The sequence below is a fragment of the Weissella confusa genome (assembly GCA_041871065.1).
Classification (GTDB): Bacteria; Bacillota; Bacilli; order Lactobacillales; family Lactobacillaceae; genus Weissella; species Weissella confusa_A.
Genome location: CP168942.1, coordinates 323,186 through 380,856, shown reverse-complemented (window position 1 = coordinate 380,856; position 57,671 = coordinate 323,186). Strand labels below are relative to the sequence as shown.

Here is a 57,671-nt window from a genome sequence, read left to right as displayed (position 1 = left end):
GTCAATCAAAATATGGTAAGGGAAAATAACGTGCGCACGATCTGAGATACGCAAATTGTCAGTCGTTACACCCTTTTCTTGAATACCGTGCAACTCTTCCAACAATGCCTTCGGGTTAACCACTGACCCATTACCAATCACTGCCAAACGGTTAGGGTTGAAAATCCCTGAAGGAATAGCTGACAACTCAAACTTCTGTCCGTCAACATAAATCGTGTGGCCGGCATTGTTACCACCTTGGTAACGCACTACCATATCCGAGTTCTGTGCGATGAAGTTTGTAATCTTCCCCTTTCCTTCATCTCCCCATTGACTACCAACAACTACGATTCCTGCCATGATGGCCCCCTTAATTTACTGGAACATCCGCAAAACACGAACATTTCAAAACGTTTTATCACAAAATCTATTTTATCAACAAACATTTGAAGTTTCAATACTCATACGTGTTAAAGTTCGATTTTTGACGACTACTTTTAATTCACACTGTTAATTATTCGTGTTTTCATAACGTTCATTACATTTTGTGCATAAAAAAAAGCGATACACCGAAGTATATCGCTTTTACATTAGTGATTATTACGGTTGACGATCTTAATGATTTCCCATGCAATATTCGGAATCACTGACAAGATTGCGGTGATAATCCATTGTCCAGTCGTCAAGGCGTGGAAGTGGAAAATCTCTTGCGTCACTGGTACTGTCACAACCAACAAACTCAAGACCGCAGCCAAGATGGCCATCATCACCAAACTACGATTTGCTGAAAACTTGATGCGGAACATCGACTTTTCACTACGGATGTTAAAGACGTGCAAGATTGACGTCATCGACAATACAACGAATGCCATTGTGTGTCCGGCTTCAACATCGCCCGTCCAAACACCGTAACCTTGGGCCAACAGCGTAATCACAGCGAACAAGATGGCATTAAACGCAATGCGAATACCCAATCCGTGCGCAAATACGCTGGCCTTCGGGTTAATTGGCTTCTCAGTCATCACATCACCGTGTGCTGGCTCCTTAGCCAAAGCGAATCCTGGCAAACCATCAGATACCAAGTTAATGAACAACAACTGGGCAGCCATAAACGGACTACCCCAGCCGAAGATCATCGCCATGACAATCACGATAATTTCTGACATGTTGGCACTCATCAGGAAGTTAATCGTCTTTCGGATGTTGCCGTAAATGCCACGGCCTTCCTCGACCGCATGCACGATTGTTGCGAAGTTATCGTCAGTCAAAACAATATCAGCCGCCTCACGGGCAACATCAGTTCCGGTTTGTCCCATGGCAATCCCGGCATTAGCAGCGTTCAAGGCTGGCGCATCGTTCACACCATCACCAGTCATCGCCACCACATCACCGCGCTTCTGCCAGGCCTTAACAATTCGAATCTTGTCTTCAGGCGTAACACGGGCATAGACGGCATAGTCTTGAACAGTTGCATCCAACTGCTCATCTGACATAGCGTGCAATTCAGCACCCGTCAACGCCTTATCCGTCGGCAACAAAATACCAATTTCACGGGCAATTGCACTTGCTGTCGCCACGTGGTCACCAGTAATCATTACCGTCTTAATACCAGCCGCACGGGCTTCCGCAACGGCTTGTGCTGACTCTGGACGTGGCGGATCAATAATACCAACCAGTCCGAGCAACTGTAGGTTTTGCTCCAATTCTTCGGCCGTTGGTTCTGCCGAAATCGTTGCCAACTTAGTCATCGCAACCGTAATCACACGCAATGCTTGATCGCCAAATTGTTGGTTAATTTCCGTTGCACGACTTTGAACATCCGCTGGTAACTTTGGCAGTAAGACATCGAAAGCACCCTTGGTAATCGCCAAGTAACCCTCCGCTACCTTGTGCACCGTGGTCATGCGCTTACGAGTTGAGTTGAATGGAATTTCATAAACCTTCGGATACTCAGCTTGCAAAGCACGATAATCATCCACACCACCAATACCCGCTACCAGTGCAATTTCTGTTGGCAAACCACTTAGTTGACCATCTTGCACCGTCACATTAGTTGATAATGCACCAAAGCGAAGCGCATCCGGCACGGTATCAACTTGGTCAACTGGCACAACCTCATCTTTGGTCGCATCCCAAACTTGACGCGCCGTCATCTTGTTTTGCGTCAATGTTCCTGTCTTATCTGATGCAATCACACTCGCTGATCCCAACGTTTCAACCGCTGGCAAACGACGCACAATCGCATGGCGGGCAGCCATTCGTTGCACACCCAGCGCCAACGTAATCGTAACGATAACCATCAGTGTCTCAGGAACCACAGCAACGGCCAATGACACGGCTGTCATGAACAACTCCATGATTGGGTCACCTTGCATGATACCCAACACCAAGACAATCAATGCTGCGACAATGGCTACAACCGTCAATTGACGACCCAATTGGGCCAAACGCTTTTGCATTGGTGTCATTTCACGCTCTTCAGCGCCAAGCAAACCGGCAATCTTACCCATTTCGGTTTCCATACCCGTTGCCACAACAACCGCTTCGGCTCGCCCATTAACAATGGTTGTCCCACGGTAAACCATGTTTAAGCGATCACCCAATGGCACGCTCTCACCGGTAATAAAATCTTCGTCCTTTTCAATTGGTTGGCTTTCACCAGTCAACGCAGATTCTTCGACACGTAAATCAGATGTCTTAAGCAAACGCGCATCGGCTGGAATCTTCACCCCATTTTCAAGGACCAAAACATCCCCAACAACAACATCCGTCATTGGTACAAATAACGTTTCGCCATTACGACGAACCTTGGCTTCTTCGCGCTCTAAGCCCTTCAATGAATCCAAAGCCTTTTCAGCACGTCCCTCTTGTACAATCGACAAGACAGAATTAATGACAACAATAGCAATAATCAAGAAACTCTCAAAGTAATCGCCGTGCCCTTGAATAACAGTTGTCACCAATGAAATGACCGCTGCAATAATCAAAATGATTGTTGTAATATCACTCAAACTCCGAATAACCTTCTTGAATAGCCCCTCCTTTGGCGGCTCTACAAACCGGTTATCCCCATATTTTTGACGCGCCTCTTGAACTTGAGCGTCGGTTAACCCCGCATCGGGTTGAACACGCATCTTTTCAATGACTTGCGTTAACATCTCCTGGTATATCATATGTCGGTCCTCCTCTTCGTCGGCATATCTCTTCTCAGTTACATTTTAACAATTTCCGTTACCTAGGCCTAATAATGTGCTCAAATTTTGAAAACGTTCGTATTTTACGCAAGTTTTAACTTACCTTTAGTCATTCGTTCGTGATTTTCGTTGACAACGAACGTTTCATCGCCTAAACTATGAAATTGTTACGAAAGAACTTATTTTATTCTATCTATTTGAGGAGATACAGATGAACTCTGTTGCAAAATATTTCCGTTTTGGCGAACTCGGAACGAACTTCCGTACTGAGCTAATTGCCGGATTGACGACTTTTGTCTCAATGGCCTACATTTTGTTCGTTAACCCAACGGTTTTGGGAGCCGCTGGGATGGACAAGGGCGCTGTCTTCACTGCTACTGGTGTTGCCGCTGCTATCGCAACAATCTTCATGGGATTAGTTGCCCGTTACCCAATCGCTATCGCACCTGGGCTTGGTGTAAACGCCTTCTTCGCTTACTCTGTTGTAATCGGTATGAAGGTGCCTTGGCAAACTGCGATGGCTGGTGTTTTGATTGCTGCCATCATCTTCTTGTTGCTAACATTCTTCAAGATTCGTGAAACCATCATCAACATGATTCCACAAGACTTGAAGGTTGCCATTGCAGCTGGTATTGGTTTGTTCATTGCTTTCATCGGATTGGCTAACGCTGGTTTGATCGTTGCCAACGAATCAACAATGGTCTCACTTGGTCACTTGACGTCAGGTACATCATTGCTTGCAATCTTCGGAATTATTGTGACGTTCATCTTGATTGCCACACGCGTCCCAGCCGCTATCTTTATTGGTATGGTGCTAACGGCAATCGTGGGAATCATCTCAGGTTTGATTGACTTGCCAACGCACATTGTTTCAGCTGCACCTTCATTGGCGCCAACGTTCGGTGAATCAATCTCACACATCACGGACATCAACACATTCCAATTGTGGACGGTTGTTTTGACGTTCTTGATTGTGACATTCTTTGACACTGCTGGTACGATGATCGGTTTGGCAACCCAAGCTGGTTTCATGAAGGACGGCAAGATGCCACGCGCTGGTCGTGCTTTGATGGCCGATGCCGTTGGTATGACGGCAGGTGCCATTCTTGGAACTTCACCTACTTCAGCCTACGTTGAGTCTTCATCAGGTATGGCCGTTGGTGGTCGTTCAGGTTTGACATCAATCACAACAGGTATCTTGTTCATCTTCGCTTTGATGTTCTCACCACTTTTGACGGTGGTAACCTCACAAGTAACAGCCCCAGCTTTGGTTGTTGTTGGTGTGTTGATGGCCGAAAACTTGCGTAACATCGATTGGGATGATTTCGCAATCGCAGCCCCTTCATTCTTGATTGTCATTGGTATGCCATTGACGTACTCAATTTCTGACGGTATTGCATTGGGATTCATCTTGTACCCAATCATGATGATCGCAACAAAGCGCGCTGGTAAGGTTCACCCATTGATGTATGCCCTAGCATTCATCTTCATGTTGTTCCTATTCATCGTCGCTCACTAAATTTTATAAAAATAACGCCCCCAGATGAGTTCAGTTCTCATCTGGGGGCGTTTTAGTATATCAGTTATTAGTGTAGTTCACCTTGAACGGCGTTGGTGTGCTTGCCTGGGATGGCCAAACCATAGCGTGTGTTACCCAACGCTTGGTCCACCGTCATCCCCGCAAACGTATCGTTAAATGCGGCAACCGCTGCGACCAAATCATCTGCGTCAACGAATGCGTCGATAGCCGCAGCACCGTAAACACCCATGCGGACAATGTCCTTCAAGCGAGCAACTGTGATACCACCCATTGCAACAACTGGCAAATCACTGTTTTGAACAACCGTTGTCAAACCAGCCAAGTGCTCAATTGGTGCTTCTTCCGTCACGTGACGGCTTGGGTAAACTGGGCTAACGCTATAGAAGGCCAATCCAGCTGGCTCTTCTTCCAACAACTCAGTACGGTTGTTAATTGAAACACCCGTGTACAAACCAGCCGCTTGCGCTTGAGCCGTCAAGTCATTTACTTGGTGACGGTCACTTACGTAAACACCATCAGCCTCAACTGCAGCTGCAAGAGCAACGTCGTCAGCGATCATGAAGGCAACATCTGCAGCACGCGTTACATCACGAATGTACTCAGCCAAATTTTGCTTTTCCACCCCAGTCAATTGCGCTTCGTCCAAAATTACCATTGAAACGCCAGCCTTAACTGCTTGTGCAACGAAGCCAGCAACATCGTCCACATATTGTGATCCAATCACCAATGTACTTGCTAATTGTTCTGCCTTAAATGTCATGATACACCTCCGAAAATCCGTTATTCTTTACTTTTGTAAGTATAAAGTTTTTGCAGAAACGCGACAAAGAAAAAGGACCGTTTTGCAACGATCCGTTCCTAATCACTTCACTTGTTTAGTCCTTGCGCGCCACTCGGTTAACTTCGTTTGTAGAATTGCTGCCAGAGCGAGGTACAACACAGAAAACGCACCGCTGTGAGTAACTAGCTGATCACTCTCGACGTTTAACAAGATTGACGCTATCCAAAACACCACTGTACCAACCGTTGCATGGTGTGCGACCTCACCCTCTTCGGTCACCCACATTTCTTCAGACAGCGTTCGCGCAATCGACAGCACGCCAATCGATACCACTGCTATCAAACCCACAATTAACCAGCCGGCAGCATTCGTATTCACCCAGTCGGTTTGGATAGCCGTCCCGGCAATTATTAAGCCAATCGCTAAAACCAATCCATCTAACTTATAGGTTGTTTCCATTAGACGCGGTTGCCATTGGCGCCAAACTGTATACCCCACATACACAATCGGCAACACCCAATTCAAAATCATTATCATCTCACACCTCTTTTTTCAAAAAACGGCCATCCGATAACACATCAGATGACCGTTTAGATTGGACTATTGTTGTTCTGCAAATTCCGCTTGCAAAGTTGCTTGCTCTTGGCGGTATGCATTAACAAGGCGAGCCGTCGCACCTTGTTCTTGTTGATCAATGACCGCGCCCAACGTGTTCATCGCACGCGTGTAGTCAAAGTCAGTTTCATAGTAGTAACGAGCTTGTTGCGTGGCTTGAACCACATCTGCGTTATCGCGATATGACAACGCCTTACGCACCAAACGCTCCGTTACCGACGCAGCCTCAATCAGCGCATCCGTGTTTTCTTGCAACGTATCCAAGTCAGCCGTCACGATACTTAGTTGACGCAAAACATCATCAACATTAATACGTGACAAGCCAAGTTGTTGCTTCAAACGCCCCAATTCATCATTCACAGCGTAGAAGAAGCTCATGTACGTGTCTGGCAAGCCAGGCAAACCTTGACGCTCAACAGCGCGTTGAATTTGACGCAACTTGTCGGACAACAACGTCACGCGGTTACGTGATTGTTGCACCAATTGTGGTAGCTCCTTCAAGCCTTCCCACATTGAAACTTGTTCCTTTTCGATACGCTCAAGCTCTTCGCGCAAACCATGTTGCGTTTCAAGCAAGTTTGAGAAGACAACTTCGTGTTGTGAAATCGATGCCTTCAAATCTTCCAAACTAACTGAAACATTCGATAGCTGGATTTCCCAACTACGTACTTGACCAACTTCATCCTTTGTAAAGACGAAATCTTGATTCAAGCGATCCAACTCAATGTACAACTCGTGGTTTTGACGCTTGTTGTGAACAACGTAAGCCGTCAATTGCTCATTGTTCTCCCAAACTTCTTGGGCTGAACTGGCTTCCTTTTCAAACGTTTCGTACAACACTTCTGTACGGGCTTCCATTTGCGCAATCGTCTCAGCAACTTGCTTCAACGTTAAGTCAGCCAACAAGTCCAATGCGTTTGTGCGTTGCGTTTCAAGTTCTTCAAGCTCTTCTGGAATATCCGTTTCGAACTTGAATCCTTCAGCAGCCATCTTGTCATACGCTTCATGCAATTCTGCTAATTGTCCTGGCAATGTATCATCCAAAGACTTAAATAGACCTGGAATTTGTTCAATGCGTTGTTCAAGTTGGTTCGTTTCCATCCCCAACGTCTCGTAAATACCAGCGGCCGTTGCATGGTCCCCGGCTTCCGTCAAACGGGCAAACTCAGCGAAATCATCTTCCAATGATCCCAAAATTTCTTCCAACTTATCAATCGCTGGACCGAAGCTGAAGTTTTGTGACAGCAACGTCTTACGTAGGTCTTGATACTTAACTTCAAGTTCCTTAACAGCTGCCTTGTGTGCTTCGTCCAACTTTTCCAAATCAGACAAACCTTGATTAACAACATCAATCGTCATTTCAGCATCACGAATTAATTGTTGCAATTGCTTCAATTCTTGTGCCGTCTTCACGAAGTTCAAACCTTGTGATTCGAATAGAACACTGTTGGCTTGGTTTTCAATTTCATTAAAGCCTTGCGTTTCAAGTGTGCCGTACTTGTTCTCTAACAATTGGAATTGCTTGAGTGATTGACCTGTCAAACTCAATTGACGTCCTTTCACTAAGCGATCACGCATTGGAATTTCAGCTAACTGTTCCTTCTTCTGAAGCAACTTAGCTACCTTGCGTGCAGTCAATCGTTGAGAGACAAAGATAATCAAGTAAATGGCCGCTACGACAACTATCAAGCCAATTACGATATGTCCAATCTGTGTCATACTCTACCTACCTTTGGCGACGCCTAATCGTCACCAAGCTCCTTACTATTCGGGAATTATCTACATATTAGAGTATCACGCCAGCGGTTTTACAACCGCTTTTTTTGCCCTGACTTAGGTTTTACTTGGCGTTCTTTAACCTTTTTTAAACGCGTTTACAGATTATTTGCGGGCAATTATATATCTCATGACATTTTCCACAAAAAAGACATCATTAACCACTGAAAGTTTTCCACATTATCCACAGGATAAAAATGAAGATGTCGTTTGCTTGTGGATAACCTGTGGATAGTTTTGTTGGAAAATGAGAATTCAATGAAAACGATTAGGATAGTTTTCCACAGAGTTTCCACAGTACGTCCACAAACTTATCAACAAGTTATCCACAGATGTTGATTTCAGTGGGGAACAAAAGGTCAGTATTCTTTAAAAGAGTTGATAAAAAATAAAGCACTGACAATCGTCAGTGCTTTGATTTAACGTCTAAAACAGCGCCCCATCTGCGATTTCGCCCAGTGTATCACGCGATGGAATGAAGAATAATTGACCTGATTGGATGGTTGAGAACGTCAACAAGAAGTCTGACATATCTACCATTTGTTGCAACATCGCCTTTGTAACTGACCAATAACGTGAATAACCAATAAAGTACGTCCCCGTTTTGCCAGTTGCTGGATCAGAAAACGGCACGTTCATCCGGACAATTTTCTGTTCTTCGCCATCAACTTCGATTTTCGCGGCAACGTTGTGCGCATTGTGGAACTTTTCCCCGTCATCTAATTCCAAGTCATCAAATTTATGACGACCAACCGCTTTTTCTTGTTCTTCTGTTTTCATCTTGCCCCAGAAGTCCATGTCATGGAGCCACTTTTGAGCAAAGGCGTATGACCCATTAATATACTCTGGGTCCTCCTCCCCTACCAGCGCATAGTCGGCGGCGTCAAATTCAGCCGGCGCTTCAGTGCCATCAATAAAGCCGATGATGGCGCGTCCTTCAAAATAACGGAAGCCCTTCGTCTCATCAAACACCGTGGCAATCGGCTCAAGGAAGACCATGAACTGACGGACAACTTCGTACACAACCGCTTCATCACCTGCGCGGACGTGCAAGAAAATGTCACCCTCTGATGCTGGCATACTATATTCTGGTCCCGTCAATGTTGTGTAGGTTTCTAATTGCTTTGGCACCGCGGCATTTGGAAACAAATAATCCCATGCCGTTCGACTAAAACCAATCGATACCTTCAAATTTGCATCAGCGGCGCGAATCATCATTGAGCGTTCAATCGCTTGTGATCGATCAGCAAACTCAGCAATCGCTTCTTGGTCTGCTGCCAAATTCTCGCGCTTTAATTTCAATACGACGAAAGAAACATTCTTTCCTACGTCTTTCCATACATCTTGTGCCTTAGTTGGTGTTACTGGCATGATACTACCCCCCGAAATCATATCGTTTTGAATTCATTATAGTCCGGTCGCGTGTTGATTACTGTTTCTAACACTTCTATACAAAAAAACACCGCAAAATTGCGGTGTCCGGTTATGTATCCGGGGGATAACCCGGTTTTCCGTGAATAGCTGTTTTCACGGACGGAAAGTTAAGGGGGCACCATGACGCGGTGGGAAACAGGTTAGGCTTGTTAGCGCCATAGTGCCAGCCGCGACTCATGTTCACAGCTTAGAGTTGAATGGGGTTTCAACTCTACTCTCAATCATACAAATTTATTACCCAGCTAAATAAAACTTCCCGATACTTGCACCATCAGATATTCGTCATCATAAAGATGCCCATTTTTCGGACGTCACTTTTCCCAGTAAGGACGTAAGATTTTTTGATAGGCATCCGTAAATTTACTATCTCCGGATAGGATGACAAAATCTGACAAGTGTTCTTGTAATTGACGGCGTGCTGTCGGCACTTCATCAATCAGTTCTTCATACAGTTCGAACAACCGACGCTGACCTCGACCAAACAATGGCACATCCGCCGGATTATTATTGATGACGCGTGATGCCTTAAGCAACGACTTCGCCAGTTCTTTATTGCGCAACAGCATCGCCCGTAAAATCGCCCACTCATAGATATCCAAGACCGCATTGTGTTGAATGTATTGTTGATCCATCTCATTTAAGGCTTTGCGAATCGAACGCGACCACATTTCAACACCTGCTTCAGTATCGACATGAAGCAAGGCATAGCGCATTACTCTGAACTCAGCAACATGCCAACTTTCCATGCTCATTAATTCGTTACCGATTTCTTTGCTCAACTCATTGGCATCATTACTCTGCAACCAATTGTGACGAACGAACAATCCATCCAACGATTTGAATTCAAAGTAAGCCTCTAAATCTTTACGGAGATGAGTTTCTTCGTACAAATTTGCCATCGAGCGTGCCATAGCATCATAGCCCAGCGGATTAACATGTTGCCAATTATATTGATGCCAGGTTGAGTTCGTCACATTAATCACACGGCGACGCATCACGGCATCGATGTCACTCGGCATCAAGTCGACCAGGCGCATCAACGTAATTAGCTCTTCCAACTCCAGATAATGCGTTTCATTATAGGTGCGATACAACTTATACGTTGAGATACCAGCATCGACCGCCATCCCCGGCGTGATATGCTTTTGCTTCATAATGCGACGTAAAACATCACCGAAGTGTTCGAACATTTCTTCTGGTGGCAAGGTTGAAAAACGCGGAAACGGATCGTGCTCATGACGCTTTGTCCAAAAACTAGCGGTCGATACTTGAAATTCATTCCACAACGCCAGTAAGTCAACTGATATCAAACGCGTTTTGACGATCTCGACATGTTGATTCTTCACGGCTAGCAATAAAATTGTCATGCGACTCGTCGTTGTGTATAACAACCCCTCAACCGTTGTTTTGAACAACTGCATCATTTGTTGTAAAATTCGCAGTTCCATGAATTGTGGTTCTGCGTATTGATTCAAGATTGTTTCAATCACAAACATCGAATTGTTATAACTACGGTTTTCCGGTTGCACCAGCAACTTATCGACAGCTGCTAAATGAATCGTCAGCACCGCATCATACATGTCATTCGTTAAATAGTTTTGAAAATTCGACATGCTTCGCGCATAGCACAAATACAATCGTTTAAACTGTCCCGCCGTTAATTCCGGTGCAATAACTGCAAATGCAACAATATCAATCAAGGTAAAGATATCAATCGTTGCCAAACGCTCATAAATTTGTGTGGACGCTTCCTGCATTGATTCACCCTTACGCAACGCAACAACCGCTTGAAACAACATTTTACGGAAGTCCGTATCTTGGTCATCAATGCCTTGTGCTCGTTGGATTAGTTCGTTAATGTCTGCGTTCATTAACCAACGAATCGAAATATCTTGAAAGCGCGACTTGCCTGTTAACATCCCTAGTTCACTGAATGAAATCGTTAACGCGTCCATGATTGACATCATATCAATCATGCTCATATCAATTTCACCTTCTATGAAGGGATAATAACGCGACTTACTGATGCCCAATGCCACAATTTCTGCCAAAGAGACTCGTTTTTCCCGTCTAACTTCATTAATCACCTGACCAATTGTCCTTAACATTGTTAGCCTTACTCCTCTAAAATACTACTCTCTAAAACCTAAAAAAACGGTTTAAAACGCATTCGTTTTAAACCGGCCCACAGGAAGTTGTTAACCCAATATTAGTAATAAAGATTGAGGTTAATGGGCTAACAACCCCACTAATTATAACGACTAAACGTCTTTATAAATGGTTATTCCCGTTAATTAATATAGTCCACTTACTATTTAACCAAACATTGCTAGTCAGTACCATTAAAACGAACTACGCCATCAAAAAAATGGACCCGGTATAAATTACCAAGTCCATTTTAAGTAAGTTATTATTCAGCAGAGAAACGACGCTTAATCATTGCCAATACGTTTAATCCCATTCCCGTTGGCAGGAACCGTGTTGGATAAAAGATAAACGCCACTAGCTTCAACTTCTTTGAGAGCCACTCACCAAACAAGCTTACTGCCATCGCAACCACAAAGACAAGTACTAAGTCGATCAACAAATTGTTGCCTAGCACCTTCATCACAACAATACGGGCAATTGATACAACCGGTGGGTGAATCAAATAAATGATAAGCGAAATCTTACCAAAGTAACGCACCACATTTGAAACTTTATCCGTCATTTCACCAAGCCACATAAAAATCGCGAAGAAGACCGGAATCGTCAAAAGCTTCATCGCAAAGTTAGCCGGTGTAATGAAGTTCGTGTCGTAAAACCAAGTTGACGCCCCTTGCAAAATCCACAAAGCGACAATCAGTCCCAATGACACACTACCCAACACAGCCATCTGGCCACGCTGCAACTTTGAACGTAGTAAGTAACCAACTAAGAACGTTGCGCCCCAAAGTACCGTTTGGTTAATCGCATATAACGTTGGCAAGTATCCCAAAATTGCCAATGCAAACAGGACCGCATAGACGGCGACCAGCACGCCTTTACGCTTAATGACCAAAGTCAACGCACCGAAGAGCACCAAGATAAAGAAGTAGACGTACAAGTACCATAAATACCCTACTGGATTGATGCCGATGTACAACAAATCACTAATTGCGTATCGATCATGCACTGTAGATGATGATAGATTTTGCAGGATGACATAGACAACCGAAAAGACAACATACGGTACGCCCAGCATCACCAACTTCTTTCCCAACCCCGTTATGTATTGACGCCAGTCAGTCGAAGGTTTGAACAAGTACCCCGAAATGGCAAAAAACACCGGCATAACAAACATAAACAGGACACGTTGCGACATCTCCAGCCCCATAGCAGCTGCTGGAAATTGCCCTGTTTTATAGAGCGAACCAATCGTGTGAACGAGGACAACGCTTAAAATTAGGATTCCCTTTCCGTAATCAAGCCAGCCAACACGCTTCTTTTTCGCGACAGATTTTTCCATATTTTTTTAACTCCCAAGTTTTGGATAAAATTAATTGTACCATCTGGCGCAATTCAAATTGTTTCCTTTTTTTGAACCTTGAGAATTCCACAAAAAAAGCACGAAACATAGGCGTTTCGTGCTTCTTTGTTGTACAACAAGTACGAATAATAAAATTATCCCAACTTGTTGTAGTATTCAACGATAAGGTTTTCGTTGTAATCGTGGTCCAATTCTGAACGCTCTGGCAAGCGAACCAATGAACCCTTCATCTCGTCCTTGTTGAACTCAACGAATGGCAACGTTCCAGCCGTAGCTTCCAATGAAGCTTGGATGTAAACGTTCTTTTGTGACTTCTCACGAACTGAGATCTCTTGACCTACAGTAACTTCGTATGAAGGAATGTCAACACGCTTACCATCAACCAAGATGTGGCCGTGGTTAACCAATTGACGTGCTTGTTGACGCGTTGAAGCCAAGCCCAAACGGTAAACAATGTTGTCCAAACGACGCTCCAACAATACGATGAAGTTTTCACCGTGCGTACCCTTACGGATCTTACCAGCCTTGTTAAACAAGTTGTGGAATTGGCGCTCAGTCAAACCGTACGTGAAACGTACCTTTTGCTTTTCAGCCAATTGCATACCGTAATCAGAAATCTTTGCGCGGCGGCCGGCACCGTGATCTCCAGGGGCGTAGTTACGACGAGCAATTTCCTTACCAGTACCTGACAAAGAAACACCCAAACGACGTGAAACACGGAACTTAGGTCCAGTATAACGTGACATATTAAATGTCCTCCAGAATTTATTTTTGTTGAATTCTAGAGAATTGCCTCACATTCGTGCAATTCACCCAAACTTTCACCGCTGCAGCGCGGGTACTAGTGTGTTCTCCGCCATAATTGAAACGGGTCGGTGAATTGTTGACGAGCTTGCGGACAATCCGCTGCAGTTTTCAACACTTCAATTAGTTTAACAAAAAGGAAGAACAACTACAAGCGTTCTTCCTAACTTTATCTCTTTAGTTTTGCTTTGAAAGCGCATCAACGATGACACGGCCCAAAACGCCAACGATGAAAATACCAGCCAGCATCGCACCAGCAATTTGCAATGGCATCGTACCAAACTTAGCAGGTCCACCGTTCAAGCTCAAAATAATGATTGAAATTGCCCAACCAGTCAACCAAGCTGCCGTATCAACCCAGTTACGAATGCCTGGCATACCAGAAATCAAAACGGCTAATGCACCTAGGACGAACAAGGTCACAAATAGCGTTGTCTTAGGCCAGCCTGTCAATCCTGGGAACGTCACGGCCATCATTCCCCAAGGAATTCCAAGCCACATACCAAATAGCTCACGCCACTTGTTCTTAGGATCGTTACCTGACGCCACAAAGAACCCACCTGTAATCAAGGCAGCAGCTCCAACCGTCACACCAACAAACGGTGCTGCAACCGCCCAAAGGGATGGAATGGTCGCCACAAACAATGCCAAAGCAATTGTTGGATTTAACTTATGCATTTCTCTATCTCCTACGCAAACAATGAATAATAATTACTAACGGTAAGTAATTATACACGCTTTCAGAGATTGTGCACAAAAAACGTTTTTAGCTAAAAAACGCCTACATGTAGGCGTTTTGCTTGTGATTATTTTTCCAAAAAGAATTCGAAACGAGACCCAACATATTGGGTACGAACGTACTCGAATGGGCGATCGTTTGTGTCAAACGTAATTTGTCGCATGACCAAGACCGGATCGCCTCGTTTAATGCCTAAATATTCAGAAATGCGTTCCGTAACAGCCGCAGCCGTCACCGTTTGTTGCGCACGGCCAATCTTTAGACCACGTTCTTCAGAAAGTGTTCGATACAGTGAGTTTGTGAGGCTTTCACGCGCCAATCCGTCAACCAAGGTTGCTGGAATTGAGGCAACTTCAAACGCAATCGGTTCATCATTACCGTAACGAACACGCTCCATGCGAAGCACCTGGCCATCTTCACCTAGTTGTAGCTGCTCTTGTTCAGAGTTTGATGCCTTGCCGATATGGAAGGAAATCGTACGTGATGTTGCAACTTTACCAGCTGCTGCCATCATTTCAGTGAATGACGTAACGCCGTTCAACTGTTCTTGCACCTTGCGTTCAGCAACATACGTTCCTGACCCAACTCGCCGTTCCAAAACACCTTCGTCTACTAGCATCATCACTGCTTGACGCAACGTCATGCGTGAGACGCCAAATTGTTCAGCCAACTCACGTTCAGCCGGAATCTTGTCACCTGGTACCCAACGGCCAGCTTCAATAGCTTCACTGATTTCATCGTGAATTTGAATATATACGGGTGCGCCCATATTAGTCCTCCGCAGTCGGAGCGTCAGCCTTTGAGAAGTGACGACCCAAACTATAAGTTGCTTCCAAAGATGTCAAATCTGCGCTAAATACGTTCAAATCCGCATCCTTGCCAATCGTCAACGTTCCCTTGCTCGTCAAACCAAACTCAACCGCTTGGTTAACTGACGCCATTTGAATTGCTTCTTCAATTGATGCACCCGTAAAGGCCATCACATTGCGGAAAGCATCATCGAACTCAAGCACTGATCCAGCCAAAGTGCCATCTTCAAGACGGGCTTGCTTATCCTTCACCCAAACCTTTTGACCACCTAGCTCTGATTCACCATCCCCAAGTCCCTTGGCACGCATTGAATCCGTAATCAAATCAATACGGTTAGCCGTCTTCAACTTGTAGGCCATGTTAACCATGTCAGGGTAAACGTGGAAGCCATCCACAATCAATTCCGTGCGGATGTTATCTTCCAACATGGCGTGTCCCGTCACACCAGGTTCGCGGTGTGACATTGGACGTTGTGCGTTATACAAGTGTGTGATGTGGCTTGCCTTTGAATTGTGTTGCAAGAAATCACGGGTGGCGTTTGAGTGACCGATTGAGCCGATAATGTTGTTATCAGCCAGGTAATCCTCAAAAGCACGCACGTCTTCAGCTTGCTCTGGGGCGTACGTAATCAAACGTACGCGGTTACCTGACAATTCGTTCCACTTCTTGACCAATTCAATGCTTGGCGCAATGATGTGTTCCTCTGGTTGCGCCCCCTTAAAGTGCGGGTTGATAAATGGGCCTTCCAAGTGCACACCAACGATTGCTGGTTCTTGCTTGGCAGCTTCATTTACGGCTTCCATTGACTTTGAGATGTTGTCCACAGCTTGCGTCATCGTCGTTGGAAAGACTGACGTAATTCCTTCTGAAATTTGGCCGTGAACCATCTTAATGATATCTTCTGTGACACCGTCCATCGTATCAAAGCCGTACGCACCGTGTGTGTGTACGTCGATGAAACCAGGAACAATCACCTTACGATCCGCACGTACGACATTGTCAGCTGATGTCACAACCAATTCACTCATTGGTCCCATCGCTTCGATTTGCTTGTCGAAACGGATGTAAGCATCCTTAATTACTGGCACTTCTTGCTCGCCGGTATAGATAGTTGCGTGTGTCAAAACTGTACTCATGATGAACTCCCCTTGTTTATAGAAAAACTAAATTGGTACAGGCGGTTAACCACCGTCTCTATCATGTTCTAATCGCTTACAAGTTTACACGGTCTAGCTTGTTTTTAAAAGTCAAAACCTAAACTCTTCCTATTTGAGTCTTTGCCGATTGCACAAAAAAACGCCACATGCCCTTAAATTGGCATATGACGTTATTAGAAAGCAAATGTGCGACTTTCGTCAGACTCGCTTACTTCTTAATTTTTGAAATCTTTGCAACATCGCTGAACAAGCGTTCGTCTTCTTCAGCTAACACATCATCTGCTTCGTCGCGCTTGTTATTACGCAAGAACTTGTACATCAACGCAGCGATAATCGCAATAATCACTGACAACAATGTCTCCGTGACGTGTGAACGCTCAAGCGTATCGAATTGCTTATCATCACTTGCATGTAGCATCTTAAGCGCTTGAGGGGTCGTGTTTTGAACAGTGGCATTAGCCTTAACGCTAATCCTATCTGCATTTGATCCATTTGCAGGAGCAGATACGTTGCCCGCACCGTTTGTAGCTACGCCAGTGGCTTGTCCATTACTTGTAGCGACACCATTCGACATGTTTGCTGACGCACTTGCGTTATTAGTTGACACATTAGTCATAGCATTAGATGTCAAATTAACAACATTTCCCAAAACAGTGCTTGATGAAGCAACCGTTGATGCAGGTACGTTCACCAATGAATCTGAAGAATTAGCTACTGTCGTAACATCAACATCATCTGAATCAACTGATGACGTAGCAACTGATGTCTCGCCCACATTTGCAGGGGCGACAGTCACAGCTGATGATGACGCGTTTGTATTGTCGTAATAATCTGAGTCTGAAACAGATACGCCATCGTCTACCGCAGTTGATGTCTTCGCTGTGTTGTCGTAGTAACCTGAGTCAGTTACTGACAATGCTGAATCTACTGATGATGATTGCGCAACATAAACTGGCTCGTCAACAGCTGATGACGTCACGGCCGTATTGTCATAGTAATCTGAACCCGTCACTGATACAGGATCTGCATCGACTGCTGATGACGTTACAGCTGTATTGTCATAATAGTCTGATCCAGATACTGAAACCGCATCGTCGACTGCACTTGATGTCTTCGCTGTGTTGTCATAGTAACCTGAGTCAGTTACTGACAACGCTGAGTCTACTGCTGATGATTGCGCAACATAAACTGGCTCGTCAACTGCTGATGATGTTACGGCTGTATTATCATAATAATCCGAACCGGATACTGATACAGCATCGTCTACCGCACTTGATGTCTTTGCTGTGTTGTCGTAGTAACCTGAATCGGTTACTGACAACGCTGAATCTACTGCTGATGATTGTTCAACGTACACTGGCTCGTCAACTGCTGATGACGTTACGGCTGTATTGTCATAGTAATCTGAATCCGTCACTGAAACAGGATCTGCATCTACCGCTGATGATTCTGCTACGTAAATTGGTTCGTCCACGGCGGATGACGTTGCCGCTGTATTGTCATAATAGTCTGAGCCGGATACTGATACGCCATCATCTACCGCAGTTGATGTCTTTGCTGTATTGTCGTAGTAACCTGAATCTGTTACTGACAACGCTGAATCTACTGCCGATGACTCTGCGACGTACACTGGTTCATCAACTGCTGATGACGTTACAGCTGTATTATCGTAATAGTCCGATCCGGATACTGAAACCGCATCGTCGACTGCACTTGATGTCTTCGCTGTGTTGTCGTAGTAACCTGAGTCAGTTACTGACAACGCTGAATCTACTGCTGATGACTCTGCAACATAAACTGGCTCGTCGACTGCTGATGACGTTACAGCTGTATTGTCATAATAGTCTGATCCAGATACTGATACGCCATCATCTACCGCAGTTGATGTCTTCGCTGTGTTGTCGTAGTAACCTGAATCTGTTACTGACAATGCTGAATCTACCGCTGATGATTCCGCTACGTAAACCGGTTCGTCGACTGCCTCTGATGTTGCAGGATTGTCTGGCGTTGCAGGCTTGTCTGCTTCACCAACGGTCGTCTTCCCGGTTTCATTCAAGTAGCCGTTAACGATTTCCAACAAATAGTGCTTCATCCATGGAAAACCATCATCTGCCAAAGCTGAGTAGCCAGGCAAATAATCGGTGTGAATGTCAGCGAACACTTCACCATTCTTTACCTTGTCATACCAAGCTGCATTGTGCTCACGAATGTAAGCAACTTCAATTGCAAGGGCATAGTCTTCTACACGATCAACTTGGAATTGAACCTGTTGGTCAGCAAAAGGCATCCCGTCACTGTAAGAACCATTTGCTTGTGTGTAATGACCAGACTTAATTGTCTGAATCATGTTAGTTGCCTTAGTGATGGCCCCCGCCAAATCACCTTGCCACACAGCGCTAGTTCCCGTCATGTCTTGTACGTGACGGTAGTTATCGATAACATTTTGTAACTTATCAATTTGCGTTGCTTCCGCTTGAGACAACGAACGCTTAGTCGTCGCAGCAATTGCATCCTTAACGTGCGTCAATTGCAAATTAGTCGTCGCAATTGGTGCGACTACCATCAAACTAACAGCACCTAAGGCAAGCCCACGCGTTACCCAACGCTTACCATCCTTATACATCTTAAAGTGAACGTTTTGTTCACCACGATTTTGCATCTTTCCAAACACAACCAATCGCCCCTTTTCCCCACGAGCATAATTTCTGTTCGCTTAATCTATATGACCCACTTACTAAAAGTATATATAGTAATATAACGCAGAATTCCCGCTTTTTCACATATTTAAGGAAAAAAGAACCCATTCCTGGGAGCTATAGCTCCTAAGAATGGGTTCTTTCCGGTATTTAGTTCGGTTTTAGCGCTTACTTCAAGAATCCAGGCGCTAGATATGCTGGATTAGGGTACTTATAGAACCCTTCTCCTGATTCAACACCAATATGTCCTGCATCAATCATCGCCTTCACCTTTTTAGCAATTTCTTGGTGTGATGGCTCTGGGTTCATGATATTAATAGCGTAAACAGTATTCAACCCAACTGTGTCCATGATAGCAAACGGTCCGGCTGGGGCTCCCGTGGCAATCATCCATGTCTTGTCGATTGTCTCTGGATCCGCAATTTCCTTTGCCCAAAGTTGTGAACCGGCATCAAGCAACGGCACAAGCAATGAGTTCAAGACATAACCAGGTTGCTCCTTCTTAACCATGATTGGCACCATACCAATCTCACGTGAGTATTCCTCAAATGTCGCTGGTAATTCAGGCGCAGTGCCTGGGTGTGGCATGATTTCGGCCGTGTTATTCTTCCAAATTTCGTTAGCAAAGTGGTAGGCCAAGAACTTTTCTGGTCGACCAGTTGCTTCAGCAAAGGCTGATGGCAACAACGTTGAAGAGTTCGTGGCCACGACCGTTTGTGGTTCGGCCAACTTCGCAAACTTTTCGTAGAACTCAGTCTTTGTAGCAGGCGCTTCTGGCAACGCTTCGATCACCAAATCAGCGCCAGCAAGTGCCTCGCCCAAATCCGTGACGTACGTCAAATGCTCACGGGCAGCCGCAATTTGTTCATCAGTCGCATGCAAATCGCGACGGACACCCTCTTCCCAACGCGCAACACGTGCTTGTGCCTTTTCCAATGATGATTCAGAACGTCCCCAAACCGTGACGTCCTTCCCATGGAATGCGGATACATAGGCAATTTGTGACCCTAGCGTTCCACCACCAACGATTGTTACTTTTTGATATGACATTTGATAATCCCCCATCATTTTTGATTAATTACATCATATCATGTAAGCGGTTTCTTATGCCAAAGATAACTATTGAAAACAGAAAAAGCATTCCCACAAAAATGTGAGAACGCTTCTTAAAGTACATCTATTAGTCTGCAGACAAGGCATCGATTGGGTTCAACTTTGCTGCGCGACGAGCTGGCAACAAAGCGGCCAAGAATGAAATGACCAATGCCAAGATCAACGTCATGACAACATTACCAACTGAAATTTGAATCATGTCAAACTTCGCAATGCTGTACAAAGCTGAGTTCAATAGCGCACCGATTCCAAAGGCCAAAATAAGCGCCAAAACGAAACTTGCCAAACCAATTAGCAAAGACTCTGACGTAAACAAGTTACGAACATCCTTCTTGCTTTCCCCCAAGGCACGGAGAATTCCGATTTCCTTCGTACGCTCTGAAACTGACATGAACATCGTGACAATAATCATCAAAGCAGATACGACCAATGAGATACCAGCAATTGCAGCCAAGACATTGGTTGCCAATGAGACGATTGTGTTGATGGTATCCAAGATTGAACCAACCGTTACCGCTTGGAACAAACGCTTACCATCCTCACCCTTCATCTTGTTAATGTCCTTTTGGAAGGCCTTAACGTCATCCGTGTTCTTCACACGAACCGTTACGAACAACGCACGGGTATCCGCACCAGCTTCCTTGTAGGCATCTTCAATCGTGCTTGCTGTCGTCACGTTTGCCGTTCCAGCTTGACCAGCGTCGATAACACCCGCAATCTTGAACGTCTTGTTAATTTCAACTGGCGTCATACCATCAGACTTGACCGTCATCCACTTAACCGTCATTGTCTTACCAACAACTGACTTCCAGTCCTTAGTGTCAAACTTCTTTGCGACAGTCTTCTTATCAACCAAGATTTCATTCTTGCCAGGTACGTGACCAGCCTTAATCAACTTCTTTTGATAAGTTGCTGACCAAGTTTGTACGGTACCAAGTGAGTAATCCTTGCCTTCAAGGTTCGCTTGCACGTTGCCGGCTTGATAACCCTTTTGCAACGTCTTCACGTACTTGTTGGCCTTAATCTTCTTGATTTGATCGTCTGAAATTGTCGTCTTGTCCATATCAACGCCGGCTGTTGCGCCAGACGTTTGACCGACACCGCCGTTTTCGCCTTGGTGACGCGCGACCGTAACAGCCGTTGGGTTTGCCAATGAGTTAACCTGGTCGTTAATGTAGGCCTTAACCCCATTTCCCAAACCGGTGAACAACATCACGGCAAACAACCCAATCGCTGTTCCAATCATAATCAATGAATTACGCCAGAAGTTGTACGTCAGATGCTTGAACGCATTTCGGAATGATGTAACTGCTGGCAATGGACGATCTGCCAAACGCGTATCATCAGCTGGCAACTCGTATGCCGGCTTCAAACGCGTGTCGGCATCGATTTGGCCATCAGCCAAGTGCACAATGCGCGTTCCGTGATCAGCCACTTCTTGTGAGTGGGTAACCGCGATAACTAACTTCCCTTCTTGGGCAATTTCATCCAAGATTTCCAAGACTTCAGCCGTGTTCTTTGAATCCAACGCACCGGTTGGCTCGTCGGCAATGATAATCTTTGGGTCAGAAGCCAACGCACGCGCAATTGCGACACGCTGCTTTTGTCCACCAGACAATTGGTTTGGGTGCTTCTTAATTTGATCCTTAAGACCAACCTTCTCCAACAATTCCGTGGCACGTGTAATCTTGTCCTTTTGGCTCAACGTCGTCATTTCCAAAGAAACCAAGACGTTTTCCAAAACCGTCAAGTGACTAATCAAGTTGTAAGCTTGGTAGATGTAACCAATCGTACCACGACGGTAAGCATCCAATTGCTTTTCCTTCTTGTGATCCAATACTTGGCCGTCAATCGTAACCTTGCCTTCGAACTCACGGTCCAACCCACCGATGATGTTCATCAACGTTGACTTACCACCACCAGATTCTCCAAGGATTGAAACAAACTCACCCAATTCGAAATCCAAGTCAATGCCCTTCAAAACAGGGAACTCTTCCTTACCTAGGAAGTATGACTTGCGAATATCTTTTAACTCTAAAAATGCCATTGTCTCTCCTCCGGCTCTCTACGCTTTTTGTCATAATTATTGTAACTAAGTGTACCGCCGTATTTAAACGGCGTCAAGAAAAGTTTAATCAAAGCGTCTTCGATTAAACTTTTTGTGTTATAGTAATTCTACAACAACTCACAGAAAGGTGGCCTATCATGAATCGTGAAGAAAAAAAGGCGCTCACCAGGCGACAACTCATCGACGTCGCCACACGTCTATTCCAACAGCACGGTATCCATAACACTGATTTAAAAACAATCGCTGCCGAAGCCGGCGTGTCTGTGGTCACCTTTTACAAGTACTTTGACAGCAAAGAAACGTTGATTGGGACAATCGCTGCCGAACAACTAAATGCGTTGTTCGATCAGATTATGGCAATCACCCACCAAACTGATTTACGTTTCATTGAAAAAATCAAAGCCTTCGCCACGCTGTCTCAACAAAAACAGCAGGAAATTGCAACGACGTTTGGGGATGAAATGATGCAACTGCTCGAGAAAGACGATTCAGCTGTCCGGGCAGTTGCTGAATCCCGTCGCGACGAATTTTTCGAAGCAATCATTGAGCAAGGTCGTGATGAAGGTTTCTTCAACACCAACGTTAGCACAACGGCCATTCGCGTGTACATTGATATGTTTGTGACTTACCCAAATGTTCAAGCCAGTTTGGCATCCGGCAATGGCCTCACTCGCCGAGAATTAGACGCGCAGCTAGAAGAACTTTTCTTCTTTGGCTTGATGGGTTCAGTTGACGCTGCCCACCGCGACCAATTAAACGAAATCCGTAAACAACAAAAGGGATGAGCAACTGCTCATCCCTTTTTTGCGATAGTTCGCAACACACCATCATGATTGTTGTCTGCAACTGCTACAGCATACCCATACTCAAATAGGCGCTTATCAGCGTTCGGCATAATCACCGGGTGACCAGCTAATGACAACATTTCTTGGTCATTCATGCCGTCACCAAAGGCCATTAATTCATTCGGTTCACCACCCAAATGTGCCAACATCCGTTCCAAACTCACCGCCTTATTGACGCCAGTTGCCATCACGTCCACGACCCCGTTACCAGGTGTCGTAGCGTGAACATCGATACCGCTCTGCTTAACTTGGTCAACAAACGTTTCACTTTCAGCTAACGTCCAAAAGACCGTCACTTTAACAACTGGAACGTCAACTTCGCGTAGTGACGTCACTTCACGTGGTTGGCCATATAATTCAGCCATCATTGCCACAAATGCCGGTGGCACTTGCCCATAGCCACGCACAACCAGCAGTTCATCCGGGCTAAAAATCATCACCCCACCATGTGGCTTACCTGGCATCAGATCAATTTGGTCCTGCAAATCCGCTAGCTGTTCAGACGTCATCGTCAAGCGGTCTGATAACTGTTGATCAGCAGATAGCAACGTTGCACCGTTATCAGCCACAATGTTGACCTTATCCAAGAAGCCACCGAACAACATCTGCACGTGGCGCAAATCACGACCACTGGCCACAATAAATTGACCACCCTGTGCTGTATAAGCGTTGATAACCTGCGCAAATAAATCACGATTGTACTGTTTTTTATCGTTTAAAAACGTACCATCTAAGTCCGTCGCCACAAATTTTGCCATTATGCCACCTCACTTCGTATTATCTAGCTTAATCCGATTTATTGAAGATTACGTTCGAAATCTATCACCTTTTTTTTCCAATTCTGACCAGCTCGATACTGTCCTAGTGTCCCATCGCTTCGAACAACACGATGGCAGCCGACAAATACCAATAACGGATTTTTACCAACCGCCGATGCGACGGCACGTACAGCGTTTGGACGACCAATTCGCTTCGCTAACGCCGCATACGTCAGCGTCTCACCAAAATCAGTCTCGGCTAACGCGCTCCAAACTTCACGCTGCAATGCTGTTCCTCGTCCCTGCCAATCAGGTATAAAATCAACCCCGCGACCGGCTAAATAATCAGCCACCACCGTCGCATAGCGTTGCTCCCCGCTGGGTGCGATTTGCGTTTTACCAAACCAGGCCTGATAGTCAGCCACGGGATCATCGGCCAATGACACGAACGTCATCCCCGCCTCCGAATAAAAGATGGTCAACTGCCCATTCAAAAAGTCGTACGTTTCATATTGCATATCATTATCTCTTTCGAATGAAAAAAGCTACTCGTATTCTTGTTTACGAGTAGCTTACCAAATATCTTAGATAATTTCTTCCAGCTTAGCCAACACACCATCATGTTCGTTATCCAAGTCAGCCATGCCGAACCCACGATTGAACAGACGCTCATCAGCATTTGGCATCACATAAGCTTGCCCAGCCAGTTCCATCATTTCCAAATCGTTCATGCCGTCGCCAAAGACAGTCAATTGCTTTGGTTCAAGCGCTAACTTGTTAATTAGCGCTGACAAACTTGTCGCCTTGTTCACGCCTTCAGCCAAGATATCAACCGCCCCATAACCAGACGTCGTTGGGTGCAATGGCATCCCCGATTCATTAATACGGCGAATAGCTTCGTTTGAACTTGGCACATCAAAAATAGCTGTCACGCTAGCCAATGGTTGTGGAATATCCGTTAAGTGATCAACCAAGTGAATCGTGCCATACACATGCGTCATGTAGTCTTGCAAGTCTGGTCGTAACTCACCATAACCAGATAAACGGTACATGCTATCTTCAGAGAAAGCGATAATACCATCCTTTGGTGAAACATCGGCCAAGATGCTTTCTAGTTCAGCCAATGTTGACGCATCAAGCGTACGCAAGTCTGTTTCCGAAGTACCACGGACATGCCACGCGGCACCGTTATTTGTTACCAAGTGGACGCGGTCAGCTAATGCGCCAAACTTGCTACGTACCCACTTAGCTTCGCGACCAGTTGCAATCGCAAACTGGTCACCTTTTTCGTCGAGTTGATTCAAAATCTTAGCAAATCGTTCTGCATCGAAGGTTTTATCCTCGTGCAAAAATGTTTGGTCCAAATCCGTTACAAACAAGCGTGTCATGATAACCGCCTCCACTTTCCTTATGTCAGTAATAAGTGTATCAAATCGGTCGCCTTTGTAGATGTCTAAAAGGAACAAAAAAGGCGATTGCTTTCGCAATCGCCTTTCGCGTATAGCCCATCAGGGAGTCGAACCCTGGATGCCGGTGTGAAAAACCGGAGTCTTAACCGCTTGACCAATGGGCCATGATGTTTTAACAACCTGTCTCAACAACAGAATTAATATTACCAGAATAAATTGACCAATGCAACCCCTAATTTTAAAACTCGTAAACTTTCTTTTGCCTCCCTTCTGCCATACGGTATAATACCCTTAGAGGATATTAAGATGACGGACAAACAACTTGCCCACCCAAAGTGGTTGCTCTTTTTCGAGACGTTAACAGCCATCGGGGTTATCGTGGCGTTGTTGCGTTTCTTCGCAGCAATTATCAACAGTATTTATCATCATTTTACTGGTCATACATTCGCATTCGTCGAGGCAGTTAGCCAAAACACATGGCAAAATTATTTGACCCTAGCGATATTGATTATTGGTATTTTAGGTACCCGCTATTTAAAAACAAAGTTTAAGTAAAAAGGACGACCAACATCGGTCGTCCTTTTGCTTTAGTTATTCGAATTCAGCATTCTTCTTCATTGTGGCATTAATTGTATCAGCCACCAATTGATTAAGATGACCATCTTCCAACACTTGCCATCCAGCAGCCGTTGAACCACCCGGCGTCATGACTTCATGCGCCAACGTCATTGGATCCTTTTTGAACTCTTCCATGTGGCGAGCTGTCCCAATAACCGTTTGTTGCGCCAAACGTTCTGCTGTCTCTGGTTCAATACCAGCTTGCACACCAGCTTGAATCATCGCCTCAGCAAACGCTGCGACAAACGCTGGACCAGAACCAGCCAAGGCACTGACAGCCCCAAATTGTTCTTCAGGCAATTCATCTGTGCGGCCAAAGTCCAAGAACAAAGCAGCGATAGCCCCCTTGACATCAGCATCCATCGTGTCATCAAACGCCAAAGCTGTATAACCATACTTAAGCGCAACATTCACATTTGGCAAAGTACGCGCAATTAAAACGTTTGGTCCCAACGCATCATGCAATTGTGCCAATGACACACCGCCAAGAACTGACGCCACAATAACGCCCGGCTTCATCATTAATCCAAGTTGTAGTTCCTTAGCGACATCAGCCAATTGTGCAGGTGGCATCGCCAAAACAACCATGTCAGACTCAGCCCAAACATCCAAAGCAGATTGCTTAGCCTCTAGCCCTAGTTCAGCCGCAACTTTTTCACCTGAATGTGGTGAAAAAAGCACTTGGCGAATTTCGGCGTTTCCTTGCCAGCCTTGCATCATCGCTTTAGCCATATTACCAGCACCGATAAATCCAATTGTTAACATCTCACACCTCGTTCATATCGTTTGTAATGACCTAATCATATCATACCTAGATAATATAAGAAGCGACCCACCGTTTTGTTTTTGTTTGCCGTGAAAAATAAAAAGACCTCGAAAAAAATCGAGGTCTTTGTTCATTATGAGAACCCTTGACGTTCAGATAATGAGAATGCTTTATTGTGATAACGCATCGACATAATCAAACCGATACCCAACATATTTCCGACCAAGGCAGAACCACCTTGCGAAATAAATGGCAACGGGATACCTGTCAATGGTACCAATCCGATATTCATACCAATATTTTCAAAAATGTGGAACAACAACATCATTACCACACCAGATGCAATGTATGCATAGAATTGATTTGACGTATCATTAACAACTTGGAAGATTTGATAAATCAACAAGAAGTAAAGAACCAGTAGCAAGACACTACCAACGAAACCGAAATTTTCACCAATAACTGAGAAAATCATGTCGGATTCACGAACCGGTACCGCAACGTGCGAAACGTTGAAACCAGTTCCGGTAATACCACCGGATCCAATGGCCTTCATCGCTTGCCACAACTGGTAACCACTATTAGACGTATCCCCTGAAGGATTCATCCAAGCGTCCACACGGGCAAATTGATAAGCTTCAAATCCAACCTTTTCCAGAATGTGGCGTCCCCATGTTTGGGTAACAAACAAAATGGTCGTTGTTCCCAAGACTGCAGCTGCACCAACAATTGGCCCTAAAATTGACCAACTCAAACCAGAGACCAGCGTCATGCCAAAAACAATTGCCACGAACACCAAAGTTGTTCCAAAGTCGTGTTGTGCCAAAACAAGTACGACAATCGGCGCCGTCCAAGCAATAATCTTTAACAACAAGAACTTATCAGAATCCCAAGTGTGTTCTGGGTTTTCCAAATTGTGCTGTGAAATCACACGCGCCAACATAATAATGAACGCTGGCTTCATAACTTCGGAAGGTTGGAACGTCAATGGTCCAATTGCAAACCATGACTTTCCACCAGTGTTAGCGTAGTAAGCACGTGAGTAAAAGATCAAAACTGCAATCATCAAGAAGACACCCAAGCCAAAAATGTAAGGGGCCACTCGCCAAAGCTGTTCTGAATCAAATCTCATGATAACCATGACCGCAATAATACCAACGACATAGTAGGCACCTTGCATAATCACCATACGCCAAACATTAACACCGACAGTATCGTGTACTCCCGCAACATATAATGATGCTAAACCAATCAACGCAAGCATCATCACAACGAAGATGATTGACCAATCAATCACACCACCTTCGCTTGAGAAAAAGCGTTTGATCATGTTTTAACCTCTTTACTGATTAGTGATGCAAGTTAAACTCTGCAATCAACAATTCCATTGCGTCATCAAATGACTTGGCCGTGGCCGTACGATTGTCAGCAAAACGCACCGTCAAAGGTGACGTAGACTCATCAATCGTACCCAAGCGAACCTTGTTTACCTTCACTTCTGAAAGGTTATCTCCCAAATCATTAATTTCAACTGAAACAGGCTTATTATTACGCGACATAATTACTTTCCTTGTACTCCGTGCATGTGTTCTAGCAACTTACCAGCTCCAACGGCAACATTGTCCAATGGGCTTTCTGAAATCATAACAGGTACACCAAGGTGTCCTGAAATCAACTTGTCCATTCCGCGTAGCAACGCACCACCACCGGTCAAAACAACACCGCGATCGATAATGTCAGCTGCCAATTCTGGTTGGATTACTGACAAAACTTGGTGCGCTGCATTCACGATTTGGGCCAACGTGTCGTGCATTGCTGACTCGACTTCGTTAGCGTTCAACGTGATTGTGCGAGGCATTCCCGTGAAGTTATCACGTCCACGCACTTCCATCTCTTCTGGCTCTTCCAACGGCGTTGCTGTACCAATCTTAATCTTGATTTGTTCAGCCGTACGCTCACCAATTTGCAAACCATGCTCACGCTTAACGTAACCAGCGATGTCAGCATTCATCTTATCACCGGCAACACGGATTGATTCTGAAGCCACAATATCACCCAATGACAAAACGGCAATATCTGACGTTCCACCACCCATGTCGATAACCATTGAAGCAATTGGTGAGAAGATATCCAAACCGGCACCGATGGCTGCAACCTTTGGCTCGTACTCAAGGTACACCTTACCGCCACCAGACTTTTCAGCAGCACCAATAATGGCCTTACGCTCAATTTCCGTGATGTTTGTTGGTGCGCACACCATGATGTTTGGTCGTGACATCACACCCTTGGCATTCAACTTAGCCATGAAGTATGACAACATTGCTTCCGTCATATCAAAGTCTGAGATAACCCCATCCTTCAAAGGACGAACGGCACGAATGTTACCAGGCGTGCGGCCAACCATTTGGTAGGCTTCGGTACCAACTGCCAAAACCTTATCCGTCTTGGTATCGATTGCAACGACTGATGGCTCGTTCAAGACGATACCTTTTCCTTCAACATAAATCAGAACGTTAGCCGTTCCCAAATCAATGCCGATTTCCTTGGCCATGATTTTCACCTCTTAAATTTTTACCGAGCAAGCTCGTTTATATTCTTTTACGTATCTATAATAGTATACAACAAAAACCGACGTCATTTGCCCTTAGTTTCTACATCAGGGTAAAATAGATAGAAAGACAATAAAAGGACGATATTCAAAATGAAATTAACCCTTAAAGAAATGGTTACGGCCCTAAACGCCAGCGTTTCAAACGATGCTGATGTCACGGTAACAAGTACAACATTCGATTCTCGCAAAGCTACTGCAGGCAGCTTGTTCATCCCCTTGGTCGCTGAGAACGACGGCCACGATTATATCGCTAGCGCCATTGCAAACGGCGCAACCGCAACTCTGTGGCAAGCAGACCACGGTAATGTGCCAACAGATATCCCTGCAATCATCGTGCCAGATACGTTGGACGCCTTCCAAAAGCTAGCCGCTTACTACCTAAAGAAGGTTGCCCCAAAGATTGTTGCCATTTCAGGTTCAAACGGAAAGACAACAACGAAAGACTTTATCGCTGCCATTGGTGCCAGCACGTTCAAGACTGTTAAGACACCAGCAAACTTCAACAACGAAATCGGTGTACCGACAACCATCCTTTCAATGGCTGAGGATACTGAATTGTTAGTTGTCGAGTTCGGTATGGATCGACCTGGCGATTTGACGCTTCTATCAGAATTGGTCAACCCGGACATCGCTGTTCTAACGATGATTGGCGAAGCCCACATCGAATTCTTCAAGACTCGTGACCGAATTGCAGATGGCAAAATGGAAATTATCAACGGTTTGAAGCCTAATGGGTTGTTTGTCTACAACGGTGACGAGCCATTACTTCGTGAACGCGCCGCACAACACGAAAACCTCCAAACGGCCACATTCGGACTTGCACCTGAAAACGATTTGTTTGCTTCAACCATTGAAATGAACCCGGTCGAAGCAACTTTCCAAACGAATCAAACTGATGAAACTTTCCGCATTCCACTAACCGGTCGTTACAACGTTTCGAATGCGCTAGCTGCCATTTCAGTTGGTCGTGCATTGGGAATTGCATATGACAAAATAAGTGAGGCCTTGGCTAGCGCCCCAATCACTGAAAACCGCACTGAATGGTTAGACGGTCAATTCGGTGGCAAGATTTTGTCTGATGTCTACAACTCAAATCCAACCGCTGCTAAGGAAGTGTTGCACTTCTTCGCCGAGGCCCCAACCCAAGGTCGTCGTATTGCCGTACTTGGTGATATGTTGGAGCTTGGTGAAGCCGGCCCAGCTTTGCACGCTAGCCTAGCTGATAGTCTTGAACCATCAGCTATCCAACGCGTTTACCTAGTTGGAGATATCATGGCCAGCCTTGAAGAGGCACTAACTGCTACCTACCCATCAGGGGCTGTGGTTCGTTACGCTAAAGATAACTTGCCAACGCTGATTGATGATCTGAAGTCTGAATTAACTGCCGATGATATCATCATGCTTAAGGGTTCTCACGGTATCCACCTTGAGAACGTGGTTGCCGCTTTAATTTAAGATTTAATTGCATAACACAAAAAGGACTATCGCAACTTATGCGATAGTCCTTTATTTTTTAACTGAATAGTTACTTTAAGTCTAAACTGACTTGATGTAGTTCACACCATCAGCGGCTGGTGCCTTTGACTTAGCAAAGAACACAACCAAGATTAGCACCGTAAAGACGTAAGGTGCGACTTGTAGGTAAACTGATGGCACTTGGTTCAAAACTGGCAATTGTGCCCCAACGATGGCCATTGATTGTGAGAAACCAAAGAACAACGCTGCTGCCATGGCACCAACTGGATTCCAACGACCGAAGATCATTGCGGCCATTGACATGAATCCTTGTCCAACAATCGTTGATGCTGAGAAGTTACCGGCGATTGATTGTGCGAACAACGCACCACCAATTCCACCAAGCACACCAGAAATCAAAACACCCGTGTAACGTAGGGCGTAAACATTCAATCCCAACGTATCAGCGGCTTGTGGGTTTTCACCAACAGAACGCAAACGCAATCCGAAGCGTGTCTTGAACAAAACCCATGATGCAACAAAGGCGATAATGATTGCGACCCACGCCGTTGAAGACGTCTTCGTAAAGAAGATTGTTCCAATAACTGGAATCTTTGACAACACTGGTACGTTCCAGTAACCAAAGTTTTCAGCAATCATTGACGTTTGACCCTTACCGTACATCAACTTAATCAAGTAAACACCCAAAGCTGGCGCCATCAAGTTCATAACCGTACCTGACACAATGTGGTCGGCACGCAACGTCACCGTCGCCACAGCGTGCAACAATGAGAAAATCAACCCAATGACCGCTCCGGCTAACAAACCAAGCCATGGTGTCAAACCACCAAATTGACCAGCGAACGTCAAGTTAAAGACAACACCGGCGAAGGCTCCCATAATCATGGTTCCTTCCAATCCAACGTTAACAACACCGGCACGTTCTGAGAACGTACCACCCAATGCAGTGAAAATCAAAGGCGCTGAGTAAACCAACGTACTTGAAATCACCAATTGCAAGATCGTTTCCAAACTCATGATTACTCTGCCTCCTCTACTTTCTTCTCAGGTTCCTTAGGTCCCTTCATCTTCTTGGCTTTTTGCTTCGCATCGTCTTCGTCAATCTTAACCAAGATCAAACGAATCAAGTAGTTAGCACCAATAAAGAAGATAATTGAAGCCGTTACAACAGAAACCAATTCAGTTGGCACACCTGAGGCCAATGGCATTCCCAAACCACCAACTGACAAAATTGAGAACAACAAAGCGGCAAAGAAGATTCCAAGGAATGATCCTGATGCCAACAAAGCTACGGCCATACCATCATAACCAACTTGTGGTGCAGCTGTTTGAGAGAAGATGTTTAGGTACGTTCCCAAACCTTCTGTTGCACCAGCCAAACCAGCCAACAAACCTGAAATCGTCATGGCCGTAACAGCCGTACGCTTTGCTGACATACCAGCATAACGGGCTGCGTCTGGGTTCAACCCAACCGCACGAATTTCAAAACCAAGCGTTGTGCGCTTCATGATGAACCAAACGGCTACCAACGCAACAACGGCGATGATAAATCCAATGTTCAAACGTGAACCACCCGTCAAATTTGACAAGAAGTCCCAACGCAATGAATCGCTGGCGTGCAACGTGTTCGTCATATCAGTTGTCGCCATCAACTTCTTTGGCAACCCTTGCACAAAGGCATTTCCACCATACAAAGCGATGTAGTTCAACATGATTGTCGTGATAACTTCTGACGCACCGAATTGGGCACGCAACCAACCAGGCAAAGCACCCATCAACGCACCCGCAAGTGCTCCGATGATAACAGCCAATGGAATTGACAACCATGGTGTCATTGATTGGTTAACCAAGACAAACCACGTTGACGCAATCCATCCAACCCAAACTTGACCAGCAAGTCCGATGTTGAAGAAGCCGGCTGATTGGGCAACCAAGAATCCAGCAGCCGTCAAAATCAACGGCGTCATTGAACGAAGAACTTCACCAATGTTCAATGATGAGCCCAATGCTGATTGCACCAAGCTAATGTAACCAGTAACAGGGTTAAATCCTGATACCAACATGATGATCGCACCGACCATCAATCCAAAGAAGACAGCCAAGCCTGCTACGAGACCTGTGCCGTATGAATTAATCTTATTCACCAGTCTACTCCCCCGCTAATTGCGCACGCGCTTCTGCCAATGACATACCGGCCATCAACAAACCAAGCTCGTTCTTTGACGTCTCGTTTGCATTAACGACACCAGTAATCTCACCGTGTGAGATAACAGCAATACGGTCAGCGACGTTCAAAATTTCATCCAATTCGAAACTTACCAACATAACAGCCTTGCCTTCGTCACGTTGATTAATCAATTGTTGGTGAATGTATTCAATTGCACCAACGTCCAATCCACGCGTTGGTTGTGCGGCAATCACAAAGTCGGCATCTCGGTCCAACTCACGGGCAATAATCGCCTTTTGTTGGTTACCACCAGACAAAGCACTTGCCGGTACCAATTCGTTAACTGTACGAACGTCGAACTTCTCAATCAATTCACGGGCATGTGAGTTAATTTGCTCGTAGTCCAATACGCCAGCCTTTGACATTGGGGCCTTGTAGTAAGTTTGCAAAGCAATATTCTCGGCCAACGTCATATCCAATTCCAAACCAAAGCGGTGACGGTCTTCAGGAATGTGACCAACACCTGATTCAGTAATTTGACGTGGCTTCTTGTTCGTGATGTCCTTGCCCTTCAACGTGACCTTACCTGATGCAGTTGGCATCAAACCAGTCAATGCTGAGATGAATTCTGATTGACCATTACCGTCGATTCCGGCAATACCCACGACTTCACCAGCACGGAAATCAAGGCTCAAGTTCTTCACAACCTCAACACCGCGAGCGTCCTTAACCGTCAAATCCGACACAGACAAAACCGTGTCAGTTGGGTGAGCAGGCTCCTTTTCGGTAGAGAATAGTGAAACTGAACGACCAACCATGATGTCAGCCAATTCTTGTGATGACACACCCGCAACTGGGAATGAATCAATTGATTGTCCGCGACGGATAACCGTCACTTGATCAGCAACTGCCTTGATTTCGTCAAGCTTGTGCGTAATCAAGATAACTGACTTGCCTTCTGCAGCCAAGCCCTTCAAAATCGTCATCAATTCGTCGATTTCTTGTGGCGTCAATACGGCCGTTGGCTCGTCGAAAATCAAGATGTCAGCTCCACGGTACAACGTCTTCAAAATTTCTACACGTTGTTGCATACCAACTGAGATGTCTCCAGCCAATGCACTTGGATCAACATCCAAACCGTATTGTTCTGACAACTTCTTGATATCAGCAGCTGCCGTCTTCATATCCAACTTCACCCCATTAACAGGCTCTGAACCCAAGATGATGTTTTCTGTAACTGTAAACGCATCAATCAGCATAAAGTGTTGGTGCACCATTCCGATACCCAATTCTGCAGCCTTTGATGGGCTATCAACAATTACCTTTTCACCGTTGATCAAGATATCTCCAGCTGTTGGTTGCAACAAGCCAGACAATTGATTCATCAACGTTGACTTTCCGGCACCGTTTTCTCCCAACAACGCGTGAATTTGCCCGCGCTTGACTTGCAAATTAATATGGTCGTTCGCACGGAACTCCCCAAATTGCTTCACAATGTCGCGCATTTCAAGCACAATTGGCTCTTCTGCCATAGTCATTTCTCCCTAGAAGCTTTCTTCATTCACAAAGGTTTCTTATTTGTGAAACAATATGTTTATTTTACCTATTTTTTACTAAATTATCCACTATTTGAGAGGGTATTATTCGTCTATTAACATGTCTGTAATACTATTTCGAGATAAGTTAATGGTTGTAAAAAGAAAAACAGGAACTTTCTTTCGAAAGTTCCTGTTTTAGTTCGTTTTTTAAACGTTTTACTTCAAAGTGCTTGGGACCTTAACTTCGCCTGACTTGATTGCCTTTTCGGACTTTTCTACGGCTGTCTTTTCAGCATCATCAAGATTTTGCTTCGTTACAGCGACACCGTTTTCCTTCAAACCGAATGTCGTTGTCTTTCCACCTGGGAACTCACCCTTCATTGATTGGTTAGCCAACTTTACCAATGAACTACCAACTTCCTTAACAGCTGACGTCAACGTCATGTTAGCTGACTTGCCATCCTTTGACTTGTAGTTACCTGAGTCGTGTTGATCCATGTCAACGCCAATAACCCAAACCTTGTCCTTTGAGTTAGCATCCAAACCAGTGTCAATATCCTTAGCCGCTGTGAACACCCCGTTACCTGCAGGTCCAGCCGCGTGGAAAATAACGTGAGCACCAGTCGTGTACATAGCAGCAGCCATCGTCTTAGCCTTTGCTGCGTCAGTAAATGATTCAACGATTTGCGTATCAACAGTCATGTTTGGATCAACTGACTTAACACCAGCAATGTACCCAGCTTCGAAGGCTTGGATAACAGCTGAGTTCATTCCACCGATAAACCCAACCTTCTTGTCACCCAATTCCTTAGCTTGCGTTGCAGCAGCAACACCAGCCAAGTATGATGCTTCTTCTTGCTTAAACATCAATGAGGCAACATTCTTGTACTTTGAGTCTACAACGTCGTCAACCAAGACGTAGTCAGTCTTCTCGTTGTTCTTAGCTGAGGCTACCAAAGCGTCGTGTGTTGCGTAACCAACACCTACGACCATGTTGTAACCAGCTGATACAGCTTGTTGGAAGTTCGTTGCAAAGTCTGCATTCGTCTTTGAAGCAAAGTAGTCGTAACCGTCCTTACCCTTCTTCAAATCGTGTGACTTACCCCACTTTTGCAAACCTTCCCATGCTGATTGGTTAAATGACTTGTCATCAACACCACCAACGTCAGTGACCATTGCCACTGAGAAGTTCTTCTTGTTTGAGTCTGAATTATTGTTTTCCGCAACAGCCACTCCAACACCTACAGCTGCCAACACCACAACACCACCGATAATCAAGTTACGACGTGAAACCATGTCTCATTTCCTCCAAAAGTACGATTTGTACTGTTCCTAGTAATTCCCATGTCTAGTTAACAAAAGTTTTTCTTGTTAACCTGACTTGCCTTGATTAGTATATAAGGTTCGCTTAATAAAAACAATGAAGAAAGTGTGAATTTAGTTCGTCTAACCCGTTTTTCGTTAAACGTTTAACCGATTTAGCAGCGTTTTATACGACAAAACACGAACAAAAACAACAATTTCATTCACATTGTTTTTGGTAAAAACGTTTTACTTGGTTTTGATAACTTGGTTAAACTCCCTATTTTCGTCACGCTTTATTCTTTACAAATCAGTTACAAAATAAAAGGACCGAGTCACCTCAGTCCTTTCGTCTTTAATATGCTAGAAGTTTTGATTAAACTTAGATCCTTCAGGGTGGTTAGGCACCTTGATTTTACCTGAAATGATATCATCCTTCGCCTTTTCAACCGCCGCCTTTTCATCGCTGGTCATATTCTTAGTTGGCGTTGCAACACCGCCTTCCTTCAAACCATAAGCAACCGTCTTACCACCAGGGAAATCACCCTTCATCGCCTTATTAGCAACCAATTCAAGTCCACGTCCAACACCCGTGATTGAAGACGTTAGCGTGAAGTTAGACTTTTTACCATCCTTCGATGTGTAATCACCCATATCTGATTGATCCATGTCGACACCGATGACCCAGACCTTATCCTTTGAATCAGCGGCTAGTTGTTGATTGGTGTCCTTGGCTGATGTGAAGACACCGTTACCAACGGCACCAGCTGCTTGGAAAATCACCTTTTCACCTTTCGCAATCATAGCATTCGTGATTGTCTGCCCCTTAGCTGCATCGGTAAACGAGTCAGCGTATTGCACATCAACCTTAATGTTCTTATCTACTGATTGCACACCGGCAACATACCCAGCTTCAAAAGCGTCGACAATATTACCGTGCATACCACCAACAAAACCAACTGTATCAGAACCCAAATCCTTAGCCTTAGTTGCAGTGGCAACTCCTGCCAAATATGACGATTGTTCTGATCGGAACATCACTGATGCCACATTCTTCGTCTTCTTCGTATCGATGTCATCAACCAACACAAAATCCGTCTTTGGATTCTTCTTTGCTGCATTAACTGTTGCTTCGTGAAGCGAGTATCCAATACCCGCTACCATACTGTACTTAGCCGCCACGGCTTGTTGGAAGTTCGTCGCATAATCAGCTTGTGTCTTTGATTGAAAATAATTATAACCATTCACACCCTTAGTTAACTTGTGTGACTTTCCCCACTTTTCAAGACCTTCCCAAGCTGATTGGTTGAATGACTTATCATCCACACCACCAACATCAGTCACGATTGCGACCGTGTAATTCTTCTTTGCGTTACCAGCATTATTTCCTGACATCGCATATGCAGCGCCCCCAATGACCGCAACTGCCAGAACACCACCAACTAACAACAATCGACGTGATACCATTTCAACGTCCTCCCAAAATAACATTATGTTGTATATATCTCTAAAAATGTAACAAATCGTTACGTTCCCCGTATTTACTCAGACTATAATACGCACTTCGCTAACAAAAAGCAAGCGCAAACGTCATGGTAAATTCGTAATAAAGAACGTTAAACCATCAGAAACACTTATCATTGCTGAATTCATTTGATAATTACGAACTTTATTATTATTTTCGCTTTTAATAATACGCAACATTTTAAAACTAACGTTACGTTATGAAAACACAAAAAAGACAGCATCCGAAGATGCTGTCTTTTTTACTTATTATTGAAATCCGTTAAGTTCGTCATCCCCGTCAGTAACCTTCTTAGTTACTTCTTGGCCGTGATGACGCTGGTACTCTGCGATAATACCCATTTCACCCAAACGGTTAGCAACTGAGTATGGCAAATTAATCTCAGACTCAAAGTATGTGTCCAAGAATGCCAATTGATCAACCGTCAATCCTGATGAAACGGCGTGTGAAAGCGTCGTAATAACTTCAGCGGCTGCCGGTGCATTCGTTGCAATTTGGGCACCGTAAACAATACCCGTTTCGTAATCATAAATAAGGGATGCCAAAATATCTGACTTCTCACCCAAAGCATGAATTGTTGCTGGCGTGTGGATGTCCAAACGTTCGATTGTATCGCCGACACGTTCCTTAGCAGCTGTCACTGTCAAACCTGTCTTATAGAAGAAACGATCAAACACTGAGAATCCGATTGTACGCAAGATTGGTTGAATTTCTACGTTCACACCAGCTAGTGCGTAACCTGCAACACGTCCCATCTTAAGCGCTGCTGACATCAATGGGAAGTATTGGTCGAACTTGCCATCAACGACTGCTGAATCACCAACCGCATAAATGTCAGGGTTTGATGATTGCATTTGACTATTAACCACGATGGCACCATTATCACGCATATCAACTTGGCCAGCCAACAACATTGTGTTTGGTTGCAAACCAGATGCGATAGCCATAAAGTCAAAGACTTCTGAAGTGCCGTTATTGAAGTTAACTTCAATCTTCTTACCTTGGTTTTCAACTGAAACAACCTCTTGGTGCTTACGCAAAACCACCTTGTTGTCAGTCAACGTCTTTTCAAGATCTTCTTGCACAGTTTGGTCAAAGTAACGTGTCATCAAACGCTCTGAACGCGTCACAAACGTCACGTGAACACCAGCGTGAACCAACGCAGCGGCCAATTCAGTTGAAACTGGTCCACCACCGTAAACCAAAGCGCGCTTACGGAAGCCCTTGGCGAACTTGTTGATATCTTGCGCGTCTTGTTCATCCTTAACAAACACAACACGATCCAAATCAGCCCCGACGAATGAAGGCACACGAGCTGATGAACCCAATGCGTATACCAACTTATCGAAACTTTCTTCAATCATTGAGCCGTCTTCGATACGACGTGCGTAGACACGCTTCTTTGTCGCATCAATACGCTCAACCAAAACACCGGCACGGTATGTCGTATTTGGTTGACCCTCGAAGTGCTCGAAGTTAACTTGTTCAGCGCTACTTACCTTACCATTCAATGCTAGCTTAATACCAGCTGAAATAAATGGACGGTCGCGCAAGTTCTTTTCTAGAATGACGATTTCATCATCTTTATTAACATGGCGGAATGCATTCACTGCAGACAACCCTGCGTGTGCACCACCGATAACCACAATCTTCATATTAACTACCCTATTAGTATCTATTTTTTAAACCACAATTAACGCGTTTAGGCACGTAGTTTTTCAGGGAAAGATGCCCCAAAAACACGGTACCATTCAGATGCAAACAATGATTGGCGACGAGTGCGCTTCAACATCATTTCTGTATTCAAACGTCGTTCAATCTCAACCCATGTAATTTCTGGTTCATTCATCACCATTTCACGGGCATCCGCCAACAAGTTCTTATCAACAAACTTTGCATCCAAAGCAACCTCATCCAAAAATGGTGCGGATAGCAATGATCTGATTTCCATATCCATACGCTTGATTTGTGTATCCATCGGTTGCAAGCGCTTCTGCACCCACTTACGCTTCGAGAACAAATCACGATTCAAAACTGAATAATAAATCAATAAGTACAAAGTTATAAAAAAGGCCAATGCCGTAGCACCAACATAAATGATAATCTTATCAATCGGCAAGATTGGTAATCCAAAGAATGCAAGAACTGCTGCTAGAGCAGTTAGTACAAACGAGAGGATAAACGTCATCGTATTTTTGAGCTGCCCTAATCGGACACGTCGCTCAGCACGAAGTCGACGTCGACGGGATGATAAACGGGTTAACGTGTCGTTTAATTGTCGCAAATGTTCCAATAAAACGAGCTTGTCGTCCTTATCCATATGACTCAATATCCTGTTCTCTAAAAAATTAACCTTACGGGGACTAGTATATCCCGATTAAAATTAAAAAAACACGAAAAAGCCCGCTTTCTCTTACAAAAAATACGCTTCACTATAATACGACAAAGTACGCTAAAATAATAGTATGGAATTATCAGAAGAAATCCTTGTCCAAGAACAAGAAGCATTAAAGATTGCCAAGCTTCTAGCAAACGATTTACGTTTGCAGATTCTTTGCCTGCTACAAGAGAATGGTGCAGCTACCGTCACAGAGATTATGAACGCGTTGCATGCAGAACAATCTCGCGTTTCTCACCAACTGTCTGAGTTACGTGAATACCAGATGATTTCTGCCACGCGCTCAGGTCGCCAAATTACATACGCCCTCACCGATCCGCACATGATGGAATTGCTTAATGATTTGCTCGAGCACGCAAACCACGTCCGATTGCATCGTGAACACGGTGGCATCTAAAAAAACGTGACGAATTCGTTACGTTTTTTTAGTTTATTTGCGTATAATAAAGTCAATATACTTCTAAGGAGTTCTCATGAAAGAATTTAAAAGCTTTATTCTCCGTGAAGACGTGCAAAAGTTCATTGCTCTTGGCGTCATTGTTCTAATCATCGCCTTGCTACATGACCTAATTAGCGTTTTGTTGCTAACAGCCATCCTTGGTTTTTTAGCCGTTAAATCCGCTAATCGTGTGTCACGTTGGACGAAAATCCCCTACGGCTTTTCCGTCCTAATCGTCTACTTGTTAGCAATTTTCGTCTTTGTATTTGCCATGATTTACATCGTGCCAACGCTAATTAACCAATTTGCGGTTATTCCGGACGAAATTATGAAACTCATCAAGAAGTATCCTGTTATTAAGGAATACTTCGATGATACGTATAAGAAGCTCAACCTACTTAGTGAAATTACTGATAACTGGAAGTCACTGTTGGCCAGTGGTATCAATACGATTTCAACGGTTGGTACTGTCTTGTCCCGCATTGTTTTGTCAATCTTCATGAGTTTCGTACTCGCGATTACTTGGCAACGTCTTCGTATTTTCGGTACGCAATTCTTGCACTCTGACTATCCTAAGTTCTTCAAGCGTGTATACGACCTCGGTCGCACATTCATCTTGATTTTAGGTAGTGTCATTGAAGTCCAGTTGCTCATCGCCTTTATCAACACCATTTTGATGATGATTGGTTTGAGTATTCTGGGCGTACCGAGTGTGATGGTCATGGGATTGATGATTTTCATCCTTGGTTTGATTCCGATTGCTGGTGTCATCATTTCATTGCTACCATTGAGTGTGATGTCATTCGCCGCTCTTGGTTGGGTTGGTATGGTTGAAGTTTGGATTATGATTGCCTTGATCCACATGTTCGAGTCATACTTCCTCCACCCACGTTTGATGGCCAGCCGCACCGAGCTACCGGTCTTCCTCACGTTTGCAACGATTATCGTGATGGAACACTTGCTCGGCGCATGGGGCTTGATTATCGGTGTGCCAATTGTGGCCTTCATCCTCGCTATTCTAGGCGTACAAGATGCAAGTATCAGCAAGCATGTCAAAGATGATGTAGTCGTCGCCGAAAAAGATTAAATAACGCAAAAAAGCTAGTGAACTGATTTGTTCACTAGCTTTTTTCTATATGCATTAAATTCCGAACGTGCCACCATGAACTTCAGTAACGTTCGTCGTGACAATAAAGGCATCCTGATCAATGTCGTGAATCAGACGTAACATATGTCCATAATTGGCGTTGTCGACCATGACCAACAACATTTCCTTGTTATTGTCAGTGAAGCCACCTCTCACATCAAAGACGGTTAGGCTATGATCTTCGTTAAGCAGCATCTCTTGGATGTCGGCCAACTTGTCATTACTCATAATCGTGACTTGATGCTTCAAATCCAGTCCCGTTTCAATGTAGCGCATCACCATTGATGTAATCACCAATGAGAAAGCAGCTAAGAAGAAAGCGTTCGTACCAGAAACAAACAGGTTAAACACTGTCACCACCATATCGATGGCTAACAAAGAAATGGCCGTATTAATTTTAAAATACTTTTTCAAAATCATCGGTGGTACCGTCGTCCCGCCACTTGATGCTTCAAAGCGATATAAAATGGCAATTCCCGATGCGAACACTGCGCCACCGATAATCACGGCAAGGACGGCATCCTCAACAACTTTATGACTTGGTGTAATGTACATTAATACCGGTAACAAAAAACTACCGAATGCAATATTTCGAACCGTCGAACGATCCAAAAATATAGCTGCCAATATAATCATGGCGATATTAATAATCAACACCGTCAAAGCACGGTTAATGCCAAACGCTGCATCCAGCAAAATGGCCACACCGGTTGCGCCACCAGCGGCAACGTTAATTGGTGCGTAGAAAAAGTTAATCGAAAGCGCGATAATTTCCAACGCTACTACAAGAGATAGCGCTCGAAACCAGCCCTGTTGACTCAATCGTTTGTTCATAATGGGTCTCCTTATGGGTTGGAAAGGTATTTAAGTTATATAACTAGCATAACATTTTCATGCAATCGATGTGTGTCCTTTTTTAAAACTAATTCGTTTCGGCAAACCATTCGTCAATTAAACGTTCACGCAACGGGATAAACAGTTCGCCAGCTTTTTGCCCAACAGCCTGTCCATCAATTGAAACAACGCGACCAGCGAATAACAACGAACTCGTTATGAACACCTCATCCGCAGTCAAAAGTTCTTCCTTGGTAAACGCACGTTCTTCAACTGGCATCCCCAAATCCCGGGCCGCTTGGAGCAAGTGAACACGTGCAATTCCAGGCAAAATCAATTTATCAGTCGGCGCTGTTACCAACTTTCCGTCCTTAATCATGTGCACATTGGTATGTGAACCCTCGGTAACACGCGTTGAACCATCGGCGCAAATGCGATAATAGACCGTTTCGTCCATTCCTTTTTCAGCCGCCCGTTGTGCCGAAAGAACATTCGGCAACAAGTTCAACGTCTTCACGTGAGCCATATAAGAGCGAATATCCTCTTCGGTTTGAATACGGAAGTCCCGAGTTTGTGCCTCACGCGTCACAGTCATCGGCGTAATTGTCACGAATAAATTAGGCTTCGCATCCTTTGAAAATGAATGGTGACGTTCCCCACTACCACGAGTCACTTGCCAGTAAACCATGTAGGTCTCATCGGACACCTTGCTAGATAAACTATTGAGCAAAGTCGCCAATTCATCTTTGGTGAAATCCGGCGTAATCATGACCGCTTCCATGCTACGCCAAAAACGATCCAGATGTTCATCTAGCGCAAACAACTTATGATGGCGCACGACCGTCGCGTCATACACCCCATCCCCAAAGTAATAACCGCGGTCGGTTGCTGGAATCATCATATCTTCCAGTAGCGACTCCTTGCCGTTGTAATAGGCAATATTATTCATTTTCAACACCCCCGCAATACTTTCTAATCATTTACTCATAATAGCACTATTTTAAGGCAAAAAAACACCCGAACTGAAAAAGTTTCGGGTGTTAATTACTTATATTGGCAAACGCAACGTCATTGTAAATCGTCCTGGTTCATGTGTCGCCACCAGTTCACCACCTAATCGCTCAGTAAGTTCTTTTGCCATAAACAAGCCAATGCCGCTGGCATCAGTTTGCGTCCGACTTGTGTCTGCCCGATAAAAGCGATTAAAAATTTGATCAACCGGCACAGCTGCATCAGGCGCCACACCATTCGCTATGGTGACGCTTACCCAATCATCTGTACGTTGATAGCTGATTTCAGCATACCGTTCACCATACCGACTAATATTTTGGGCAATATTTTGTAGCACACGATTGACAAGATTTTCATCCGTGACAACTTGCGTACTAAAATCAGGTTCGGTAAATTCAACCACAATCCCCGCTTGTTCAAACGTTTCATACAGGCCTACGAAATTTTCAATGACACTATTTTGCAAATCAAACGATGTTAATGTCAGGTCATTGTTCTGATTCAAACGCGCCAAGCCATATAGTTGATTCAACATATTTTCTAAACGATCCGTCGCCTGACTAATCGTCGCTAAGTACTGTTCGCGTTGTTTCTCATCCGATGATTGCGCCAGCAAATTAATATAACCTTTAATCGCCGTTAATGGGGTACGCAAATCATGTGACAGACCAGTTATCGCCACGTCTAATGTATCCGTAACTCGATCAGCCGCTTTTAAACGTCGCTCATAATCATCCAACAATTGGTTTAAACGGTCCACTGTCCGCCGCAATTCTGGCGTTTGCTCTGTTAAATAAAAACGTTGGCCATATTGTGCTTGCTTAGACACGTTCATCACTTGTTGTTGCAATCCGCGCAGACCACGTTTCGTACGCCAAATAATAAAAAGGAGCACGAAAATCACGCCAATCATCAAAATCACCAGCACCTGCATTTTCAACACTCCTCTTCATTAGTCGAATTTAAACCCAACACCCCATATCGTCTTGATATAGTCATTACCCATCGCGTTCAACTTACGACGTAAATTATTAACATGGACATTAACCGTTTTATCCGCTTCGAAATACGGTTCATGCCAAACGCTCTCATAAATATTCGCCCGCGAAAAGACCTTCTTAGGCTGTGCCATCAGCAATCGCAAGATATCAAATTCATGTGCCGTTAAGTTAATCACTTGATCAGAAACCCTGACACTTCGCTCATCTGGTGCCAACACTACATCACCATAGCGCACCCCACCGGTTTGTTGGTGATGTTGCAATTGCAAATTGACACGCGCAATCACCTCATCCATATCAAACGGCTTCGTAATGTAATCATCAGCGCCCGACGTCAATAACGCCACTTTGCTAGCTACGTCAGCCTTGGCAGTAATTGCAATGACTGGCACCTCTGATTGTTGTCTAATATCACTTAATAACTCTTCCCCAGTCATACCCGGTAACATTAAATCCAACAAAATCAAATCAGGTTTCGCTTGCGTGAACGCCATTTGCCCCTCTGTGCCAGAGTACGCATGACGAACATCGAATCCTTCAGCCGTTAATTTTTCAGTTAATAACGCTTGGATGGTTGCGTCGTCTTCAATAATCAAAATCGTCGCCATCACGCCAGCCCCTTACTTAATATCCGTTTTCTTAAACCAGAAAATCCCTATCACAGATGATACCACAATTGTGAGTAGCGCCACGATTGCGATTTCAGGCAAGTCATGCGTTTGCTTTGGATCAGCAAAGTTAAAGTAAAATAACCACTTATTCACGAACCAATTTTGTAAAAAGGCCAGTGATTCAAATTTTGCAAACAGACCCGGTACGAATCCCGTCCCCAAGGTGTACAAGAAACTGACAATCAACGTTGGTCCCACTGAACGGACAATGATGGCAATCATCATGTAAACTGCTACATTCGCCAAAACCAGCAACCCTTCAACCAACAACGATTGCCAGGCAAATGTCCACCAACTATCAAATCCAGCTACATGCCCAAAATCAAAAAATAACGTGTAACCACCAACTGTCACGGCGGTTAAAATCACCGCTGCCATAATCGACAACACCATTGCGACACCCAGCTTAACTAGATAGTAGCGCGTTCGCGAATGCCCCAAAGCCAATGTGTTTCTGATTGTCCCATGTTGGAATTCTTCACCAATCATAAACGCAATTGCCGCCATAATCAGCATCAACAGCGCCAATCCATTCTTCTTAACAGCCAACACCCCAGTGGCACCGTTCACAACGGTCTCAATAATTTGAACAATATCGCCCCCGCTTTGACCTTGTTGCCATAGCGACCACCCTTGCACGACCGGCAACACAGCAATCACGACAAAAACCAACCACCAGCGACGACTATAACGCGTCCTTAACCATTCTGCTCGTAGCAAATTACTCATTGCCCGTCTCCTCCGTTAAACGTAGGAAGATATCTTCCAAACTCTGGCCTGCAACCTGGAGTCCAAGAACTTCAATGCCCGCTTGCACCAATTCTTGGTTTAGCAACCCGCGTTCTGCAATATGCCCGAATACACGGACTGTTTCGCCATCAATAACTTCATACGATGACCAGCCCAATTTATCTAATACCACAATCGCCTTATCTGGTGTTGGTGTCGTTACAGCCACGTAACGTTGGCTTTCGGTTGATAGTTCTTCTTCCGTCATCTCTCGTACGATTCTGCCGTGATGAAGCACTGCATAATGCGTTGCCACATGGGCCAGCTCATCCAACAGGTGACTAGAGATCAACACCGTCAGTCCGCGTTCACTGACCAATCGCTTAATAATTTCGCGAATTTCAACAATTCCAGCAGGATCCAATCCATTAGTTGGTTCATCCAAAATCAACAGTTGCGGATTCGTCACTAAGGTCATGGCAATCGTCAACCGTTGGCGCATCCCCAACGAAAAATTCTTAACCCGCTTCTTACCAACTGACCCGAGGTTCATCAAGTCTAGCAATGCTTGAATATCAGTCTCGCCCACACCGCCATTTGCAGCTTGAACCTGCATATTGGCATACGCCGTTAACTCCGGATATAGTGCCGGTGTTTCAATCGACTGCCCCATCTGACGGCGTGCCAGCTGCAATCCCGCTGGTGTTGATTCACCAAACAGAGAAATATCCCCATTATCCAAATGAATCAATTCCATCACCGCTCGCATAAGGGTTGATTTGCCGGCGCCATTTTCACCAATCAAACCATAAATTGCGCCACGTTCAATCGTGAGTGACACATCATCCAGCGCCAAGTGATTACCATATCGCTTGGTCGCGTGTTGTACTTTTAAAATCGTTTCCGCCATATTCGCTTCCTCATCATTTCAATAGTTCTATCATAACGAGCAAACAATAATAATTCGCCCTACAAACTGACAAGAAAGTGACAAGAAAAAACACTCGCATTCTCCAAATGGAAAATGCGAGTGTTTTTAACAGTTAATTAGTCTTCTGACTTCAAAACCTTCTTTGATACAACTGACAAGTCATCTGCCAAGTCGTATACCAAAGGCTCACCGTTAGCAATCTCAACACCCAAGATGTCATCATCTGAGATGTTTTCGATGTGCTTAACCAATGCGCGCAATGAGTTACCGTGGGCTGCGATAACAACGTTCTTACCAGCCTTCAAGTCTTGTGAAATGTTAGACTCCCAGAATGGCAATACGCGTTCCAACGTAACCTTCAAGTTTTCACCGAATGGCAACTCACCTTCAGGAACATCAGCGTAACGACGGTCAAAGGCTGGGTAAGTCTTACCCAAAACTTCAACAGTCTCTTCTTGCGTCTCTAGCAATGGAGGCAAAACGTCGTATGAACGACGCCATTGCAAAACTTGGTCTGCTCCCCACTTTTCAGCGGCGTCAGCCTTGTTCAAACCTTGCAAAGCACCGTAGTGACGCTCGTTCAAGCGCCATGACTTCATTTCAGGGATCCACAATTGACCAGCTTCTTCCAAAGCGTAGTGCAACGTCGTGATCGCACGCGTCAAAACTGACGTGTAAGCTTGGTCGAATTGGATGCCTTCCTTGGCCAACAATTCACCTGCAGTACGAGCTTGGGCAATACCCTTGTCGCTCAACTTCGTGTCTACCCAACCATTGAACAAGTTCAATGCGTTCCATTCACTTTGACCGTGACGGATCAAAACCAACTTTGCCATTGGTGATACCTCTTTTGTATTAGAATATTTCGTTACTATTGTAACAAAATTTCAGAACAAATAGTAGTGATTAATTGTTCCCCAAAGTTTCACCGTTATCATTTCGCCTAAGACAACAACAGAGGTACCGCAACGAAATGCGATACCTCTGTCAAAATGTGTTATTTAAGTTAAATCCAGTATATCGGAACGGCTAACTGACTACAAGCAGTTATCGCTTGATTTCACCATTCTCGATAACCAAACCAGATGAGTGAACTGGTCCTTGGCGATCTGGGTAGATGCGCTTGATGATACTGTTAACAGCAGTTGGCACTTCACCAAAACCAGTGGCAATCAATTCGGCCTTACCTGGGTACTCAGCCACGTCACCGACCGCGAAGACACCGGGAACAGTCGTCTCCATCTCTTGGCTAACCGTGAACTTCTGACGCTCAACAGCTGGTTGAATCGTCCAACCGGCAACAATCTTATTTTCTGACGTGAAGCCGTAGTTAACCATCAAATCATCGACGTTCAACACCTTCTTCTCATCTTCGCGAACCTTAGCCAAAGTCACATTCAATGAACCATCTTCAGCCTTTTCAACAGACTCAATGTTGTATGGTGTCTCGATTTGAACGGCTGACTTTTGCAATTCTGAAACAGCGTGTTCCATGGCACGGAACTTGTCACGACGGTGCGTCAAGTGTACTTCTGCTGCAACCGTGTCCAACAATGTTGACATATCAACAGCTGAGTCACCACCACCTGCAACCAGCACACGGTGGCCACGGAAGTCTTCAACGTCGTTCAAGAAGTAGTGAATACCTTGACCTTCTAGACCATTTTCAACATCTTCTGGCAAACGACGTGGCTCGAAAGCACCCTTACCCGTTGCCACGATAACTGACTTTGAGTGGAATGAACCCTTATCAGTCGTGATGTCAAATTCAGTGCCATTTGGGACAACATCAATAACTGTCGTATCAAGATACAAATCTTGTTGGAATTGACGCATTTGATCATCAAGTTCCTTCACAATCTTGGCTCCCGTTGTGTTCACGTAACCAGCAATATCCAAAATCGTCTTTTGTGGGTAAAGGTTGGCAACTTGACCTCCAACACTTTCCAAGCTTTCGATAATCGTCACGTCTAGTTCACGCAGCCCTGCGTAGAAGGCGGCGAACATACCAACTGGTCCAGCACCAATAATTGTTAAATCTGTATCCTTAAATTCAGTCATGATTGTTTACTTCCCGTTTCTATCGGATTTATTTTTCTTTTATTTACTTTTTGTATTATACGCTACAAAAAAATCCGCTGCATAGTATAAAGGACTATACAGCGGATTATTCTTACAAGTTACGGTCGTACAACGTTGCGAATTCTGACAAATCAACCCCGAAGTCGCTTGCTGAAACAATATCAACTGCGTTTCCTTCTTCGCCAGCCTTCTCTTCAAAAATCTTTGCGATATCAGCGTACAAAGCTTGGTAAGCTTCCTTGTCAGGTCCATCAACAACCAACAAGTAGTTTTCAGTACCAGTGGCTTCGTTCGTCAACCACAACAAGTGCATACGCTCAATCTTACCCATAGCGTCATCAGCCAAACCAATCAAATCGTAACGCAATGGCGTTGGGATGACATCTTCAGCAGAAGAAATTTGCATCTCGCCTTCACCCTGTTGCGCTGCCAACAAGCCAGCGATGTAAGCCAAGTTTTCACGTGAAATTGGCATACCGTTCGTGAATGGGTTCAATGCCAAGCCCTCAAGGTTTTCAGAATCTTCACCTTGCAAAACTGGCAAGTAGTCAGTCAACGCCATAGCCCATGGGTGAACAGGCTCTTCTGAATCAATTGGTTGGGCATTGAAGGCATACAAATCTGTAAAGATTGGGAATACTGAGTGGCCATTTTCCATCTCGAACGTCAACAAACGCATTTCTGCGCCTTCAGGAATTTCAACATCCCCATTTTCCTTGATGATTGGTGGCTCACTAAAGTTAACTGGTGCAATAAAGACCGCTTCAATCAACGCTTGAATAAACGCTTGCTCCGTTGTGCCGTTTTGATCTTCACGAAATGCTGCCAACGCATCTAGCAATGCGTCGTTACGCAAAACATCTTCTTGGTTATCCATTATAATTCCCCATTCTTAAATCCTTGTGTTTCATCTAGTATAACGAAAAAAAGAGCACCTGCCCAGATGACAGATGCTCTAATTGTTGGATTACTTTGTGTAAATTGGTGCGAATGCAGCCGCACGTGGGTAACCAATTTCTTGAACACCCAATACGTTCGTGAATGCTGGGGCACCAGCCATTTGAGCAAAGGCAAAGAATTGTGCCTTTGCTTCTTCAAGTTCACCATCCGTGTGGATAACGTAAATCAATGCACGCTCTGGTGCACGAACCAAGTCGATGGCCCAAACAGTTTGCAAGTCAGGCAAAACTTCACCCATACCCTCAGCCAACTTAGCTGCAAATTCTGTTTGATCATCAACAGGATCTTCCAAAGTGATAGGGTCTTGCTCACGCATTTGCGTCAACGTTGCCATCACGTAGTTCATGTTGTCTTGATTCATGACAACATTTTGACCGTAGGCATTGATAACCAAACCAGTATCAGGGTTAGCTGACATCAAAGCGGCATAAGTTTCCAATGAAACAGTCAAGGCAACAACACCTTCAGCTTCAGTTGACCACTTGTTGTATTCTTCTGTGCTCGTGAAAGCTGGGAAGAATACTTCACCCTTTGAGTTTTGGATGACTTGGTAGTTCAATTGTGCGGCAACTTCTGAGTCAATTACGAAAGTACCATCACCATTGTCAGTCAATTCAGCATCAACTTGTACTGGTGCTAGCAATGATGCGGCACCCAACATCGCGATGAAATCATGCTCAGTTTCAGGGTTAACATCTTTCTCGTAAGCATCTAGCGTTGCTTCAAGATCTTCATTTTCTAGTGGACGGTTGAAAATCACATCTGCCATGGTCAAATTCCTCATTCGTTTATTTTTTGTTAGTATACCCCAACTAAAACGAATAGTGTTGTAAAAAGGTTCTAAGGAATATCAGCCTAATCTAACGTTTCTGGTACAACCACTTTCTTGTCCAAAATATCTTGCTTGGCATCTTGCACTGCCATCCAGGCTTCAGTACTCATGCGTCCGCGCGTTACTGAGACACCATCATTATCAAGCCCATATACCAAGTGCTCACCACCAGGGAACTCATCCTTCATCGCCAAATTAGCGATATCGTACACCACTTGATCAACACGCTTCAACGCAGATGTTAGTGTGAAGTTTGATGAGGCATCAAGTGCTTGATAACGGCCACTTTGTGATTGGTTCGTATCAACACCAATCACCCAAACCTTCGCGGCACTACGGCGCTTTTCGTTGATTGATCGGGCCGCTTCAAAAACACCCTGACCAGCGCCACCCGCTGTTTGATAAATCACGTCAGCGCCAGCTTGATACATATTATTCGCCAAGGTTTTAGCCGTGGCATCATTTTTAAAATCACCAACATAGTCATGCAAAATCTTAATGTCTGGTTTAATCGATTGTGCACCTGCAATGTAGCCGGCCTCGAAAGCCTCCATCACAACCGACTTTTCCCCACAAACTAGTCCGATAGTGTCTGTTTTCGTCGTCTTTGCGGCAGCAACGCCAGCTAGATATGATGGTTGATTTGCTTGAAAGGTTACTGACACAACATTAGGTCGTGTCTGCGCAACATCACCAATCATGACAAAATCTCGATCAGGGTACTTTTGAACCGCTTCATCTACAGCTTGGATTTTGCGATACCCTACCGCAAAAACAGTCTTAAACCCATCATTAACCGCATCGGTAATTGCTTGCTGTGCCTCCGTCGCCGTTATGGCATGAAAAGATTGATAGCCATCAATTCCCTCAGCCAGCCCTGTTTCCAAGGCATATTTTTTAATCCCTCGCCAAGCAAGTTCTTGGTATGACTGATCATCAACGCCAGCGCCATCTGTAATCATGGCTACCGTTGCTTGAATCGGTTCCGTTTCGGCCTCAGTCGGGAGGCTCGTTATCATCATCCCCGCAATCGCGGCAATCAGCGCTGTTGCCGCAACACCAATAATCACACTTTTTTTCATCTCTTTCCCTCAACATGAAATCAAATTAAAAGACGTTATGCGTCTAAACGCACAACGTCTCATTTAACCAAATTACTTTGAAGGAACTGTGATTTCCTTATCAACAATCTTCTTTTGGGCTGCTTGAACAGCTTGCCAAGCTTCGTCAGACATGTTTCCGCGTGTTACAGCAACACCCTTGTCGTCCAAACCGTAAACCAATTGCTTACCACCAGGGAACTTGTCCTTAGCTGCCATTTCAGTCACGTCAACAACGGCCTTACCAACCTTCTTAACTGATGACGTCAACGTGAAGTTTGACTTACCGTCCTTCGCCGTGTAAGCACCATCATCGTTTTGGTCACGGTCAACACCGATTACCCAAACCTTGTCAGCAGCGTTCCTTTCGCTGTTCAAGTCCTTAGCTTCAGTGAAGACACCAGCACCGGCACCACCAGCAGCTGAGAAGATCACATCAGTACCGTTTTGGTACATTGAAGCCGCAATCGTCTTACCCTTACCAGCATCAGTAAAGCTACCAACGTATTGTACATCAACTTGAATGTCAGGGTTAACTGACTTTGCACCAGCAACGAAACCAGCTTCGAATGTCTTCACAACTGCTGATTCCATACCACCAACGAAACCAAGCTTGTTCGTCTTAGTCGTCTTAGCGGCAGCAACACCAGCCAAGTATGATGATTGTTCTGACTTAAACGTTACTGAGACAACGTTATCACGCTTCTTTGCGATGTCATCGACAATCATAAAGTTCGTGTCTGGGTGCTTCTTAGCTTCTTCGTTAACCGTTGAAGTCAATTGGAACCCAATACCATAAATGTTCTTGAAACCGGCTGACACAGCTTGATCATAGTTTGTCTTAAAATCAGCGTGTGACTTTGATTGATAGTAAGTGTAACCATTCTTACCTTGCTTAACGCCGTTTTCCTTACCCCATTTCTCCAAGCCTTCCCAGGCAGATTGTTGGAATGACTTATCGTCAACTCCACCACCGTCAGTCACCAACGCGACTGATGTCTTACCTGCTTCACCTGAAGCTGACTTGTTTCCAGATAGTGCGGCGTATGCGCCACCAGCGATTACTACTACCGCAGCACCAGCAATCCACATCTTTACGTTTGAAGCCATGTTTTTTTTCCCCTTTATGAAAAACCCATTTATTTTTTCGATGACCAATTCATCTATGCCATAAATATAACGAACAAATTCATAAAAGTAAACGATTATATTCGCTTATTCACAATTATTTCATAGTTAATCGTTTTAAAAAGTCCGAAATTATCGAGTAAAACGTTTATAACACGAACTCACCCCGTTCAGGCGCACAAAAAAAGCGACGATTTCCGTCGCTCAATCAGTTTCTATTAATTTACCAGTCGAACCATGTACGTTTCTGGCACAAAACCACGGACAGCATTGTACAAGCGCTTTGCTCGTGATGCCTTATCAGTAATTGCAAAGACCGTTGGACCCGTACCAGACATCTGAACCGCATCCGCCCCAAACTTACGCATCTTCTCTTTCAGCTTCACAATTTCTGGATACTTTGACGCTGTAACTGGTTCAAGAACATTAAACATCCCCTTGAACGCGGCATCAAAATCGCCACGCTCAACGGCGTCCATCAACGCTGACATGTCCCCGTGTTCCAAGTTGTCATAATCAATCATCTTCAGAATTTTAGGCGTCGACACACTAATTGCTGGCTTCGACACAACCAACCATAGCGGTGGAAACTTTTGTGAGAGTGGCGCCACGATTTCACCGCGTCCCGTCACCCGTGCTGGTCGTGAATACACACAGAACGGCACATCGGCATCAATTTTCAACCCAATCTCAGCAAGTTGCGCTTCCGTTAAGGTCATATGCCAGATTTTATTTAAACCGCGCAATACAGCCGCCGCATCTGATGAACCACCGCCAAGTCCAGCTGCCACTGGAATATGCTTGTCGATATGAATTTCCACCCCTTCAGATACACCCGCCCGTTCGCGCATCAATTCAGCCGCTTGATAGGCTAAATTTTTTTCATTCAATGGCAACAAGCCACTTGTCGATTCAACGATAATCTCTTGATGATCTGTCGTTGTTCGAATTGTGACTGTGTCAGCCAAATCAATCGCAACCATCAACATGTCCCATTCTTGTTCGCCATCAGCATGCGCAAATGGCGTATCAAGACTAATATTAAGCTTCGCATATGCGCGTTCTAAAATTTCCATGTTAACGGTCATCCTTTCGCAGAGTTTCTTTCATTATAGCAATTTGCAACCGTTTACGAAACAATCGACCTTGCTTGAAAAAAGCCCCATTTATCGGACATCTCCTGTATACTTAAAGAACTATACAACGAAAGGTTGCTCATATGCGCTATCTCTACATTTTGCTCGGGTTGATCACGTTCGGTATTGGAACCGTAACGATTTGGGTGCCCGGCATTCCAACGACGCCCTTTTACTTGCTAACTGCATTTTTTTGGGGTCGTTCATCAGAGCGACTTCACGCCTGGTTAACCCAAAATAAACACTATCAAAAATATGTGCATGAAGGCATCTACCACCGTGGTTTGACACAACGTGCGCGCATTGTCATCTATCTCGTAACCGCAGCTATGATGAGTATCCCGTTCTTTACTTCTGGCAAGACATGGCTCCAATTCACATTAATTGGTGCATCGCTTAGCCAAATTATCTCAATGGAAGGCTTCTACCGTGGCTGGTGGATGAACAACTGGTTCCTACCAGACGATGATACTGAATAACCAAAAAAATCTCGACCGCAAAATGCAGTCGAGATTTTTTATTACATATCGAATCGACCCTTAAGTGACGCAATCACATCTGGCGTCAATCGAACGCTATTCGCTTGAATGAATTGTTGCACATCAGCCAACGTCTCAAACTTTTGCTTAACTGGTTGTACCAAGTTCGCTTGCAACAACGCCTCAGCAAATTGGACGTCGGCCATATTAATCGTTGTCATCCCCCAAGGTTGTGACAACAGCAACTCTTCCCAAGTCCCCTTGATAAGGGCCTCGGCACGCTCATAACGACGATCCTTATTAATAAATGATCGCAAATCAACTGGGTTCAAATCATTCTCTGCCATCATGCCACTCCTCTAACCAACTTGCGGCATCATCGCCTAACCATTGTTGGTTTGTTTCAATAAATTGTTCAAAGTCATCTGCGACATCAGCTTGTTCAACTAAGTCCGCTTCGTATAATGCAATCGCAAATTGCGCATCGGTTGCTGCAATCGTCGTCGGTGAAATCGGATGACTCACTACAAAGCGATTCCACTCATTCCACAACAAAGCAACCGCGCGTTCGTATTGTGGTGCCCGCAAAATCACGGCACGTAACATCAATGGATCAAGCGCCATTAATTTCCCTCCCATTTTGTCAATGTCACAACTTGGCCAACCGGTTGCAAAACTGAAAGTGTCGCGTCGGTTGGCAAAACCCATACTAATCGACGATAACGATTAGCTGGTAATTCTTGTTCACCGTCACCATCGGTAAAGATAACCACGACAGTACTCTGCGGTTGGTATCGCTCTGCTTGCAACGTTTCAAAAATCGTCGCAAAGCGCGTGCCACCACCAGCACGACGGCGACCATCAGCAATCCAATTTTTATCAATTGCATGTACTTCAGTGTCGAAGGCAAAGAAATCAACTGCCGCTGCAAGTTGTTTTTGCATCTGGGCCACCTCGGCGATAAAGCGACTCGCCGTGTCATCTGAAATTGACGCTGAATTATCGATAAATACCGCAATCTTAGTCTGTGTCGCGTCCACTTGCCCCGGCAATTCCATGCGATATGGTTGGCGACGATTGAAACGGGCACGACTATCTTGCTTGCCTGCTGGCACGTTGCTCATCGCCTTACGCAACAAGCCTCGCCAGTTACGTCGTGGCGCCAATAGTTGTTCAATCTGACGTTCAACTTCGCCCGCCATATTACCGCGACCCGCAACTAGCGCATCGTGGTTCGCATCGGCAACCACATTTCGCAACGCTGCTTCTGCTTCTTCACCAGCCTCAGCACCTGTCGACCAACCTTTGTGATCGTCACCAGGCAACTGTGAACTGGCCCCTTCGTTATCAATCGTATCCATCAATGGATGCAATAAATTGTAATAGGTACTTGAATCGGCATACGTTGGCAAATCCAATTCAATCATTTCTTCAACTTCAGCCAACGTGTGGGCACCTGGAAAGCCACCACGAATATATTGATTAACCGATAAGTCAGTTGCCAAGCCAACCATCTTGGCCTCAGCTGCATTCTCAGCAATTTTATCTGCATAACGAATTGGGTGTTCCCACACCATGTGTAGCACTTGGTGGGTTAGTGCACCTTTTACGTCCGCAACCGAATGATAAACTTCTTCGAATAAAATCGGATTAATCCGCAACTCCCAAAATGGCGCTTGCCAAGAAAGTCCCATCGTACCACCAACCGTGTCATCGTACACACGATTTAATCGTAAGACGACTTCACCATAAAACCGGCTTTCGTCCAGCAATTTCATCGTGGCTTTTTGGACTAGTTCATCAATCTTCTGATAGGTCATAGGCGGCCACCTTCGTGATGACATCGTAAAGTTGCTTTGCGTGGTCACCAGTTGAACTGTAAAGTTGCTCCAACAAGTTACCCGCTGCCAATTGCTTAACGACTGCGTATTGGCCATCCTTGGCCGTTGCTGTCAAAATTTGCGTAAAGCGACCAGCGTTATCATCTTGGGCAATATCAACTGCGGCTAACGTTGACTTCAACAAGGCCAACTTTTGCACTTCAGGCAAACTAACGAACTTCGTCATCACTTGTTCTGGCACTTCTGGTCCCCATGGTTGGCTTACAAAGATATCCATTGGCGTCAATGTCTCTTGGTTTGTTTGCATAAATTGCACGAAACGTTGCGCAGCAGCTTCACCTAGATCACCAGCCACAATGTCAAAAATCAATGCTTGCTGAGTCGCTTCTGGCAAGGTCAATAATTCATATAAATTGTCTGACACACGTTGCCAAGCACGTGGCGTAGGATTCAAGTCATCCCCACGTTCAGCTGGGTAAAGTTGCGTCGCATCTTCTTGTAGGTAACGTTGAATCATCTCATGGATGTTTGGGCGTTGCTTCGTCTTATCTTCAGTCGCTGCCCAGGCCAGCCAGTCGGCAACATCAACCTTCATCACTAAGCGAACCGTACGATCCTTAATAGCCGCATCTCCAGCCACAACCCCGTAATCGGCATTTTCAAATCCAGCCATCGTTTCATCAGGATTTTCAGCAATCACCAGCTTCACTTCGGCTGGTAAAATCAATGAATTAATTTGGCGTTGCAAGACCAAATTCATCAACTCACTTTGGACCGCTTGTGAGCCACGATTAAACTCGTCCAAGAACCAAATAATTGGCTTGCCTGGGTGCGCTTGCGCAGCTTCAATAATCTCAATCAACGTGTGCGTGTAACCGTACTTTACGTCAGCCAACGAACCATACTGCTCGGTTTCAACATAAGCATCACTGGTCAAAGGTGGCACTGGAATCGCCAAGTCACCCTTTTCTGACAAAGAAACAACCGTCGTAAAAAGCGTTGCGCCCATTTGGCGGGCAATTTCAGCGACCAACGCTGACTTACCAATACCAGCTTCACCGACAATATTAGGCACATTACCACCTCGCAACACGAGTGGAACTGCCGTTACTAATTCCTGAAATGAAAGCGCCATGTCGTTCTCCTCAATCTACTGTTAATTACTTATAGTTTACGCTGTTTCAAACCCTTTTTGGCTTTAAAAGTTAGTTGGTTGTCTGTGTCCGCCACCCAAAAAGAAAAGCCACCAGATGCTTTAAGTTCATCTGGTGGCTACCATGGTGTTTCAGTTGTCTTTCTGTACGCGACAATCGCTTGGCAAAGTATCATGACATGAGTTAACAGGTTCGTCCATCTGTACACTTCGTTTTCCAAGGGAAGGTCTCATGTCGTTGATTCAATACCAGGTTAAGACTAGCTCATTGTTTGCGCGTTTGATATGAGCGTCATCGTGACGATTGGCAATCGAAGCATCAATTCATTTATGAATTATACGGAACACTTTGATATTCGCCTAATAAAAAGGGAACTTTAGTTTAAATAGTCCGTCGCAACGTCTTTGAACAACTCAATCATCTTGAAGTAAGCCGCTTCTTCAACGTACTCATCCGCCTTGTGGGCCGTTGCGTTACCTGGTCCGATGACTGCCAATTGCATGTTTGGGTTGGCCTTGATAAATTGTGAGGCATCCGTTCCCAATGACACCGCAATCGCAGGTGCAGCC

Annotated in this window: 54 protein-coding genes and 1 tRNA gene (2 of these 55 running past the window's edge); 7 read left to right on the top strand and 48 right to left on the bottom strand. The window is 44.8% G+C overall.

Annotated elements, in window-relative coordinates; translation table 11 throughout:
• Both ACAW68_01575 and ACAW68_01570 read right to left on the bottom strand, forming a co-directional pair.
• Nucleotides 1-339, bottom strand: the 5' end (the start) of a protein-coding gene (locus tag ACAW68_01575; protein ID XGA16293.1) for an adenylosuccinate synthase. Its footprint begins 954 nt before the window's first position; 339 of the gene's 1,293 nt are visible here — the first part of the coding sequence; its start codon is at nucleotides 337-339; the stop codon falls past the left edge of the window.
• A gap of 230 nt (nucleotides 340-569) precedes the next feature.
• Nucleotides 570-3,152: a cation-translocating P-type ATPase gene (locus tag ACAW68_01570; protein ID XGA16292.1), complete on the bottom strand. Its 2,583-nt coding sequence runs from the start codon at nucleotides 3,150-3,152 to the stop codon at nucleotides 570-572.
• 232 nt (nucleotides 3,153-3,384) lie between these two features.
• On the opposite strand from ACAW68_01570, the gene ACAW68_01565 reads away from it, so the two are divergent.
• A complete protein-coding gene (locus tag ACAW68_01565) occupies nucleotides 3,385-4,692 on the top strand; it encodes an NCS2 family permease (protein ID XGA16291.1) in 1,308 nt (435 codons plus the stop codon).
• 67 nt (nucleotides 4,693-4,759) lie between these two features.
• Here the strand turns inward: ACAW68_01565 and ACAW68_01560 are convergent, their stop codons facing one another.
• The 13 genes from ACAW68_01560 to ACAW68_01500 all read right to left on the bottom strand — a co-directional run bounded on the left by ACAW68_01560 (nucleotide 4,760) and on the right by ACAW68_01500 (nucleotide 22,193).
• On the bottom strand, nucleotides 4,760-5,473 hold the full coding sequence (locus tag ACAW68_01560) for a thiamine phosphate synthase (protein XGA16290.1): 714 nt from the start codon (nucleotides 5,471-5,473) through the stop codon (nucleotides 4,760-4,762).
• A 102-nt stretch (nucleotides 5,474-5,575) separates the two neighbouring features.
• A complete protein-coding gene (locus ACAW68_01555; GenBank protein XGA16289.1) occupies nucleotides 5,576-6,031 on the bottom strand; it encodes a hypothetical protein in 456 nt (151 codons plus the stop codon).
• 63 nt (nucleotides 6,032-6,094) lie between these two features.
• Entirely contained in the window at nucleotides 6,095-7,828 is a 1,734-nt protein-coding gene (locus ACAW68_01550; GenBank protein ID XGA16288.1) for a septation ring formation regulator EzrA, read from the bottom strand.
• A 483-nt stretch (nucleotides 7,829-8,311) separates the two neighbouring features.
• Nucleotides 8,312-9,256, bottom strand: coding sequence for a Dyp-type peroxidase (locus ACAW68_01545; protein XGA16287.1), 945 nt, complete (start codon nucleotides 9,254-9,256; stop codon nucleotides 8,312-8,314).
• A 374-nt stretch (nucleotides 9,257-9,630) separates the two neighbouring features.
• Nucleotides 9,631-11,301 (bottom strand): helix-turn-helix domain-containing protein, encoded by a 1,671-nt coding sequence (locus ACAW68_01540; protein ID XGA16286.1) that lies wholly within the window; start codon nucleotides 11,299-11,301, stop codon nucleotides 9,631-9,633.
• 428 nt (nucleotides 11,302-11,729) lie between these two features.
• Nucleotides 11,730-12,806 carry an acyltransferase family protein gene (locus ACAW68_01535; protein ID XGA16285.1) on the bottom strand — a complete coding sequence of 359 codons (1,077 nt, stop codon included), beginning with the start codon at nucleotides 12,804-12,806 and terminating at the stop codon, nucleotides 11,730-11,732.
• Between the two features lie 155 nt (nucleotides 12,807-12,961).
• Nucleotides 12,962-13,573: a 30S ribosomal protein S4 gene (gene rpsD, locus ACAW68_01530; GenBank protein XGA16284.1), complete on the bottom strand. Its 612-nt coding sequence runs from the start codon at nucleotides 13,571-13,573 to the stop codon at nucleotides 12,962-12,964.
• Between the two features lie 235 nt (nucleotides 13,574-13,808).
• Nucleotides 13,809-14,309, bottom strand: coding sequence for a DUF1097 domain-containing protein (locus tag ACAW68_01525; protein XGA16283.1), 501 nt, complete (start codon nucleotides 14,307-14,309; stop codon nucleotides 13,809-13,811).
• Between the two features lie 128 nt (nucleotides 14,310-14,437).
• Nucleotides 14,438-15,139, bottom strand: a complete 702-nt coding sequence (locus tag ACAW68_01520; GenBank protein ID XGA16282.1) for a GntR family transcriptional regulator — start codon at nucleotides 15,137-15,139, stop codon at nucleotides 14,438-14,440.
• 1 nt (nucleotide 15,140) lies between these two features.
• Complete coding sequence (gene nagA / locus ACAW68_01515; GenBank protein XGA16281.1) at nucleotides 15,141-16,316, bottom strand: N-acetylglucosamine-6-phosphate deacetylase; 1,176 nt, start codon at nucleotides 16,314-16,316, stop codon at nucleotides 15,141-15,143.
• Between the two features lie 229 nt (nucleotides 16,317-16,545).
• Nucleotides 16,546-19,008 carry a KxYKxGKxW signal peptide domain-containing protein gene (locus ACAW68_01510; protein ID XGA16280.1) on the bottom strand — a complete coding sequence of 821 codons (2,463 nt, stop codon included), beginning with the start codon at nucleotides 19,006-19,008 and terminating at the stop codon, nucleotides 16,546-16,548.
• 193 nt (nucleotides 19,009-19,201) lie between these two features.
• Complete coding sequence (locus ACAW68_01505; protein XGA16279.1) at nucleotides 19,202-20,083, bottom strand: 3-hydroxyacyl-CoA dehydrogenase; 882 nt, start codon at nucleotides 20,081-20,083, stop codon at nucleotides 19,202-19,204.
• Nucleotides 20,084-20,213: 130 nt separating this feature from the next.
• Complete coding sequence (locus ACAW68_01500) at nucleotides 20,214-22,193, bottom strand: ATP-binding cassette domain-containing protein (protein XGA16278.1); 1,980 nt, start codon at nucleotides 22,191-22,193, stop codon at nucleotides 20,214-20,216.
• A gap of 158 nt (nucleotides 22,194-22,351) precedes the next feature.
• On the opposite strand from ACAW68_01500, the gene ACAW68_01495 reads away from it, so the two are divergent.
• Entirely contained in the window at nucleotides 22,352-22,999 is a 648-nt protein-coding gene (locus ACAW68_01495) for a TetR/AcrR family transcriptional regulator (GenBank protein XGA16277.1), read from the top strand.
• 8 nt (nucleotides 23,000-23,007) lie between these two features.
• Here the strand turns inward: ACAW68_01495 and ACAW68_01490 are convergent, their stop codons facing one another.
• The 4 genes from ACAW68_01490 to ACAW68_01475 all read right to left on the bottom strand — a co-directional run bounded on the left by ACAW68_01490 (nucleotide 23,008) and on the right by ACAW68_01475 (nucleotide 25,390).
• Entirely contained in the window at nucleotides 23,008-23,817 is an 810-nt protein-coding gene (locus ACAW68_01490; protein XGA16276.1) for an HAD hydrolase family protein, read from the bottom strand.
• Between the two features lie 38 nt (nucleotides 23,818-23,855).
• Complete coding sequence (locus ACAW68_01485; protein ID XGA16275.1) at nucleotides 23,856-24,335, bottom strand: methylated-DNA--[protein]-cysteine S-methyltransferase; 480 nt, start codon at nucleotides 24,333-24,335, stop codon at nucleotides 23,856-23,858.
• Nucleotides 24,336-24,401: 66 nt separating this feature from the next.
• Complete coding sequence (locus tag ACAW68_01480; GenBank protein XGA16274.1) at nucleotides 24,402-25,205, bottom strand: HAD hydrolase family protein; 804 nt, start codon at nucleotides 25,203-25,205, stop codon at nucleotides 24,402-24,404.
• Nucleotides 25,206-25,318: 113 nt separating this feature from the next.
• Nucleotides 25,319-25,390: transfer RNA gene (locus ACAW68_01475), tRNA-Glu, on the bottom strand.
• Between the two features lie 142 nt (nucleotides 25,391-25,532).
• Here ACAW68_01475 and ACAW68_01470 point away from each other — a divergent pair.
• The gene (locus ACAW68_01470) at nucleotides 25,533-25,781 is read left to right on the top strand and encodes a hypothetical protein (protein ID XGA16273.1); all 249 of its coding nucleotides are present in this window, start codon (nucleotides 25,533-25,535) and stop codon (nucleotides 25,779-25,781) included.
• 36 nt (nucleotides 25,782-25,817) lie between these two features.
• Here ACAW68_01470 and proC read toward each other — a convergent pair whose 3' ends face one another.
• From proC to ACAW68_01450, 4 genes are all read right to left on the bottom strand, one after another.
• On the bottom strand, nucleotides 25,818-26,609 hold the full coding sequence (proC, locus tag ACAW68_01465; protein XGA16272.1) for a pyrroline-5-carboxylate reductase: 792 nt from the start codon (nucleotides 26,607-26,609) through the stop codon (nucleotides 25,818-25,820).
• 134 nt (nucleotides 26,610-26,743) lie between these two features.
• Nucleotides 26,744-27,940 (bottom strand): FtsW/RodA/SpoVE family cell cycle protein, encoded by a 1,197-nt coding sequence (locus tag ACAW68_01460; protein XGA16271.1) that lies wholly within the window; start codon nucleotides 27,938-27,940, stop codon nucleotides 26,744-26,746.
• Between the two features lie 19 nt (nucleotides 27,941-27,959).
• Nucleotides 27,960-28,169, bottom strand: coding sequence for a DUF2969 domain-containing protein (locus ACAW68_01455; GenBank protein ID XGA16270.1), 210 nt, complete (start codon nucleotides 28,167-28,169; stop codon nucleotides 27,960-27,962).
• Between the two features lie 2 nt (nucleotides 28,170-28,171).
• Nucleotides 28,172-29,161 (bottom strand): rod shape-determining protein, encoded by a 990-nt coding sequence (locus ACAW68_01450; GenBank protein ID XGA16269.1) that lies wholly within the window; start codon nucleotides 29,159-29,161, stop codon nucleotides 28,172-28,174.
• Nucleotides 29,162-29,311: 150 nt separating this feature from the next.
• Here ACAW68_01450 and murF point away from each other — a divergent pair, with 150 nt between their 5' ends.
• Complete coding sequence (gene murF / locus ACAW68_01445; GenBank protein XGA16268.1) at nucleotides 29,312-30,676, top strand: UDP-N-acetylmuramoyl-tripeptide--D-alanyl-D-alanine ligase; 1,365 nt, start codon at nucleotides 29,312-29,314, stop codon at nucleotides 30,674-30,676.
• 81 nt (nucleotides 30,677-30,757) lie between these two features.
• On the opposite strand, the gene ACAW68_01440 is transcribed toward murF, so the two are convergent.
• The 7 genes from ACAW68_01440 to ACAW68_01410 form a co-directional block, all read right to left on the bottom strand.
• Nucleotides 30,758-31,714, bottom strand: a complete 957-nt coding sequence (locus ACAW68_01440; GenBank protein XGA16267.1) for an ABC transporter permease — start codon at nucleotides 31,712-31,714, stop codon at nucleotides 30,758-30,760.
• Nucleotides 31,715-31,716: 2 nt separating this feature from the next.
• Nucleotides 31,717-32,841 carry an ABC transporter permease gene (locus ACAW68_01435; protein XGA16266.1) on the bottom strand — a complete coding sequence of 375 codons (1,125 nt, stop codon included), beginning with the start codon at nucleotides 32,839-32,841 and terminating at the stop codon, nucleotides 31,717-31,719.
• Nucleotides 32,842-32,845: 4 nt separating this feature from the next.
• Nucleotides 32,846-34,396 (bottom strand): ABC transporter ATP-binding protein, encoded by a 1,551-nt coding sequence (locus tag ACAW68_01430; GenBank protein ID XGA16265.1) that lies wholly within the window; start codon nucleotides 34,394-34,396, stop codon nucleotides 32,846-32,848.
• A gap of 222 nt (nucleotides 34,397-34,618) precedes the next feature.
• On the bottom strand, nucleotides 34,619-35,698 hold the full coding sequence (locus tag ACAW68_01425; GenBank protein XGA16264.1) for a BMP family protein: 1,080 nt from the start codon (nucleotides 35,696-35,698) through the stop codon (nucleotides 34,619-34,621).
• 369 nt (nucleotides 35,699-36,067) lie between these two features.
• A complete protein-coding gene (locus tag ACAW68_01420) occupies nucleotides 36,068-37,171 on the bottom strand; it encodes a BMP family protein (protein XGA16263.1) in 1,104 nt (367 codons plus the stop codon).
• Nucleotides 37,172-37,477: 306 nt separating this feature from the next.
• Nucleotides 37,478-38,884 carry an FAD-dependent oxidoreductase gene (locus ACAW68_01415; GenBank protein ID XGA16262.1) on the bottom strand — a complete coding sequence of 469 codons (1,407 nt, stop codon included), beginning with the start codon at nucleotides 38,882-38,884 and terminating at the stop codon, nucleotides 37,478-37,480.
• Between the two features lie 47 nt (nucleotides 38,885-38,931).
• Nucleotides 38,932-39,549 (bottom strand): hypothetical protein, encoded by a 618-nt coding sequence (locus tag ACAW68_01410; protein XGA16261.1) that lies wholly within the window; start codon nucleotides 39,547-39,549, stop codon nucleotides 38,932-38,934.
• A 145-nt stretch (nucleotides 39,550-39,694) separates the two neighbouring features.
• On the opposite strand from ACAW68_01410, the gene ACAW68_01405 reads away from it, so the two are divergent.
• Complete coding sequence (locus tag ACAW68_01405) at nucleotides 39,695-40,024, top strand: ArsR/SmtB family transcription factor (GenBank protein XGA16260.1); 330 nt, start codon at nucleotides 39,695-39,697, stop codon at nucleotides 40,022-40,024.
• Nucleotides 40,025-40,100: 76 nt separating this feature from the next.
• Nucleotides 40,101-41,153, top strand: coding sequence for an AI-2E family transporter (locus ACAW68_01400; protein XGA16259.1), 1,053 nt, complete (start codon nucleotides 40,101-40,103; stop codon nucleotides 41,151-41,153).
• Between the two features lie 54 nt (nucleotides 41,154-41,207).
• Here the strand turns inward: ACAW68_01400 and ACAW68_01395 are convergent, their stop codons facing one another.
• The 13 genes from ACAW68_01395 to ispE form a co-directional block, all read right to left on the bottom strand.
• Complete coding sequence (locus tag ACAW68_01395; protein ID XGA16258.1) at nucleotides 41,208-42,047, bottom strand: YitT family protein; 840 nt, start codon at nucleotides 42,045-42,047, stop codon at nucleotides 41,208-41,210.
• Between the two features lie 88 nt (nucleotides 42,048-42,135).
• The gene (locus ACAW68_01390; protein ID XGA16257.1) at nucleotides 42,136-42,996 is read right to left on the bottom strand and encodes an aminotransferase class IV; all 861 of its coding nucleotides are present in this window, start codon (nucleotides 42,994-42,996) and stop codon (nucleotides 42,136-42,138) included.
• A 99-nt stretch (nucleotides 42,997-43,095) separates the two neighbouring features.
• Entirely contained in the window at nucleotides 43,096-43,992 is an 897-nt protein-coding gene (locus ACAW68_01385) for a sensor histidine kinase (protein XGA16256.1), read from the bottom strand.
• An 18-nt stretch (nucleotides 43,993-44,010) separates the two neighbouring features.
• Entirely contained in the window at nucleotides 44,011-44,667 is a 657-nt protein-coding gene (locus tag ACAW68_01380) for a response regulator transcription factor (GenBank protein XGA16255.1), read from the bottom strand.
• 12 nt (nucleotides 44,668-44,679) lie between these two features.
• Entirely contained in the window at nucleotides 44,680-45,459 is a 780-nt protein-coding gene (locus tag ACAW68_01375; GenBank protein ID XGA16254.1) for an ABC transporter permease, read from the bottom strand.
• Nucleotides 45,452-46,369, bottom strand: a complete 918-nt coding sequence (locus tag ACAW68_01370; GenBank protein XGA16253.1) for an ABC transporter ATP-binding protein — start codon at nucleotides 46,367-46,369, stop codon at nucleotides 45,452-45,454. Before ACAW68_01370 ends, ACAW68_01375 begins: the two co-directional genes overlap by 8 nt.
• Nucleotides 46,370-46,506: 137 nt before the next feature.
• Nucleotides 46,507-47,226 (bottom strand): 2,3-diphosphoglycerate-dependent phosphoglycerate mutase, encoded by a 720-nt coding sequence (gpmA, locus tag ACAW68_01365; protein ID XGA16252.1) that lies wholly within the window; start codon nucleotides 47,224-47,226, stop codon nucleotides 46,507-46,509.
• Nucleotides 47,227-47,437: 211 nt separating this feature from the next.
• Nucleotides 47,438-48,451: an NAD(P)/FAD-dependent oxidoreductase gene (locus ACAW68_01360; protein ID XGA16251.1), complete on the bottom strand. Its 1,014-nt coding sequence runs from the start codon at nucleotides 48,449-48,451 to the stop codon at nucleotides 47,438-47,440.
• Between the two features lie 112 nt (nucleotides 48,452-48,563).
• Nucleotides 48,564-49,349 (bottom strand): SseB family protein, encoded by a 786-nt coding sequence (locus ACAW68_01355; protein ID XGA16250.1) that lies wholly within the window; start codon nucleotides 49,347-49,349, stop codon nucleotides 48,564-48,566.
• Nucleotides 49,350-49,439: 90 nt separating this feature from the next.
• Nucleotides 49,440-50,201 carry an SseB family protein gene (locus tag ACAW68_01350; protein XGA16249.1) on the bottom strand — a complete coding sequence of 254 codons (762 nt, stop codon included), beginning with the start codon at nucleotides 50,199-50,201 and terminating at the stop codon, nucleotides 49,440-49,442.
• Nucleotides 50,202-50,287: 86 nt separating this feature from the next.
• Entirely contained in the window at nucleotides 50,288-51,346 is a 1,059-nt protein-coding gene (locus ACAW68_01345; GenBank protein XGA16248.1) for a BMP family protein, read from the bottom strand.
• Between the two features lie 72 nt (nucleotides 51,347-51,418).
• Nucleotides 51,419-52,474 carry a BMP family protein gene (locus tag ACAW68_01340; GenBank protein ID XGA16247.1) on the bottom strand — a complete coding sequence of 352 codons (1,056 nt, stop codon included), beginning with the start codon at nucleotides 52,472-52,474 and terminating at the stop codon, nucleotides 51,419-51,421.
• Nucleotides 52,475-52,710: 236 nt separating this feature from the next.
• Nucleotides 52,711-53,568 (bottom strand): 4-(cytidine 5'-diphospho)-2-C-methyl-D-erythritol kinase, encoded by an 858-nt coding sequence (gene ispE / locus ACAW68_01335; GenBank protein XGA16246.1) that lies wholly within the window; start codon nucleotides 53,566-53,568, stop codon nucleotides 52,711-52,713.
• Between the two features lie 143 nt (nucleotides 53,569-53,711).
• Between ispE and ACAW68_01330 the strand changes: the two genes are divergently transcribed.
• Nucleotides 53,712-54,107 carry a YbaN family protein gene (locus tag ACAW68_01330; protein XGA16245.1) on the top strand — a complete coding sequence of 132 codons (396 nt, stop codon included), beginning with the start codon at nucleotides 53,712-53,714 and terminating at the stop codon, nucleotides 54,105-54,107.
• A gap of 41 nt (nucleotides 54,108-54,148) precedes the next feature.
• On the opposite strand, the gene ACAW68_01325 is transcribed toward ACAW68_01330, so the two are convergent.
• The 5 genes from ACAW68_01325 to ACAW68_01305 form a co-directional block, all read right to left on the bottom strand.
• Nucleotides 54,149-54,457 (bottom strand): hypothetical protein, encoded by a 309-nt coding sequence (locus tag ACAW68_01325; protein XGA16244.1) that lies wholly within the window; start codon nucleotides 54,455-54,457, stop codon nucleotides 54,149-54,151.
• The gene (locus ACAW68_01320; GenBank protein XGA16243.1) at nucleotides 54,441-54,731 is read right to left on the bottom strand and encodes a hypothetical protein; all 291 of its coding nucleotides are present in this window, start codon (nucleotides 54,729-54,731) and stop codon (nucleotides 54,441-54,443) included. Before ACAW68_01320 ends, ACAW68_01325 begins: the two co-directional genes overlap by 17 nt.
• A complete protein-coding gene (locus ACAW68_01315) occupies nucleotides 54,731-55,927 on the bottom strand; it encodes a VWA-like domain-containing protein (protein ID XGA16242.1) in 1,197 nt (398 codons plus the stop codon). The genes ACAW68_01320 and ACAW68_01315 overlap by 1 nt, the downstream gene beginning before the upstream one ends.
• Nucleotides 55,908-57,083, bottom strand: a complete 1,176-nt coding sequence (locus tag ACAW68_01310; protein XGA16241.1) for an ATP-binding protein — start codon at nucleotides 57,081-57,083, stop codon at nucleotides 55,908-55,910. The genes ACAW68_01315 and ACAW68_01310 overlap by 20 nt, the downstream gene beginning before the upstream one ends.
• Before the next feature lie 395 nt (nucleotides 57,084-57,478).
• On the bottom strand, nucleotides 57,479-57,671 hold the 3' end of the coding sequence (locus tag ACAW68_01305; protein ID XGA16240.1) for a M20/M25/M40 family metallo-hydrolase. Its footprint extends 1,067 nt past the window's final position; only the last 193 of its 1,260 coding nucleotides appear in the window; its start codon lies beyond the right edge, outside the window — the gene reads right to left on this strand; its stop codon occupies nucleotides 57,479-57,481.

Coding starts and splice junctions, on each gene's coding strand:
- ACAW68_01505 (XGA16279.1), bottom strand. CDS start 20,083: ATGTCATATCAAAAAGTAACAATCGTTGGTGGTGGAACGCTAGGGTCA.
- ACAW68_01350 (XGA16249.1), bottom strand. CDS start 50,201: ATGGCAGATGTGATTTTCAACCGTCCACTAGAAAATGAAGATCTTGAA.
- ACAW68_01565 (XGA16291.1), top strand. CDS start 3,385: ATGAACTCTGTTGCAAAATATTTCCGTTTTGGCGAACTCGGAACGAAC.
- ACAW68_01525 (XGA16283.1), bottom strand. CDS start 14,309: ATGCATAAGTTAAATCCAACAATTGCTTTGGCATTGTTTGTGGCGACC.
- ACAW68_01570 (XGA16292.1), bottom strand. CDS start 3,152: ATGATATACCAGGAGATGTTAACGCAAGTCATTGAAAAGATGCGTGTT.
- ACAW68_01400 (XGA16259.1), top strand. CDS start 40,101: ATGAAAGAATTTAAAAGCTTTATTCTCCGTGAAGACGTGCAAAAGTTC.
- ACAW68_01385 (XGA16256.1), bottom strand. CDS start 43,992: ATGCAGGTGCTGGTGATTTTGATGATTGGCGTGATTTTCGTGCTCCTT.
- ACAW68_01560 (XGA16290.1), bottom strand. CDS start 5,473: ATGACATTTAAGGCAGAACAATTAGCAAGTACATTGGTGATTGGATCA.
- ACAW68_01330 (XGA16245.1), top strand. CDS start 53,712: ATGCGCTATCTCTACATTTTGCTCGGGTTGATCACGTTCGGTATTGGA.
- ACAW68_01410 (XGA16261.1), bottom strand. CDS start 39,549: ATGGATAAGGACGACAAGCTCGTTTTATTGGAACATTTGCGACAATTA.
- ACAW68_01315 (XGA16242.1), bottom strand. CDS start 55,927: ATGACCTATCAGAAGATTGATGAACTAGTCCAAAAAGCCACGATGAAA.
- ACAW68_01500 (XGA16278.1), bottom strand. CDS start 22,193: ATGGCATTTTTAGAGTTAAAAGATATTCGCAAGTCATACTTCCTAGGT.
- ACAW68_01455 (XGA16270.1), bottom strand. CDS start 28,169: ATGTCGCGTAATAATAAGCCTGTTTCAGTTGAAATTAATGATTTGGGA.
- ACAW68_01540 (XGA16286.1), bottom strand. CDS start 11,301: ATGAGCATGATTGATATGATGTCAATCATGGACGCGTTAACGATTTCA.
- ACAW68_01340 (XGA16247.1), bottom strand. CDS start 52,474: ATGGCTTCAAACGTAAAGATGTGGATTGCTGGTGCTGCGGTAGTAGTA.
- ACAW68_01545 (XGA16287.1), bottom strand. CDS start 9,256: ATGCCAGTAACACCAACTAAGGCACAAGATGTATGGAAAGACGTAGGA.
- ACAW68_01370 (XGA16253.1), bottom strand. CDS start 46,369: ATGGCGGAAACGATTTTAAAAGTACAACACGCGACCAAGCGATATGGT.
- gpmA (XGA16252.1), bottom strand. CDS start 47,226: ATGGCAAAGTTGGTTTTGATCCGTCACGGTCAAAGTGAATGGAACGCA.
- ACAW68_01310 (XGA16241.1), bottom strand. CDS start 57,083: ATGGCGCTTTCATTTCAGGAATTAGTAACGGCAGTTCCACTCGTGTTG.
- ACAW68_01405 (XGA16260.1), top strand. CDS start 39,695: ATGGAATTATCAGAAGAAATCCTTGTCCAAGAACAAGAAGCATTAAAG.
- ACAW68_01555 (XGA16289.1), bottom strand. CDS start 6,031: ATGATAATGATTTTGAATTGGGTGTTGCCGATTGTGTATGTGGGGTAT.
- ACAW68_01495 (XGA16277.1), top strand. CDS start 22,352: ATGAATCGTGAAGAAAAAAAGGCGCTCACCAGGCGACAACTCATCGAC.
- ACAW68_01480 (XGA16274.1), bottom strand. CDS start 25,205: ATGACACGCTTGTTTGTAACGGATTTGGACCAAACATTTTTGCACGAG.
- proC (XGA16272.1), bottom strand. CDS start 26,609: ATGTTAACAATTGGATTTATCGGTGCTGGTAATATGGCTAAAGCGATG.
- ACAW68_01415 (XGA16262.1), bottom strand. CDS start 38,884: ATGAAGATTGTGGTTATCGGTGGTGCACACGCAGGGTTGTCTGCAGTG.
- ACAW68_01420 (XGA16263.1), bottom strand. CDS start 37,171: ATGGTATCACGTCGATTGTTGTTAGTTGGTGGTGTTCTGGCAGTTGCG.
- ACAW68_01360 (XGA16251.1), bottom strand. CDS start 48,451: ATGACTGAATTTAAGGATACAGATTTAACAATTATTGGTGCTGGACCA.
- ACAW68_01395 (XGA16258.1), bottom strand. CDS start 42,047: ATGAACAAACGATTGAGTCAACAGGGCTGGTTTCGAGCGCTATCTCTT.
- ACAW68_01535 (XGA16285.1), bottom strand. CDS start 12,806: ATGGAAAAATCTGTCGCGAAAAAGAAGCGTGTTGGCTGGCTTGATTAC.
- ACAW68_01440 (XGA16267.1), bottom strand. CDS start 31,714: ATGAGTTTGGAAACGATCTTGCAATTGGTGATTTCAAGTACGTTGGTT.
- ACAW68_01520 (XGA16282.1), bottom strand. CDS start 15,139: ATGGGCGCACCCGTATATATTCAAATTCACGATGAAATCAGTGAAGCT.
- ACAW68_01325 (XGA16244.1), bottom strand. CDS start 54,457: ATGATGGCAGAGAATGATTTGAACCCAGTTGATTTGCGATCATTTATT.
- murF (XGA16268.1), top strand. CDS start 29,312: ATGAAATTAACCCTTAAAGAAATGGTTACGGCCCTAAACGCCAGCGTT.
- ispE (XGA16246.1), bottom strand. CDS start 53,568: ATGGAAATTTTAGAACGCGCATATGCGAAGCTTAATATTAGTCTTGAT.
- ACAW68_01490 (XGA16276.1), bottom strand. CDS start 23,817: ATGGCAAAATTTGTGGCGACGGACTTAGATGGTACGTTTTTAAACGAT.
- ACAW68_01460 (XGA16271.1), bottom strand. CDS start 27,940: ATGATCAAACGCTTTTTCTCAAGCGAAGGTGGTGTGATTGATTGGTCA.
- ACAW68_01390 (XGA16257.1), bottom strand. CDS start 42,996: ATGAATAATATTGCCTATTACAACGGCAAGGAGTCGCTACTGGAAGAT.
- ACAW68_01345 (XGA16248.1), bottom strand. CDS start 51,346: ATGAAAAAAAGTGTGATTATTGGTGTTGCGGCAACAGCGCTGATTGCC.
- ACAW68_01470 (XGA16273.1), top strand. CDS start 25,533: ATGACGGACAAACAACTTGCCCACCCAAAGTGGTTGCTCTTTTTCGAG.
- ACAW68_01380 (XGA16255.1), bottom strand. CDS start 44,667: ATGGCGACGATTTTGATTATTGAAGACGACGCAACCATCCAAGCGTTA.
- ACAW68_01425 (XGA16264.1), bottom strand. CDS start 35,698: ATGGTTTCACGTCGTAACTTGATTATCGGTGGTGTTGTGGTGTTGGCA.
- ACAW68_01450 (XGA16269.1), bottom strand. CDS start 29,161: ATGGCCAAGGAAATCGGCATTGATTTGGGAACGGCTAACGTTCTGATT.
- ACAW68_01550 (XGA16288.1), bottom strand. CDS start 7,828: ATGACACAGATTGGACATATCGTAATTGGCTTGATAGTTGTCGTAGCG.
- ACAW68_01430 (XGA16265.1), bottom strand. CDS start 34,396: ATGGCAGAAGAGCCAATTGTGCTTGAAATGCGCGACATTGTGAAGCAA.
- ACAW68_01485 (XGA16275.1), bottom strand. CDS start 24,335: ATGCAATATGAAACGTACGACTTTTTGAATGGGCAGTTGACCATCTTT.
- ACAW68_01320 (XGA16243.1), bottom strand. CDS start 54,731: ATGGCGCTTGATCCATTGATGTTACGTGCCGTGATTTTGCGGGCACCA.
- nagA (XGA16281.1), bottom strand. CDS start 16,316: ATGAGTACAGTTTTGACACACGCAACTATCTATACCGGCGAGCAAGAA.
- rpsD (XGA16284.1), bottom strand. CDS start 13,573: ATGTCACGTTATACTGGACCTAAGTTCCGTGTTTCACGTCGTTTGGGT.
- ACAW68_01375 (XGA16254.1), bottom strand. CDS start 45,459: ATGAGTAATTTGCTACGAGCAGAATGGTTAAGGACGCGTTATAGTCGT.
- ACAW68_01355 (XGA16250.1), bottom strand. CDS start 49,349: ATGGATAACCAAGAAGATGTTTTGCGTAACGACGCATTGCTAGATGCG.